Source organism: Guyparkeria halopsychrophila, assembly GCF_044582135.1.
In the GTDB taxonomy this organism is placed as follows: Bacteria; Pseudomonadota; Gammaproteobacteria; order Halothiobacillales; family Halothiobacillaceae; genus Guyparkeria.
Genome location: NZ_JBDODP010000012.1, coordinates 1 through 56,425, shown reverse-complemented (window position 1 = coordinate 56,425; position 56,425 = coordinate 1). Strand labels below are relative to the sequence as shown.

Genomic DNA, 56,425 nt, shown 5'->3' with positions numbered 1-56,425 from the left:
GGGCTCGGCCAGCGACTTGTCGCCCCCCAGCAAGTCGGTGGCCGTGTAGGCGCGCCCCTTGGCCTGGAAGATATTGCCCGACTGGATGTGACCGATCTGGCTGATCCCGCCATCGACCGGGCTGACCCACGTCGTCTCCGGCCCTTCGATCGGTCGCGCGCCCTCGGCCAGCGGCCGGGTGAAAAAGGCATTGAAGGTCGGGTAGTCGGCCGGATCGGTCTGGGCCGCCTCGCCGAGATTCACCCCGAAGGTCTTGACGAAGCGCCGGATCAGCCACTCCGTCCAGGGCGCCCGCCAACGCGTTACCCGGAACACCAGCCCGGAAATCAGGTGGTGCGGCAGGATGTACTGGGTGCGCGCCCACAGGCGCGATTGCCATGTCACGGCATTGCTTGGGCTTGTCATATCGCCTCGTGGTGGCCTAGATGTGATTGTCTGGGTGTGATTGTCTGGGTGATAGCCAGGGAGTCTCCCGGCATCGGTCCGTCAGAGGTTCTCTCGGTTACTATTGTGCCAGAGCAGTGATTGCCCATACGCACTTCCCACACGCCTTCCCGATGAGCCACCGCATGCGCCACACCCACGACCCGTCCCACACCACCCCCGAAACGCTCGGCAACCACGACCACCTCGAGAGCATCCTCGATTTCATCCGCTGGGCCGCCAGCCGCATGGACGAGCACGGTGTGTTCCTCGGCCACGGCACCCACAGCTATTTGGACGAAGCGGCGTGGCTGGTGCTCGAGGGTCTGCGGCTGCCGCCGAATCTAGGGCAAGACTGGTGGCGGGCTCGCGTCACCGCCGACGAGCGGCGATCCCTGGTCGAATTGATCCGGCGGCGCTGCCTGGACCACGTACCCACCGCGTACCTGCTCAACCGGGCATGGTTCCTGGGCCAGCCCTATTACGTCGACGAGCGCGTGCTGATCCCGCGTTCGCCCTTCGGCGACCTGATCCGCGATGATTTCAAGGCATTGCTCGACCGCGGTCCGGCACCGACACACATTCTGGACATCGGCACCGGCTCGGGCTGCATCGCCATCGCCCTGGCCGAGCATTTCCCCGAGGCGGAGGTCATCGGGAGTGACATCGACTTCGGCGCCCTGGCGGTGGCTTCGCACAACGTCGCCGACTATCAGCTCGCCGAGCGCGTGGAACTGATGCAATCCGACGGGTTCGATCAGCTCCTGGATGCCGACGACAAGCCGCTGGTCTTCGACCTGATTGTCAGCAACCCGCCCTACGTCGACCCCGACGAGGCCGAGGCCCTGCCCGACGAATACCACCATGAACCGGCCGCGGCGCTGTTCGCCCCCGACCAGGGCCTCGCGTTGGTCGAGCGGCTGCTCGATCAGGCCGCCGGGCACCTTGCCCCCGGCGGCTGGATCTTCATCGAGATGGGCAATGGCCGGCATTGGTTCGACCAGCGCTGGCCCGAGCACCGCGGTCTGTGGGTCGACCTCTCGCCGGCGCCGTCATCGATCGTCGGCTTCCCCCGTGAACAACTGGCCGATTGGCGCGGCTAGGGAAATCCGAAACAAGTCCTGCCGCCGGTTTATTGTTTTCTAATATACTGACATCGGCGGAAACTATCTATTATTCATAGGCTTAAAGTCCACCCGATCATCAAAACTGTGTTTCTTGTAGACCAACCCTTGTTTTTCCCGGCCCGCCGATGAACAATCGATGTACTCGGCATCGATGCGTTTGCGGATCGATCCGATCGTCATAAACAGGGAGAGCACGTCATGGCACATATCGTCATTCTGGGCGCCGGCATCGGTGGCCTGCCCGCCGCCTACGAGGCCCGCGAAGCACTCGGCGACGAGCATCGCATCACGGTCATCAACGCCGAGCCTTACTTCCAGTTCGTGCCGTCGAACCCTTGGGTGGCCGTCGGCTGGCGCAACCGTGACGACATCACCTTCCCGATCGCCCCCTACGTCGAACGAAAGCACATCGGCTTTATCGCCCAATCGGTCGAGCGCATCGATGCCGAGGCCAACCGCCTCGAACTGGCCGACGGCGAGTCGGTCGATTACGACTACCTGATCATCACGACCGGCGCCAAGCTGATGTTCGACGAGGTCGAGGGTGCCGGGCCTCACGGCGGCTACACCGAGTCGGTCTGCACGATCGATCACGCCGAGCAGGCCTACGATGACTTCAAGCGACTGGTCGAAAACCCGGGGCCGGTGATCGTCGGCGCCATGCCGGGCGCAAGTTGCTACGGGCCGGCCTACGAATACACCTTCATCCTCGACTCGGCGTTGCGCAAGAAGAAGCTGCGCCACAAGGTGCCGATCACCTACGTCACCGCCGAACCGTACATCGGCCATTTGGGCCTGGGTGGCGTCGGCGATTCCAAGGGCATGCTCGAATCGGAAATGCGCTCCCACGACATCAAGTGGATCACCAACGCCCGCACCACGCGGGTCGAGGACGGCACCATGCATATCGAGGAGCTCAACGACGATGGCGAGGTCAAGCAGACCCACGCCCTGCCGTTCAATCACTCGATGATGCTGCCCGCCTTCCGCGGCGTGGATTGCGTGGCGAATGTCGACGGCCTGTGCAACCCGCGCGGCTTCGTCCAGGTCGACGACTACCAGCGCAACCCCAAGTACAAGAACATCTTTGCCGCCGGCGTGGCCATCGCCATCCCGCCGATCGAGAAGACCCCCGTGCCCACCGGTGCACCCAAGACCGGCTACATGATCGAATCGATGGTCACCGCCATCGTGCACAACATCCAGGCGGAGATCACCGGTGAGGGCGAGCCGAACTCCAAGGGCTCGTGGCAGGCCATCTGCCTGGCCGACTTCGGCGACCGGGGCGCGGCCTTCATCGCCATGCCCCAGATCCCGCCGCGCAACGTCAACTGGTTCGCGGCCGGCCGCTGGGTGCACCTGGCCAAGATCGCCTTCGAGAAGTACTTCATTCGCAAGATGAAGAAAGGCACCTCGGAGCCGATCTACGAGAAATACATCATGCGAGCGATCGGTCTGAACCGCTTGGAGAAGTAACGCCCCGCCTTGATGCGAGGTCCGTGCGGAACCATCAACGGCGCGCCTCCGGGCGCGCCGTTTTTCTTGCGGCGATCGTGACCGGCTGCTGTCACCACGCAACGCTACCGGACGGCTCCAACGATGCCATCACATTTCCGGCGCCGACATCCTCCAAGCCCCCACCAGAATCGTCATTCCCGCGGAAGCGGGAATCCATAACCAAGCTGTCGGCACGACTCACCGGCCCAACGCCTTTGGCCCTTTTCGGCTGGCAGCCATCCACCATCCGCATGGCTCCGATCACTGGATTCCCGCTTGCGCGGGAATGACGACTCTTTGCCCATACCCAAGCCACGGGAATGACGAATGGGCGGTTCTATTCACCCGAGTGCCGACCGATTACGCGGCGTCACGGTCAATTAGCACACGGCGACGGTGGCAAGCCCACCATGCCGAGCACCCCAAGCAAAAGGGAGCTCCCACCCTGCAGTCTCCCCCATCCCACCATATCCGTTAGACTTGGTCATACCCACCCAAATGCAGGGATATGGCCATGACCGGTTCAACGAACGCCTCCATCGACCACGTGCTCGGGGAACTCTCCGTCGAGACCTTCCTGCGCGATTACTGGCAGAAAAAACCGGTGCTGATCCGCGGGGCATTCCCGGGCTTCGAGAGTCCGATCGCCCCGGAGGAACTGGCCGGGCTGGCCTGCGAGGCGGATGCGCCATCGCGCCTGATCCTGGAGCACGGCGACGAGCGTGACTGGCAACTCAAGATGGGGCCGTTCACCGAGGAGGACTTCCGCAACCTGCCGGACGACGGTTATTCCCTGCTGGTCACCGACTGCGAGAAACTGGTGCCCGAACTGATGGAAGTCGTCGAGCAGTTCCGCTTCGTGCCGGACTGGCGCATCGACGACCTGATGATCTCCTACGCCCCGCCGGGCGGCTCGGTGGGCGCGCATATCGACGACTACGACGTCTTCCTGCTGCAGGCCCATGGCCAACGCCGCTGGCAGATCGAGAACCCACCCGTGCACACCGCCTACCGCGAGGGGCTCGACGTGCGCATCCTGACCGACTTCGCCCCGACGGAGGAATGGGTGCTCGAGCCGGGCGACATGCTCTACCTGCCGCCCGGCATCCCGCATCACGGCGTCGCGGTCGACGACTGCATGACCTGGTCGATCGGTTTCCGCGCGCCCACGCAGGCCGACCTCGTCGGCGGCGTCTGCGACCGACTGGCCACACTGGCGCCCGAAGAGCGCTACCGCGACCCGGATCTGAAGGTTGGCGACAACCCGGGCGAACTCGATCCAGCCACGCGCCAGCGGCTGCGCGAGTGGGTCCTCGAGACCATGACGGCCGATGCCAACCAGCTCGACCGCCTGATCGCCGAAACGCTGACCGAGCGCCCCGTCGACCACGCCGACCTTTACCCGCGCTACCACGACGAAGAGATCGTCGGCATCCTCGACCACCTGCACGAGATCAGCGAACTGCAGCGCACCCCGGCCTCGCGCTGGCTGCTGCTCGAACCGAACGGTGATGACCCGGGCCACCTGTGCATTGACGGGCAGAGCCACGAGCTGGATGCCGAGTCCCTGCCGCTCGCGCGCTTCTTGACCCAACACGTCCATGTGCCCGGCGAGGCGCTTGCCGAACGCGCCAGCAACGCCAGCGCGCGCATCCTGCTGGAAAAGATACTCACGGCGGGTCAACTGCTGATCCCCGACGAAGATGAAGAATGAGGAGAGATTGATGTCGCAACCGTTTGCTACCGAATGGGGCCTGATCGGCGCCGGCGAGATCGGCGGCGTACTGGCCCACGGCCTGTTAAAGACCGGCCACCCGGTCTTCCCCATCGGCCGTGACACCAACATCCAGACCGCGCTGTCCGCCCGCCCCTTCCTCGACGGGCTCTTGGTGACCGTCGGTGAAAAAGACCTCGATTCGGTGCTCGAACAAATCCCGTCCGCGTGGTTCGACCGCGTCGTGCTGATCCAGAACGAACTGCTGCCCGACGATTGGCGCAAGCACGACATCGAGACGCCGACGGTCGCCTCGATCTGGTTCGAGAAAAAGCCCGGCAAGCCGGTCAAGCCGCTGATCTCCTCGCCCGTCCACGGCCCGAAGGCCGATGCCCTGGTCGCGGCCATGCAGTCGCTCGACATCCCCGCCCACCCGGTGGCTGATGCCGACGAGATGCTCGAGGAACTGGTGATCAAGAACGTCTACATCCTGACCACCAATATCGCCGGGCTCGAGACCGGTGGTGACGTCGAAGATCTGTGGAACAACCACCAGGAACTGGCTCGCGACATCGCGGCGGACGTCATCGCCCTGCAGGAAGCGAAAGTGGGGAAGGCATTCGACCCCCAGCGCCTGATGGACGGGATGATCAAGGGCTTCGACGGCGACCCCCAGCACCAGTGCATGGGCCGTTCCGCGCCGCAGCGGATGGAGCGGGCATTGGCGCAGGCCGACGAGCTGGGCGTGGACATGCCGGCGATCAAGACGGTGGCGGCGAAGCAGAGGTGAGTTTGAACCCGGTGCCGCAACCTGCTGAACGGGCTGGGTCCATTTTCAGCACCTCGTGGCTTACTGATGACTTCATGGATTCCCGCTTTCGCGGGAATGACAGGCTTCTGGTTTGAAGGTATCCAGGTAAACGAGGGGCTTCGATCAAGCTGAGAGGCCTCGGAGTGTTAATTTCCATTGGCCGCCGCCCACCACCCGTCATTCCCGCGAAAGCGGGAATCCAGGAAACGGAGCCACCAGAAACAACCAAAGAACGAGTCTTCCCAATGGAGCGCGGATCGCTTCATTTAGGAGACAACAAATCAAAACCCAGGAGTTTCAACGGAATGAAACAGCCCTGTGTCTACCTCCTCGCCAACCGGCGCAACGGCACGCTCTATCTCGGCGTGACCAGCGTCCTCGTTCAACGCGTCTGGCAGCACCGGAACGACCTAGTCGAAGGTTTTACCCGTCGCTACGGGGTGTACAACCTGGTCTGGTACGAAACGCATCCGACCATGGAAGGCGCCATTGCCAGGGAGAAGGCGATCAAGAAGTGGCGGCGGGCGTGGAAGATTGAACTGATCGAAGGGTTCAACCACAAGTGGCGGGATTTGTATGACTCGATCGTCTGACGAGGGGTTCGAAGGTCGACGTTCGTTGCCATCGGCAGGCGGACATGGATTCCCGCGTACGCGGGAATGACGGCTCTGAAGGCGCATAGATGAATTCAGACTTTAGGAAACCGTCCGCTGCAATGGACAGCGATATGGGTCGCACACGCCTCAGATTCAAAGAACCCGTCATTCCCGCGAAAGCGGGAATCCAGACATCGAGGCCACCACGGATAGACGAGCCAGACACAAGAAAGGGGCCTCTCGGCCCCAATCTCAGTCACCCTGAAGGACGAACATCACCGCTCCGGATCGTACGCCTTCACCGCCTTACTGCCGGTCTGGATCTCGCCCAGGTCCGAGCGAATCTCGGCCTTGCGTTCTTCGCCCAGCTTGACCACCTGATCGTTTATGGCCTGCAGTTCCTCCAGGAACTCGCGCATCCATTCAGCGGGCGGTGCATCGTTGGGCGCACCCTCGGCAATGAGCTGGTCAATCATGGGCCGGCGCATCGCATCGGCCTCGATCACGGCTTCCCAGTCATCGGCCTTCGCGGAGGCGAGCATGCCTTCGCTCAGGGCGAGCAGGTTCTGGGCCCTTACCGGTAATTTGTCAGGCAGATTGGCGAACATCAGCACCAGCCGAATCGGTAACCTTTTCCGGCGCAATGCCGTCCCAGGCTTCCTTGAGGTCGCGCAACAGACCCGAGACTTCCTCGAGCTTCTCGATGCTCGACTCGATGTTGGCCTCCAGCAAGCGACGCTGCATGTAGGCGTACAGGCTTTCCAGGTTCTCGGAGAGCTCACCGCCCTCCGGCCGGAGCGACTCGCGCAGACCACCGATAATGCCGATGGCCTTGCCGATCTGCTCGCCCTTGGCAGCACGATCCTCGCGCTGCATAGCGCCCTTGGCAGTGGCCAGGCGCTGCAGACCACCCTCGAAGAGCATCTGAATCAGGCGGTGCGGCGAGGCGTCCTCGATACCACTGCGGACCCCGACGTTTGCGTATTGCTGGGCACCAAATGCTGCGTTGGCGTACATGGTCGTTCCCCTCTTATGCGATTCAGGGCGGTTTACTTGTCGCCTGCCAGGTTATTGAAAGGCAGGTTGTTCAATTGCTGGGAAAGGTAATTCCCAGTGGATTGCAGTTGGCCCACCGCGGCGTCCATGGCATTGAACTGGTCCAGCAGTCGCGACTCCAGGCTTTGCAGACGCCGACTGAGGCTTTCGCGATCGTCGTTGATGCCGTCGATCCGGTTGTTCAGGCTGTCAGTGCGACTGGACAGGATGCCGTTGAAGCCCACGTAGCCGTCGAGCAGATCATCCAGCTTGTTGGCCACGCCGTTCTCCGAGGCAAACATCTCGCCGATGGAGGCAAAGTCCGCGTCGATGGCGTCATTGAGCTTGCCATCGTCCACGGCCAGCGTGCCGTCGCGCTGGGTCTCGACGCCGATGGCCCCCAGCGACTGGAACGCGCCCGCGACACCTTCCACCGAACCACCGACCTCGCGACGCAGCTGGTTCATCACCGTGCGCAGGGTGGAATCCCCCTGCAACGGGCCGGCCCGCCCCGTCTCCGAGTCATAGGCCTGCAGCTGGTTGGTGGTGTTGATCAACTCGTTGTACGACTTGACGAACGCATTGACCTTGGCCTTTACCGCTCCCGTGTTGAGCGCCACGTCCAGGGTGTTTGTCGACCCCACCTCGGCATTCTTTAGGTTCAATGTCACGCCATCGATGGCATCGTCGATGGTGTTGCTCGAGCGGGTCACGGCCTGGCCGTCGATACGGATCAGGGAATCCTCCGCCGCCTGCAACTGGGTGAGATTGCCGGAGGCCAACTGCGACAGGCCAGCGGCATCGGTGTTGTTGCCGTCATCGTCCACCGTCGACACCGTGATCTCGTTGGCCTTCCCCGGCTCGTCGGCGGTGAGGATCAAGCGGCTCACCGTGCCACCGACCCCGTCATCCACGTTCACCGTGGTGGCGGTCACGCCGGTGTTGTCCGGCGAGGCGTTGATGGCATCACGGATGCCGGCGAGCGTGTTGTTGCCGGCATCGACGGCGATATCGAAGCTGTTGCCACCCGTGCCGATGGTCAGCGTGCCGGTGCCCACGGCAGTATCGGCATCGGCGAAGTCGCCGCTGCGCAGCTTCTGCCCCTGGGCGAGGCGCTCGACCTCGATCTGGTAGCTGCCGGCGCTGGCGGTCTGGTCGGCCGTGGCCGTGAATACTGATAGGTCGCCGCTGGTGGCCTTGCGGGCCTGGAATGCATCCAGGTCCGTCAGGCCGGCCAGCGACGCCTTGAACTCGTTGAGCACGCTCTTGAGCGAACCCAATGCTGAAATAGTGGCCTGGGCCTCGGCTTCCCGCCGGTCCAGGCGATTTTGGGCGGGTCGACCCTCCGCGGCAACCAGCTGACTGACGATCCCGCCTACATCAATGCCGGAGCCGATGCCTGTGCTTGTAATCGCCATTGTCAAAAACTCCTGAAGAAGTTAACCGTTTGCTTTGGATGGGCTAAAACCCGATGGGGCGTTGCTCAAGCCTCCAGCTTGAGCATGCCGCCCTCCCCACTTTCAATCCGTCGGGCAATCTCGAGGACTTCCTCCATCGGGATCTGCCGAACCACTTCCTCGGTCTGCGAATTGATCACCTTGACGACGGTGCGCCCGGTGTCATCGTCGACCGTGAACGACAGGTCACGCTGTTGGCCCTGGACTATCTCGGAAAGCTCATCGAGCTTCTGCTCGAGCGCCTCCCGGTCCAGGCCCGACGACGCCGTCTCGGCCGCGCCCAACGAGGCATTCTTGCCCCCCTGGGAGTTTGCGGCCTCGACATTGACCTGTCGCCCGGATTCGACAGACCGCTCGCCACCCGGGGCTGGGCCCTGGGCCGTGCGAGCGGTCGCCGCATAAAGGCTTGGCATCTTGCCAAAGGCATTCGAGGCACTGATGTCGCTCATAATGCCACCCCCTTATATGCAAAGTGATGACGCCCGTCCGCTGGGCGTCATCTCGTTAGCCCGGATTAGCCGAGCAGGCTCAGTACGTTCTGCTGGGCCGCGTTGGCCTGCGAGAGCATCGCGGTGCCGGCCTGCTGCAGGATCTGCGAGCGGCTCAGGTTGGAGGTCTCCTGGGCGAAATCCGCATCCTGGATCTGGGAGCGAGCCGCAGTGGCGTTCTCCGAGATATTGTTCAGGTTGGAGATCGTGGAGTCCAGCCGGTTCTGGATCGCACCCAGATCAGCCCGCGAGGAGTTGATCGAGGCCAACGCCCCGTCGATGACGGAGATGGCGCTCTGGGCACCGTCGGCCGTGCCGATGTCGACGTTATCTACCGCGTTCAGGGTAGAGGCCGTGCCGGAGAAGACCTCCGCAGTGGGACCACCTGTGGCGGTAAAGGAATCCGTCGAATCCAGCTGCACCGTCCCCATGGTGGTAGTGGCAGCGCCTACGGTGGTCAGATTGGTCGTATCCGCTGTGCCGTTGACGACCGAGTCAACCGTGGTGGCTGTGGAGCCTGCGGTGGCATAAGAGAAAGACGAGGTACTGATGTCCAGGCCCTCGCTGGAGGCGACCCGCACATTGCCTGACTCCGCGTCGATCGAGGCACTCAGGCCGGTGTTCGAACTGTCGGCATTGATGGTGTCCACCAATTCCTGCGCACTGGAGACGCCGACCAAATCGGTCGTTCCCTGATCGGTGCTGATCGAACCAGCGTCGATTGCTTCTGCGTAATCAGAGGCGATTTCCACCTCGGTGTAGGCAGTTGCGTTCACCCCGGTGTCGCTGGAAACGGCATTGATCGCGGAGGCGATGTCGTTCGCCTCGTCAGCGGCAGCCAAATCGACGTTCGCAACCTGCAAGGAAGACGAGTTGGTGATAGTGACGGTGCCGGCAGTGATGTCGTTCGTGGCGCCAGCGACGGTCGTCCCGGCGGTAGTGCCCTCACCATCAATGCGTTGACCACCGATTGAGCTGGCCGACACATTGCGCAGCGAGATATCGATGGTCTGGTTGGCCTCGGCACCGACCTGCAGCGCCTGCGAACCGAAGGTGCCGTCGAGCAGCTTCTGGGTACCGAAGGCGGTGGTGTCGGCGATACGGGTCAGTTCGTCCTGAAGGGCCGACACTTCCTTTTGCAGGGCAGCGCGGTCGGAAGACGAGTTGGAACCGTTGGCGGACTGGATGGACAGCTCACGCATCCGCTGCAGGATGTTGGTGGATTCCTGCATGGCGCCTTCGGCGGTCTGCGCGATGGAGATGCCGTCGTTGGCATTACGCGTTGCCTGGTTCAGGCCGTTGATCTGCGAAGTCAGTCGCTCGGAGATGGCCAGACCGGCCGCGTCGTCCGCCGCGCTGTTGATGCGCAGGCCGGAGGAGAGACGCTCCATCGCGCCTTTCATCTCGCTCTGGCTCGAGCTCAGCTGGTTTTGCGCGTTCAGCGCCATGATGTTCGTGTTTACGCCCATTACCATGATGTCGTCTCCTCTTTACAGACGGGCCCCGATCTTGGGGCGTTTTCTCTTGGTTACGGTTCCCTTATCGGCGTGGCTGATCAGACCTTTAGGCCTTGGGCGAAATTTTTTTTGCTTGGCGGTTGGGAGGCGTGCTGGGGCGTTGTGGCCGAGTGTATGACGGGGTGGGTGGTGATGCCAGGGGGGGGGTGTTGGGCTCTGTCGGTGTTGGGGTTGCCGGTGGGCGCGGGTGGCTTCGATTTCTGGGTTCCCGCTTTCGCGGGAACGACGAGGCCGTGGGGTGGGCAGCACGCAATCAAGCAGTCCGGGAGAGGGTTGAGCTGACCGGTGGCAGCACCCGCCACTCGGAACTCCGACGTCATTCCCGCGGAAGCGGGAATCCATGACAGGTTCGACGGAGCCGATAGGGCCGACTCTCCTGGCATACGTCATGAGGCGTCTTCTACGCTGCTGCCAACCGAGGCCGGTTGTGGCTGCGGACGCTGGATTCCCGCGTTCGCGGGAATGACGATTGGGCGTGCGCGAGCCCAAACCGGTTGGTGACGCCTCCAGGGGCCCGGCACTGCCACTGCCACTGCCACTGCCACTGCCACTGCCACTGCCACCTTAGTCGACAACCTTCCTGTTACACCACCGACATGATTCACCCTTACACTCGTGAGCTCATTCCCTCGAGCCCCTGACATGCCCACCATGCACCATCTGGAACTCCGTCCTTCCCTGCCGCCAGCGCTCTCCCGATTAAACGAGCTGGCCGGCAATCTGTATTACAGCCGGTCGCGGGCGGTGCGGGATCTGTTTGACCGCATCGATGCGGACACCTGGGCGCAGGTGGAGGGCAATCCCGTGCGGTTTCTGCAACTGGTGCCGCAGGCGCGGCTGGACCAGGCGGCGGGCGATTCGGCGTTTCTGGCGGAACTGGCGGCGGTCTGGCGCGAGTTCGAGGTGCATTGCTCCGATGCGCGCATGGACGTGCTCGAGCCGGTGATCGATCCGCAGGAGACGGTGGCCTATTTCTGCGCGGAGTTCGGCTTCCACGAGTCGCTGCCCATCTATTCCGGCGGGCTGGGGATTCTGGCGGGGGATCATTGCAAGGCGGCATCGGACCTCGGTCTACCGCTGGTGGGCGTGGGCCTGCTTTACCGGCAGGGCTATTTTCAGCAATGCATCGATGCCGAGGGGCGCCAGCATGCGCGCTTCGAGGATCTGGATTTCTCGCATCTGCCCATCCACCCGGCCAAACGGGACGAGCAACCGGTCCACATAAGCCTGGAATTCCCGGGGCGCGTGGTGACGGCGCAAGTCTGGGAGGCGCGGGTCGGGCGGGTGCCCGTTTATCTACTCGATACCGATGTGGACGAAAACACCGCCGCGGATCGCGAGATCACGCACCAGCTCTACGGCGGTGACCGACGCCGGCGGCTAGAGCAGGAAGTGCTGCTGGGCGTGGGCGGCGTGCGGGCCCTGCGGGCCCTGGGCATCACACCATCGGCCTGGCATATCAACGAGGGCCACGCGGCGTTCTCGATTCTCGAACGGGCGCGAGAACTCACCGCGGACGGCCTGCCGTTCGACCCGGCCCTGAACGCCGTGGCCGCCGCGACCCTGTTCACCACCCACACGCCGGTGCCGGCCGGGCACGACACCTTTGCCCGCGAATGGGTCGAGGGGCATTGGCAGCCGCATCTGCCCATTCTGGGCATCGATGCCTCCCGGCTGCTGGCGCTGGGTGCCGACCCGGCGCATGACGGCAAGCACTTCAACATGACCGCCCTGGCCCTGCGCGGCTCGCGCCAGCACAACGGGGTCTCCCGTGTGCATGGCGGGGTCGCCGCGCAGATGAGCCAAGCCTTCTGGCCGGAGGTGCCGGCCGAGGAAAACCCGCTGACACACGTCACCAACGGCGTGCATGTGGAGACCTTTCTCAATCGGGACCTCACTCGTCTGTTCGACGCCAACCGCCGCGATTGGCGTGATCACCTGCACGAAGCAGGCATCGGTGAGTTGGTCGGAAACACCGAGCCCAGTCGCCTCTGGTCGATGCACCTGTCTGCCAAGACGCATCTGATCAAAGACCTCAAGGCACGACTAGAGCGGCAAACGGAGCGATTCGGCCAAGGCCACGTGCGCCTCAAGCAACGCTGCCGGGTACTGGATCAGCCGGTCGACGAGTTCCTGCTGGTGGGTTTCGCGCGGCGATTCGCCACTTACAAGCGCGCCGCCCTGCTCTTTCACGACCGTGAACGGCTCGCTCGATTGATCGAGACCAGCCCGCGGCCGCTGGTATTCGTCTTCGCCGGCAAGGCCCACCCGGCCGACGAGCCGGGGCAGGCGCTGTTGCAGACCATTCACGAGTTGAGCGGCGAGCCGCGATTCGCCGGGCATGTCCTTCTGATCGAGGGCTATGACATGAGCCTGGCGCGGCGGCTGGTGGCCGGCTGCGATGTCTGGCTGAATACGCCGGAATACCCCATGGAGGCCTCGGGCACTTCCGGGCAAAAGGCGGGCATCAATGGCGTGCTCAACCTTTCCGTGGCCGATGGCTGGTGGGCGGAGGGGCACGATCATCAGAAGGGCGTCGCCAACGGTTGGTCGCTTTTATCGACCGCAGAGACCGCCGAGCGCGACGATCGCGAGGCCGACGACCTGCTGACGCTGCTGGAAACCGAGGTGATCCCGCTGTTCGATCGCCGCGAGGCACCTGCCAGTAGCGATACCAGGGGCCTGCCGGTCGAGTGGATCGCCTGGCAGCGCTACGCCATCGCCACCATCCTGCCGCGGTTCAACGCCTCACGGATGGTGCGGGATTACGCCGAGCGTCATTACCGGCGGGCCATCGATGCCGGCCGACTGCTGGCACGGGACGATTACCGCGCCGCTCGCGAGCGGGCCGAATTCGAGCAGGCACTTGACGCCAACTGGGCGCAGGTCGAGGGAGAGGTGATCAGTACGCCTGAGTCGCTCATGCGCCAAGGGGAGTCCTTGAGTGTCGAAATCGAAATCACCAGCCCGGGCCTACCGCCCCACTCGCTTCGCTGTGAGGCGGTGTTGGGTGAGGGGGCGTCTCGGCGGGTGGCTGTGGGCGAGCTGGTGGAATCGGTGGACGAGCCGGCGCGTGGGCTACATCGAATTGCGTTGCCCGCGGATCTGGCGGGGGAAGTCGATTACCAGCTGCGGGTCGTGCCGACGCACGAGACGTTGCTGCATCCCTATGAATTGGGGCGGATGCTTTGGTTGTAGTGGGGTTGGTTTTACCGCGTTCTCACGATTGGCGTTGGGCCGGTCTTTGAGTGTTGGTGGCTTCGTTCACTCGATTCCCGCTTGCGCCGGAATGACGGGTGGGTGGCTTCGTTCGCTGAATTACCGCCTCCGCGGGGCAGGCTTCGCGGGAATGACAGGGTGGTGACTGCTGGTGAAGGTTCCGATTCCTCGGCAGGGCAGGAGCCGTTGAAGCTGGGTTTTAGCCGGAATAACGGGGCATCCTGATTGCAGGGGCGCCTGATCTCTGCCGCCTCTCACTTAACGAGGCCCCCACATCGTCATTCCCGCGGAGGCGGGAATCCAGGAGCCTCAAGGACAGCACCAAACACCGCGTGCACCACCTGCGTCCCACGACGGCACCAAGGCGGCTCGGTTGAGCCGAGCCGCAGGCAGTCATCCGCCCGGATCCATTCCTTTCCCATGAGCACACCGCTCACGCAACGGGCACCCACCACAGGCCGGTTTGGCCCGGCAATGCGCCTTGGCATGCTCGACGATCAGGCCGTGCCAGCCGGCAAGTCGTGCGGCGGAGGGCTCATGGGTATCGGTCAGCAGGTCATCGGCCAGCTGGTCGTATTTACGCGCGGCGGTTTCGGGGAAGCCGAGCCGGTGGAACAGGCGGCGGGTGTAGGTGTCGATCACCCAGACGGGGCGCTCGAGGGCGTAGAGCAGGATATCGTCGGCGGTTTCATGGCCCACGCCGTGGATGCCGAGCAGCCAGTCGCGCAATCCCGGCGTCGGGTGCTCCTGCAAGCCATGAAGTCCACCCGCCCCATGCCAGGCCGTGGTCATGGCCCGCAGTCGACGGGTCTTGATGCGGTAAAAGCCGGAGGGGCGGATCAGTTCGGCCAGCGTCTCATCGTCGAGATTCAGGATGCGAGTGGCGCCCAGCGCCTCGGCCGCGTGCAGATTCGCCAGCGCCTTCTCGACATTCTTCCAGTTGGTGTTCTGCGTGAGCACGGCACCGACGGCGATTTCGAAGGCACGACCCTCGGCGTCCCTGGCGTAGCCCGCTGGCCACCAGGGCATGGCCTCTTCTTCCTCGTGCCCCAAATGGCGCTGGTGGGCATCGAGCAGGCGCGGCTCGATCCAATTGAGGCAGTCCGCGAGCGAGGCGAAGGACAGGGGATGAGCAGTGCCGTTATCGGCGTTGGTCACGAGGCGTTCTCCACGGTTGGCTCGAATCGACGGCGGATGGGCTATTGTCACTGGATGGTAAACAAACCGGAGGCCCGATCGTGATTGAGGACACCGACGTCGCTACCTTTGCCGCGGGCTGCTTCTGGGGCGTTGAAGATCGCTTTCGCCAGTTACCCGGTGTGATCGACGTGATCTCGGGGTATTCCGGCGGGCAGGTCGATCACCCGGGCTACCGCGAGGTCTGCAGCGGCACCACCGGGCACGCCGAGGCGGTCGAGGTGCGCTTCGATCCCGACCGGATCGACTTCGAAACGCTCACCCGGGCGTTCTTCTCGATGCACGACCCCACCACGCCCAATCGACAGGGCCCGGATGTAGGCACCCAGTATCGCTCGGCGATCTTCACGCATGGCGAAAAACAACGCGAGATAGCCGAACGGGTGCGCGACGAGCACCAGGCCTCGTTGGCACGCCCGATCGTCACCGAGATCGCACCAGCCTCGGCATTCTGGCCCGCCGAGGACTACCATCAACGTTACTTGGAGAAGCGCCGCGCCGGCGCACTGTAAGCACCCGCACGTCACCAATCGCAAGGAGAAAACCATGTTGGAAACCACCTTCGGCGGCCTGCTAGGCCTGATCATCCTGTTCCTGGATATTTACGCGATCATCAAGGTCGTTCAAAGCTCGGCCTCGGTCGGCATGAAAGCACTGTGGATCGTGATCATCCTGTTCCTGCCGATCATCGGCCTGATCCTCTGGTGGCTGTTCGGCCCCAAGTGATGAAGCGATGGGCCGCCTGGACACGAAACGGGTCTACGACCCGGTCGAGCGCGGCGATGGCTACCGGGTGCTGGTCGACCGACTCTGGCCGCGCGGTGTAAAAAAGCAGGATCTCGTCCACGACGAGTGGCTCAAGACGGTCGCCCCGTCAGGCTCGCTGCGACGCTGGTTCGGGCATGATCCGGAACGGTTTGCCGCGTTCGCCGAACGCTATCGGCAAGAGTTGGAAGGCAACGAAGAAGTCGATCGCCTAGCCGAGCTTGCCGCCAAGCGACCCGTTACCCTGCTTTATGCCGCCAAGGACCGTGAGCATAACCATGCTCGGGTGCTTGCTGACACGATCGAGGGACGTTTGGGTAAGGATTGAGCCGGGCGCTCTGCCCCAGGCGCACTGCCCCGGTGCTCTGAAAACGGGCCGGCAAACGGTCTTTCCGCCTTGACGCGTACCCAGCAACCGTCATTCCCGCGGACGCGGGAATCCATAAAATATTTGTACGAAGCCCATACGCCCATCTCCTTCCAGCAGGCGCGCCGCCGACCTCTCCTTCGCAGTTGCCAACCGAACTTACCGTGGCTCCGCTCGGTGGATTCCCGCGTCCGCGGGAATGACGATGCAGGGGGAGCACTGAGGCCAGGTGAACTTAGCGGTTGGACGGAACAATGGGTCCGTAGCCGCGAGCCCTATCCGCCACCACGCCGTCATTCCCGCGAAAGCGGGAATCCATAAAAATGTCCGACGAAGCCAATACGGCCATCTCCTTGCCGTAGGCGCACCGTGGACCTCTCATGCGCTGCTGCCGACCGTACATAACGCGGCTCCGATCGATGGATTCCCGCTTCCGCGGGAATGACGATAGTGCCCGCCGTGCTGGAATTCGCCACTGCGCAGGAACGACATTGGCGCTGGATTACCCCGCCCCTCTCCGAGGCATGGGCTGTCGACGCAGCTGCGTCAACCCCGCAGACCAATACCCTTGTTGAACAACCGCAGCAGGTAAAAGTAGGCGATCAGGATGCCGACGGCGAGGATGGCGTAGGTGCTCCAAATGGGCACATCACTGATGCCGAGCATCGCGTAGCGAAAGCCATTGATGATGTAGAGGATCGGGTTGTAGAGCGAGGCCTGCTGCCAGAACTCCGAGAGCATGTTGATCGAGTAGAACACCCCGCCGAGATAGGTCAGGGGCGTGAGCACGAAGGTCGGCACGATCGAGATGTGGTCGAAGTGCGTGGCGTAGACCGCGTTGATCAGCCCACCCAGGGCGAACAGAATCGAGGTCATCAACGCCACGCCAAACAGGTTCAGCACGCTGTGGACCGAGAGCTCGGCGAACAGCAGCGCCACGATAGTGACCGCCGCGCCCACCGTAAGACCGCGTGCCACCCCGCCGGCAACGTAGCCGACGATGATCAGCCAATTGGGCATGGGCGAGACCAGCAGCTCCTCGACGTGCCGGGCGAATTTCGCGCCGAAGAACGAGGACACCGAGTTGGCGTAGCTCTGCGTGATCACCGACATCAGGATCAGGCCCGGCACCAGGTACTGGATGTAGGGCACCCCGTCGATCTCACCGATGCGCGGGCCGATCAGGTGGCCGAACACCACGAAGTACAGCGCGGTCATGATCATCGGCGGCAGCACGGTCTGCACCCAGATCCGGCCGAAGCGCAGGATCTCTCGGGTCAACAGCATCAGGAAGGCATTCCACGCGCCCCGCGGCGTCAGGCCGACCGCCTTCTCGCCCGGTCCCTGGTGATCGAATGCATCGCTCTGCGAACGGATACTCATGAACGTTCCTCGGCATTGATGGCGGCATCGTCATCCTGCACTAGGCGCAGGAACAGCTCCTCGAGACGGCTGGTCTTGTTCTTCATGCGCTCGATCACGATGCCGTGGCCGCGCAGCACGTCGAACACCCCGGTCAGCTCCTGGTCGCGGTTCAGATCGACCTCGATGGTCTCGTCGTCGATCAGGCGCGAACCGACCACCGGCATCTCCGGCAGGGATTCCACCGGTTCGCGGGCATAGAGGACGAAGGTCTCCTGCGAGAGCTTGGCCAGCAGGTTGCGCATCGAGTTGTGTTCGACGATGCGCCCCTCGTTGATGATCGCGATGTTGCGGCACAGGGCCTCGGCTTCCTCGAGGTAGTGCGTGGTCAGGATGATGGTGGTGCCCTGCTTGTTGATCTGGGTGAGAAAGTCCCACATGCCGCGGCGCAGCTCGATGTCGACCCCGGCGGTGGGCTCGTCGAGGATCAGCATCCGCGGGTCGTGCACCAGGGCGCGGGCGATCATCAGCCGCCGTTTCATGCCGCCCGACAGCGCCCGGGCCATGCCCTCCCGCTTGTCATACAGCCCCAACTGCTTCAACAGCTCGTGGGCGCGCTTCTTCGCCGCCTTGCGGGTCATGCCGTAGAAGCCGCCCTGGTTGATGACGACTTCCTCGACCGGCTCGAACTGGTTGAAGTTGAATTCCTGCGGCACCACGCCGATCTGGGCCTTCACCCAGGCGCGATCGCGATCGAGATCGTGGCCGAAGACCCGCACGCTGCCGGCAGTCTTGTTGACCAGCGAACAGAGGATGCCGATGGTGGTCGACTTCCCCGCCCCGTTGGGGCCCAGCAGGGCGAAAAAGTCGCCCTCGGCGATGGCAAGCTCGATGCCCTTGAGGGCACGGGTGCCCCCTTCGTAGGTCTTCTCGAGCTCGTAGATTTCGACGGCGTTGCTTTCGACGGCGTTGCTCATGAAGCACTCGTGATTCGTGAAGCGTGTTGTGAATCCGGCCCGGCCCTCAGCGGTTTGCCGACGGCAGGTGCCAGTGATAGCGAATACCCAGACCGCGCACCATCAGGGTAACGGCGAAGCCGAGGATCACCGCGGCAATCGACCAGTCCAGCCAATGGGCGAACAGAACATAGACGATCCCCCCGGCCAACGCGGCCGAGGCGTAGATCTCACGGTGCAACAGCAACGGCGGCTCGCCGGCGAGCACGTCGCGTATCAATCCGCCGAAGGCGGCGGTCATGATGCCCATCATCACCGCGATCATCGGATTGGCATCCATCGACAGCGCGATCTGGGTACCGATCACGCAAAAGGCCGCCAGCCCGACGGCATCGGCCCAGGGCAGCCAATTGGCCCGCTGGTGAAACGGCTTGCTGACGTAGAAGGTCACGATCGCCGTCGCCGCGGCAATCACCAGGTACTCCCACTGGGTCAGCCAGAAGACCGGCCGATCGAGCAAAAGATCCCGCAACGTGCCGCCACCGATGCCAGTGACCGTCGCCAGGATGAGAAACCCCATCAGGTCCATGCGCTTGCGATCGGCCACCAGGGCGCCGCTGACGGCGAAAACCGCCGTCCCGAAGTAATCCAGCCACTGCAGCAACTCGCCGATCATGCCCGTCTCCCGTGTCCATCCTGCCCCGCACCCAAACACCCATCTGGCAACCTTGGCGGCCGGGGCGGAAGATTGCGGAGGATAGCCAGTCGGCGGCCGTGAAGAAAGTCCGGCCGGCATTCTCGGTGGTTACCGCGTTTCCTCAATTCCCCAGCATTCTACTCGGAGGACGACGCGATGCGGGTGGCGCTAAACTTGCCGTTTCGATGACATCCGTCCAATCAACCGCCGACTGCCGCCCATGAGCCAGATTGCCATCCCCTTCGACGCCGACTTGATCCGCCGCTACGACACCAGCGGGCCGCGGTACACCTCCTACCCCACCGCCGTGCAGTTCCACGACGGGTTCGGGCAAGACGACTACCGCGAGGCCGCGGCGCGCTCCAACGCCACTGGCGGGCCGCTGTCGCTATACGTGCACATCCCGTTCTGCGACACGGTCTGCTATTACTGCGCCTGCAACAAGGTGGTCACCAAGGACCGCGCCAAGGCGCGCCCCTACCTCGACGACGTCTATCGCGAGATGGCGCTGCAGGCAGCACTATTCGACGACGGCCGGCCGGTCGATCAGCTCCATTGGGGCGGCGGCACGCCCACCTTTCTCTCGCACGACGAGATGCGCGAGCTGATGGGCAAGACCGGCGAGCACTTCGCGCTGAAGACCGACGACAGCGGCGAATACTCGATCGAGATCGACCCGCGCGAGGCCGATGCGGCCACCATCCGCCTGCTGCGCGAGATCGGCTTCAACCGCATCAGCCTCGGGGTGCAGGATTTCGACGCGAAGGTACAGAAGGCGGTCAACCGCATCCAGAGCTTCGACGAGACCAAAGAGGTAGTCGACACCGCCCGCGAGGAAGGCTTCCATGGCGTGAGCATCGACCTGATCTACGGCCTGCCCTTTCAGACACGCGATCGCTTCATGCAGACCCTCGACCGGGTGATCGAACTCGACCCCGACCGGCTGTCGATCTTCAACTACGCCCACCTGCCGCAGCGCTTCAAGCCGCAGCGACGGATCGTGGGCGACGACCTGCCCAGCCCGGCGGAAAAGCTCGACATCCTCGGCTCGACCATCGGCTACCTGCAGCAGGCCGGCTACGTGCTGATCGGCATGGACCATTTCGCCAAGCCGGACGACCCGTTGGCCATCGCCCAGGCCGAGGGCACGTTGCAACGTAACTTCCAGGGTTATTCCACCCACGCCGAATGCGACATGGTGGCGATGGGCGCCTCCTCGATCAGCCAGGTGGGCGGGGCGTTCAGCCAGAACGTCAAGGAACTCGACCGCTACCACGAGGCGGTGGCGGCCGGCCGACTACCGATCGAGAAGGGCGTGGTGATCACCGAGGAGGACGTCCTGCGTCGGCACGTGATCACCGAGCTGATCTGCCACTTCCGGCTTTCGATCCATGACGTGGAGCAGCGCTTCGAGATCGACTTCGCCAGTCACTTTGCCGATGCACTGGACGAGCTGGCCGACATGGCCCGCGACGAACTGGTCACCATCACGCCCGACTCGATCGAGGTCCAACCGCGCGGCCGCCTGCTGATCCGCAACGTCTGCATGGCCTTCGACGAGTACCACGGCAGCCTCGATGGTCAGCGCTTCTCGAAAGTCATTTAGGCAATCTGCCTCACGGCTGTCGGGGCTTCACCGGCGGGCGGGCATCAACACGCGCGGTCGTTAGCCATGGGCCGATCACCAGCAGCATGGCCAGATAGACCAGGGCCAGCCCGCCGGCCGTGATCGCAAGCCAGAGCGGCTCGAGGCCCGGCCAGATCGGCAACAGCAATCGACTGGCCACCACGACCAACATCAACACCACTACCGGCCGCAGCCACCTGGGCAGCTGGATCGGCCGCCCCGTGTGTCCCGCACTGACCCGCGTCATCATGCCCATCGCCATCACTGCCAGCATGCCGAGACCCAGGGCATGCACCGGCCCATCCAGCCCGCCGACCGGCAGACCAATCAAGACCGCCGCCATCCATGCCAGTCCGAAAAGCACCACCGACACGCCCAAAAACAGCAGCCACAGCATCGGCTCGCCGAATACCTTTCGGTGCCACCAGCGAGTCAAGGCATAGCCGCCGGTGACGGCAACCACGGCGCCAATCGCCGCCGTGACCAGTCGCAGCACGTCGGGCCACATCGGCGCGGCAAGCAAGGCGACGAACATCAGCAGTGGCCCGCCTCCCATAATGCCCGCCACGTAACGCCCGGTGCGCCTGGGAGGTATGCCCAGCCGGTTGGCCGAAAACGGCGGCACCACCCGTTGGGCGATGAACAACAGCATCGCGACGATCGGCAACAGCCCCAACCAACCGTGAATGCCAGACAACCCGCCGTCATGCCGTTGCAGGGCGAACAGCGCATCCGCCAGCACGATCTCGCTCAGCGCGAGCACGAACAGCAGGTTGTGCCACTGCCGGGAGAGCAGGATCAGCCGGGCGACGACAAACAGGATGCCCAGCTCGGCGGCAATCGAAAGGAGATACGGCCAGAACGGATTGGCGCCGACACCGAGAAACGCCAGTCGTGCGGCGAGCCATATCCCCAGCACCACCAACAGCCCGCCCGGGTGCCAGGCGCGACGGCCGGTCCAGTTCTGCGCCGCGGTGGTCAGAAAGCCGGCAACCAGGGCCACGCCGACGCCAAAGGTCATCTCATGGGCATGCCAACGCCAGTCCAGCTGCCCCCCGTCGAATGCCCCCTGCATGGCCGCGCCCCAGCCGCCAACGATCCAGACGCCGGCCCAGAGGGCCGTCGCCAGGGTGGCGAAACCCAGCATCAACAGAAACCAGGGCCGAAACCCGATTGAGAGCAGGGGCCAGTGACGCCAATCGCTCATGCCGGCTCTCCCGCCTGGCCCGCCAGACAGCCTTCCTGCAACCGGTTGAACAACTCGCGTTCTTCGAACCGTACGTGGGCCACCAGCAACTCACCCAGGCGACGGCCGGTGGCCGAACCGCCGGCCTCGTCGAGCATCTCGACGAGTAGCTTTTCGATCTGGCGGTGTTCGCGTTGCATGCGATCTAGCAGTTCGGCCAGAATCGTGTCGTCCGGGCATTGCATCAGCGCCTGACGTCCGATGGACTCCTCGGCGGCGAAATGCGCCTTGAGGTCCGCACGGTGAGCGGACAGATCCTGGCGCAAGTCGGCATCCGGCTCGCCCGACTGCAATCGCCGCGCGATCTGGAGGGTCTGATGGTGCTCGCGTGACAGAGGTTGCAGGCTTTCGTGACGTTGCATCGGGTCCCTCCCGCGGGGCTGGTGTTGGTCGACCAGAATATGCATACTGAGCGCATATTACAAACCCTTGACCCACCCTGGGAACGGACGCCATGCAGCTCAACCAGCAGACCGATTTCGCCTTTCGCCTCCTGATGTATCTGGCCGACCATGCCGCCAGGAACACCGCGATGGAGGCCACCACGGAAGGAGTCACGGCAACGACAGCCCTGCCGAAGATCCGTGAGATCGCCGATTACTTCGACATCTCCTACAACCACCTGATGAAGGTGGCCAACACGCTGGCCGCGCGCGGCTACGTCAAGGCGCGGCGCGGCAAGGGCGGCGGACTGGCGCTGGCCTGCCCCGAGTCGTCCATCTCGCTGGGAGCGGTCGCCCGCGACATGGAAGGCCATTGGGAGCTGGTCGAGTGCTTCGGAGAGGCCAGCGATTGCCGGATCACGACGAGTTGTCGGCTGGCACCGATCCTCGGCGAGGCATTGGAGGCCTTCTGGGCGGTGCTCGACCGCTACACCCTGGCCGATATCGCCCACCTGCCCTCCGGCGACGCGCCACTGACCTTCCACCGCCACCCGCCGCAGCGGACGCAATAGCCCCCCCTCCGCGTTCGGGAAAATGACGCGCATGTCACGAACGCTCGGCCCCCAGATGGCCCCGGCATGCCGTCCATGAGACTCGCCGGGCTCAATATCGTCACCACCGACAGCCTTGGCCTCCGCGAGCCATCTCCGGGCGAGGAATAGGCACCGAAAACCGCATGACAGCGCCATTACAGCGTGATAAACAGGCCGAATCGACCGGGGTGCACGGTTGAGCTTTGCGCCTCATGCCCTATAATGGGCGCTCATTTATACGGACCTGAACGCGGCTGGAAACTGAACGCGGGCAGGCAAAAAAGCATGACGATTCATTTTCGTGAACCGCGCCTCGAGGATGGGGGTCGGATTCACCAACTGATCCAGCGAGCGGGAACGCTCGACCTCAACTCGGCCTACCTCTACTTCCTGCTTGCGGACCACTTCCGCTCGACCTGCGCCATTGCGGAAAACGGTGACGACCTCGTCGGTTTCGTCACGGCCTACCGCTTGCCGGACAACCCCGACTCGCTGTTTGTCTGGCAGATTGGCGTCGATGCCTCGGCACGCGGCCAGGGCGTCGCCTCCCGCCTGCTGAGCGCACTCCAGGAGCGCGACTGGTTCAGCGACATCAAGCGCATCGAACTGACCATCGCCCCGGACAACCCGGCCTCCCAGGCCCTGTTCACCCGCTGGGCGGAGAAGATGGGTTGCTCGATCCGCAACGAGCCCTACCTCTCCAGCGAGCTGCTCGGCGAGGGCCACCAGCCGGAAGATCTCTACGTCATCGATCTCTGATCCACGCCGCCGCCGGCCATATTCCAAGTGGCCGGCGACCCATCGTGCGCCTATTATCTATTTCACTTTTCACGCTCAAGACGAGGACCTGTGATGGACATTGACCTGTTCGAGAAATACGAGTCCAACGTGCGCGGTTATATCCGCTCGTTCCCGACCATTTTCGTCAAATCCAAGAATGCCACCATGTGGGATCAGGATGGCACGGCCTTCATCGACTTCTTCGGTGGCGCTGGCTCCCTGAACTACGGTCACAATGACCCGGCCGTCAATCGGGCGCTGATCGACTTCATCGAACGCGATGGCGTGACCAACGCGCTGGACAAGGCGACCGACGCCAAGTACCTGTTCATCAAGAAGCTGCAGGAAACCATCCTTCAGCCGCGTGACATGGACTACAAGGTTCAGTTCGTCGGCCCGACCGGCACCAACGCCGTCGAGACGGCCCTGAAGCTGGCACGCAAGGTCAAGGAACGCTCCAAGATCGTCTCCTTCACCAACGCCTATCACGGTCACACCCTGGGCGCGTTGGCCGTCACCGGTAACGAGTTCTACCACGACGATTTCTACGGCGTGCCGCTGAACGTCACCAAGATGCCCTACGACAACTACTTCGACCCGACCGGCGAAGGCCAGATGGACAGCATCGACATGATGCGCCAGTACTACGAGGACGGCAGCTCGGGCTACGAGTTGCCGGCCGGCATCATCGTCGAGACTATCCAGGGCGAAGGCGGCATCAACGTCGCCTCGATCGAGTGGCTGCAAAAGCTCGACAAGATGTGCAAGGATCTCGACATCCTGCTGATCGTCGACGACATCCAGGTCGGCAACGGCCGTACCGGCACCTTCTTCAGCTTCGAGCGTGCCGGCATCAAGCCGGACATCGTCACCATCTCCAAGTCGATCGGCACCGGCCTGCCGATGGCGATCGTCCTGATGCGTCCGGAGATCGACCAGTGGTCGCCGGGCGAGCACACCGGCACCTTCCGCGGCAACTCGCTGGCCTTCATCGCCGGCGCCGCCGCACTGGAGCGCTGGGATACCGAGGAGTTCCCCAAGGAAGTCGTCGAGAAGGGCAAGAAGGTCGAAGCGCGCTTCCGCGCGATCGCCGAGCGCCACCCGGACCTGATCTCCGACGTGCGCGGCCTGGGCATGATTTGGGGTCTACAATCCGAGGCAGAGGACTTCTGCAACGAGGTCTCAGCGGAGGCGTTCAAGCGCGGTCTGCTGGCAGAGACCGCCGGTGCGGACGACCAGGTAATCAAGTTCCTTGCCCCGCTGACCATCAGCGAGGCCGAGCTGAATCGGGGCCTCGAACTGCTCGACGAGTCCGTCGACGCCGCCGCAGCTGCTCGCAAGGGCTGATATCCGACCGACGACGCCCCGCCCTGCCGGCGGGGCCATCAACCAGTTACGGAGTCAAATATGCTCGTACGTTATCTTGACCGAGACATCATCGGCACCGATCGCGAAGTCGAAGCGGATAGCGGCAACTGGGTCAGCCGCCGCCTGATTCTGGCCAACGACAAGGTCGGTTTTTCCTACAGCGACACCATCATCCGCGCCGGCACCGAGACCTTCATCCACTACCAGAACCACATCGAAGCGGTGTACTGCGTAGGCGGCAACGGGGAGATCCATGACATCAACAACGATGTCACCTACCCGATCCGCGACGGCATGATGTATCTTCTCAACGACCCGGCCGCCGACAAGCACTACCTGCGCGGCGGCAGCGAGGACATGCGCCTGATCTGCGTGTTCAACCCGCCGCTGACCGGCCGTGAAGTTCACGACGAGAACGGCGTCTACCCGGCACTCAGCCTGGACGACTGATCACGCCCGGCTTTTGGCCGCCGTGAAACGACGAAACCCCGACCTGTCCGCAGGCCGGGGTTTCTTGTTTGTGGGGTAGTAACGAACGTTATCGTTCAGGGGTAGGCAGCCTCCCGGCCAAAGTGCCGCGTGAGCAGGTAGTAGACGACCGCCCGGTACTTGTGCCGGTTGGAACGGCCGTACTGATCGAACACATGGTTGAGTGCCGCGTCGAGCTCCGGCCCGTCGGTCAGGCCCAGCTTCTTGACCAGGAAATGCGTCTTGATGCTTTCGACCTCGCTTGGATCGCTTGCCGCCACCACCGAGGCATCCGCGTTGTAGACCGCCGGCCCCAAACCGGCAACCACGCGGCCCAGCAGATCGCGATCCGGCCTCTCGCCGCATTTTTCCTGAAGCTCGTCCGCGTACTTGTCGATCAGCTCATCCCGACTGCTCATGGCGATTCCTCCGCACTGTTATTCCTCTCGCCCACGGCATTCACACTCCGTGAACGCTCGAGCAACGATACCCCGAACTCACGGATAGGTCAGGGGAATCGAATTAACAAGTCGGCAATCGACGCGACCATGCCAGCACCGTGAGAAAGCGGCCATGGATCAACCCGGATTTTCACCCGGCTCGAACCGGCGCTGTCGATTGATGTGCATGATCAGGACCAGCGCCTGGTTGGGATCGTCGTCGCGTCGCGCCTCGGTGGTCTTGACGACCAACCCTTCGAGAATCTGGCGGATACCGAGTTGCTCGTCGGCATAGCGGCGCATGATCACTAGGCGCATGCCTTCCTTGGCCCAGGACAGCGGTAGTTGCTGGGCGAAACCCGGCACGATCAGGGCCAGGCGATCCTTGGCGAAGAAGTCGAGATAGACACCCTCGAGAATACGAATGCCCCGCTCGTCCGGGTTCAGTGCACGCACCGACTCCGGCTGGCCGTTGCGGCCATTGCGACTGTCGAGGCTCATGTCATCCGCACCCGCCTCCTTGAGATACTTCTCTGCGGCGCGTATCTGCTCCTCGGAATAGAGGTTGATCGATTTCATCAGGAGCCGTTTTTACCTCTCGGGGCCATGCTTCCCTGTCCGTTGAGCCGCCTCCCTAGCTTTAGCCACACACTGTACGTGGATTTTGCACGTCAATGGCGGTCATGCCTCAACAACGCCCGTGCCATCGAACAATTGCCAGGCCATTGTGCCTTTGATAGGGAGGGTAGCAGAGTGCATGCCATCCCCCCCATTCCCCTGCCGCTCTAGGCACACGTGGCGAGTCGGATCGATCACGGCGTCAAGGCCGAGTGCAGCCAGGCTGAGCGACGCCAGGGAAACGGCCACTGCCCGGAACGCTCCGCACGCACTTGGCCATGCTCGAGGAGCAACGCCCCGTACCGATCGGTGCGCCAGACGCGGGCACCCACCGCCCGCCAACGGGCCACGACCTCCGCTCGCGGATGCCCCCAGCGATTGAGGAAGCCGGCACTGACCAGCACCTGCCGGGCACCGGTCGCCGCCACGAAGGCCGCCGTCGACGAGCTGGTCGACCCGTGATGTGGCACCAGCACGGTCTCGGCGTCCAACCGGGCATGGCGAAGCAACCATTGCTCCGCAGCGGCCTCGATATCGCCGGTGAGAAGAAGCGCCCCCGACTGCCCCGCCACGCGCAGCACACACGAGCGATCATTGGCCGATCCACGCGGTGCACGGAACAGGGAAAACCGCACACCATCGATCATCCATTCATCACCGTGCCGGCACGGTCGGGTCTGCCCCACCGCACCGAACCGCGAGTCCAGCGGTCCGATCACCTCGGTTTGCGGAAACGCCGCGCGGATGGAAGCGAGTCCGCCGGCGTGATCCATGGCGGCATGACTGATCACGATCCGGTCGAGTTGCGAGACATCCAGCGCTCGCAGGGCCGGTAACACGATCGCTTCACCGGTATCGAATCGCCCGAATCGAGGCCCAGCGTCATACAACAAGTCATGACGCGCCGTACGCAGCAGCACCGCCGCCCCCTGCCCGACATCCAGCACCACGGCCTCGAACTGCCCGGGAGACGGTCGGGATGACCCCACCAACAACGCCGGGAGCAACAACAGGAGCGCCAACCCCCGTCCCGGAAACCGTCGTGGCAATCCCAGCCAGAGCACACCAAGGGCAAACAGGGCCAGCGCGAGCGGACCGGGCGGGGCGTGATTGGAATCCGGGAACACTGCCACCAGCCACGCAAGCACCGCAAACAGCCCCTGGCCGAGCCCGTCGATCACCCAGGCGGGCCACGCGGCTGCCGCGGGGCTGAGGGTCGCGACAAACAGGGTGAGCAGTGCCAGCGGCGTGATCAGCATGGAGACCAGAGGGACGGCCAGCAGGTTCGCCGGCAACGAGGCGAAGGCGACCCGGTCGAACAGCCCCCAGGTCAGGGGCAACAAGCCGAGCGTCAGCAGCCATTGCAGTCGCAGCATTTCCCAGGGCCGCCAGAGCCCTGCGCGACCGCGGATCATCACGATGATCAGGAGCACCGCGGCAAACGAGAGCCAGAATCCCATGTCCAATGGGGCGAAGGGATCGATCGCCATCACCAGCACGAAGGCAATCAGCCACAGATCGAGCAGCCGCCACCGGCGCTGCATCAGCACCCCGAGCAACAGGACCGTCAGCATCAGCGCGGCACGCAGGGTGGGGATCGACAGCCCGGCGATCAACGCGTAGCTCCAGGCCGCGAGCACCGCCGCCAGGGCGGCCACTCGTTGAGCTGGCCAGCCCCGGCTGATCGGCAGCCGCCCCCACCCGACACGTACCAGCCAGGCCGCCAGTGCCGCCACCATGCCGACGTGCAACCCCGAGATCGCGAGCAGATGATTGGTGCCGGTGGCCAGCAGCCATTCCCATTGCCGGTCGCTCAACTCGCCGCGATCACCCAACGCCAGCCCATGCAGCAACGCCGCCCCGGCCGACAACGGTCCGTCTGCGGTGCGCCTCTCCGCAACGGCCAGGCTTTCCTGCAACAGTGAGCGTGCGCCATCCCGCCAGCGGTCGATCTGCGCCCGCCAGCCAGACGCCCGGCCCAGGACAATCGGCTGGCGATCGCGGAGGTAGCCCGTGGCGAGTATCTGGTGACGAAACAGGTAGCGGCGGTAATCGAATCCGCCGGGATTGGCGTGACTGCGCAGGGGCTTGAGGCGCGCGATGAGGTCATAGCCGACGCCGGCGACCAGCTCGATTCGCTCGGGAGGCCGGGTGTAATCGCTGAGCTTGAGTCGCCCGCTCGGGAGCAGTTGCTGGCAGACCCGGGTCGCGACCCTGTCATCCGGATGTGCCGCGCGGGCGGCATGTACCGAGAAGGTAAAACGACGACGATCGGCCCGATCATCGACCAGACCGACCACGGCCCCCTCGAGGCGGCAATCGACCCGGTCGCCGAACACGGGCGTTTGCTCGACGAGAGTCGACACCGGCACCAGGGTATGCAGCGCGCCAGCCAGGCTGATCGCCAGCAAGCCCCACCCGGCGCGACCCTGCCGCCACACGAGCAGCGCCAGCAGCGCAAGACCCAACACAAGGCCGTTTTGGACGGCCGCTGACCCGTCGCTCCCCCCGGCTGCGAGGCCCGCGCCGACCAGCACCGGCCAGGGCACAAACCACGCAAGCAACGCCGCGCCGGCCCAGGCCAGCAACAGCCAGCGCGCAGCCAGACGCCGCCGCGATGACGTTGCCCACGCTCTCCCGGACGCCGGCGCTTTGCCCGGCGAAGTGACATCCCTCATCGTTGTCGCATCCCTGCCGACTTGCCCTATTAGGCGGCGACCTCTCGGTGAATCCGCAATCGGCACACAGGCATTCCTTGCCCCAGCCTGACTACGTTAAGATGCCGCCATGAGCACTGTAACCGCCCCGACCATCCATTGCATTCCCGTCCTCTCGGACAACTACGTCTGGCTGATCGAGGGCGATGACCGCGCCACGGTGGTCGTCGATGCCGGTGAGGCCGGTCCGGTGATCGAGGCCATCGAGGCGCGCGGCCTCAAGCCGGTGGCCACGTTGATCACGCACCACCATGGCGATCACGTCCAGGGCCTGGCCGAACTGACCCAGCGCTTTCCCATGACCGTCTACGGACCCGACAGTTGCCGACGGGTGGGTGTCGACACGGTCGTCGGCGAAGGCGATCGATTCACGATCCCCGACGTGGGTGATTTTGCCGTGATGGCCACCCCCGGCCACACCCAGGACCACCTGACGTACCTCAGCGGGCAGACCATCTTCTGCGGCGACACGCTGTTCACCGCCGGTTGCGGACGACTGTTCGAGGGCACGGCGGCACAGATGCTGCATTCGCTCGATCGACTGGCCGGCCTGGCTGGAGACTTGACCGTCTACTGCGGCCACGAGTACACCACCGACAGCCTGCGCTTCGCCGCGCACGCCGAACCCGACAACCCCGACATTGCCGCTCGAGTCCGCGAGGTCGCGGCAAAGCGATCGAATGGCGAACCAACGGCCAGTGCCTCGATGGACCTCGAAAAGCTCACCAACCCGTTCCTGCGCGTGCGCGTGCCGGCCCTGCGCGAGGCCATCGAGGCCTACGTTGGCGACCGTATCGACGACGATATCGACGCCTTCGCCCAGCTGCGCCACTGGAAGGACGACTTCGACGGCCTGGCGCGTCTGTGATCTCCCCCCTACTGGCCACCAACGACGGATAGCCGGACGACACCATGCCTACACTGCCGACCCACCTGATTCCCTCTGGGCGCCTCGCATTGTCGTCAAGACTGTTGCGCGGCCTGCTCCTGCCCGCGGCCGTCCTGCTGCTGCACGGTTGTGCCGGCCTGGTACCGCCGTCCGATCGCCAAGGCAGCGATGCGAGGGAAAGCAGTCGGCCGGGTTTCTCCACCCTCCCGGCGATCAGCCGCCAGGACGGTGGCGAACCACAGGCCACGGACCACCAACACGATCTCTGGGGCGCGGTCGCCAATCGTTTCACCCTGCCGGTGCCAGACAATGCCCGGGTCGATGCGGAGGTCCGTCGTTACGCCCGCCACCCGGAATACCTGCGCGAGGTCAGTAAACGGGCCGAACCGTATCTCTACATGATCGTGGAGAAGCTCGAGGCGGCCAACCTGCCACTGGAGCTGACCCTGCTGCCGATCGTGGAGAGCGCCTACCTGCCGCAGGCCCTGTCGTCGAGCTCGGCGGCGGGCATCTGGCAGTTCATTCCCTCCACCGGCACCTATTTCGGTCTGGATCGTGATGCCTTCTACGACGGCCGACGGGACATCGAGGCGTCCACCGATGCGGCCGTCACCTACTTCAGCCAGTTGCGCGGCATGTTCGACGATGACTGGCCGACGGTGATCGCCGCCTACAATGGCGGCCAGGGCACCCTGCTCAACGCCATCCGGCAGAACGAGCAGCGCGGCCAGGCCACCGACTTCTGGAGTCTCAAGCAGATTCGCAAGGAAACCCAGGACTACCCCGCCCGCCTGTTCGCCCTGGTCAAGATCTTCTCCCAGCCCGAGAAGTACGGCTTTACCCCGCACACGATCGAAAACAGCCCGGCCCTGGCGCAGGTGGAGCTGGAACGATCCGTGAGCCTGGTCAAGCTGGCCGACATGACCGGGATGGAGCACGACGAGCTCTATCGCCTCAATCCCGGCTTCGGCCGGTCGATCACCGGCGATACGCCGCGGCATCTGCTGGTGCCACGCGAGGCGCGCGGTCGCTTCGACGTCGACACGCTCAACTCCGCGGCCAGCGCCGCCGAGGACTGGCAGCGCTACACCTTCGTGCGCGGTGACAGCTTCTACCAGGTCGCGCAGCGCTATGGCAGCTCGGTCGACGAACTGCTGGCGATCAATCGCCGCCAGTCGGCCGTCGCCCGCCCCGGACAGGAAATCCTCGTCCCCACGGGGCGCGTCGACCGCGCAATCGCCTCGGGCAATGTCCGCAGCCACACGGTCCAACCGGGCGAATCGCTCTGGGCCATCTCGCGCCAGCACGGCATCAAGCTGGCCGAGCTACGCCGGATGAACGCCTACGGCGACAACCCGGTCCTGCGCCCCGGCGACAAGGTGATCGTCGGCGCCAAGGCCGCGGATGACAGCGGTGACACCGCCTCGAAGTACGTGGTTCAACCGGGCGACACGCTCTGGCAATTGGCGCAGCGATTCTCCACCACCGTCGCCGAGCTCACCGCGCTCAATCGCATCGGGCCGGACACGGCCATCAAGCCTGGGCAGGAACTCCGGGTCGCCAGCAACTGAGCGGCAGATCAGCAGATTTACCCGGACGCGAAAAGGGGCCCGACAAGGGCCCCTTTTGCATTGGCTGATCAATCGAACGGACGAGTGTTCGTCAGCTACCCGCCAATCCCAACCAGCGCCTGGTGTTCTCGTCAGCCCGGGCGGCCAATTCCGGCAGGCTCTCGCCCCGCAGATCGGCCAGCACTTCGGCCACGTGGCGAACGCGGATGGGGTTGTTGGGCTTGCCGCGGAACGGGACCGGCGAGAGATACGGCGAATCGGTCTCGACCAGTATCCGGTCACCGGGCACCTTCTTGGCCACCTCGCGCAACGAGGCGGCCGACTTGAAGGTGACGATACCGGAGAAGGAGATATAGAACCCCAAATCCAGTGCGCGGCGCGCGGTATCCCAATCCTCGGCGAAGCAGTGCATTACCCCGCCGCACTCCTCGGCGTGCTCGCGCTCGAGCACGTCCATCGTGTCCCCGGGCGCCCCACGCGTGTGGATGATCACCGGTTTGTCCACGGCCTTGGCCGCCTCGATGTGATTGACGAAGCGGTCGTGCTGCCAGCGCTCGCCTTTCTCGCAGTGGAAGTAGTCCAACCCGGTCTCACCCACCGCCACGATGGAATCCGCGTGCTGGTCTTCGCGGATCGCGCGCACCAGTTCCTCGGTGGGAATCACGGCGCCAGCATCGTCCGTGGGGTGCAGGCCGTAGGAGAGGAATACCTCGGGTCGCTCAGCCAGCCGGTCGGCGTTGCCCGAGAGGTACGGCGCGACCAGCTCGGTCATCGCCGGCCAGGTCGACGGCTTGATCGACACGCAGAGCATCCGCGTGACCGATTCCAGCCAGGCGGTATGCATGAAGCGATCGAAGTCGTTGTCGAAGGCGTCGAGCTCCACCCGGTCGAGGTGGCAGTGCGAATCGAACAGTTGCATGGTGCTCCGAGGGAAAGGGACAAGGGAGGACGGCAGATCACCGCCCTTGCCATTCACATGGTGTACGTGGGTGTTTCCTTTTCCAGCGCCCCGGCGAGGTAGGCCTCGATCTGCTTGCGCGTGCGGCCCTGGTCCATGCGGCCGAACTGCACGCCGATCCCGGCCACCTTGCCGCCCTGCGCGCCCTGCGGCGTGAGCCAGACCACCTTGGAGGCCACGGCGAGCCGCTCGGGGCTGCCCATCAGGGTCAGCGTGAGAAATATCTCCTTGCCCATCGGGATCTGCGTGTGCCCCGGAATGAACAGCCCACCGTTCTTCACGAACGGCATGTAGGACTTGTACAGCGTGTCCTTGTCCGGGATGTTGTGGTGGATCATGCCTCCACCCAGACCGCCTCCTGCTGCCATTGCACGCTACCTCGTCATGGTTGATCGATCGGCCTGGCACTCGCCTGTGCCGAATCGAAACACTGGAATCTGGCTCATCAGTCTACCGGCAATCGCGGGGAGGTCGAAGTTAGGAAACTCTGCACGAAACGGATATCGCTCTGCGCGCCTTGAGCCGGGCTAGATGCAAGGCGCTCGTCCGCCGTGGAAGGGGATTCCCTTTCCAAGGACGACAACGCGGCAGATACCCGGCTCAAGGCGCGCCCTGCGGGGCCTGCCGAGCCGCCCGTGTTCCGCGTTGCGTCGTCTTGATCACGAACGGCCCGACAGGCCAGAGCGACATCCGTTTCGTGCAGAGTTTCCTTAACCGACCGGCTCGAGGCGACGGGCGAGTCGTGGGTCGACCAGGTCCAGCGCCAGATGCTCCACCGACAGCTCAGGATGCAGCGGATGCCCGGACTCGCGGGCGAACTGGATCAGGCGGCTCTGCACCGCCAGCCACCGCTCGCCGTCGTGGGCGCGGGCCAGCCGCTCGATCATCGGCACGATCGCCGCCGGGAGCGTATCGGACAGACCGGCCTGGCGACGGGCCACCGCCGGCCAGAGCCGCAACAGCCAGCGGGCGAGCACCGGTCGGGGGGTGGCCAGCCACGGCGCGATCGGCGCCAGTGGCGATTGGGGTTCTTCGGCCAGTCGCACCCAGGCACTCGTGACGGCCTGCCAATCGAACGTGGGATCGGTGCCGTCGACCAGGGTGGGATCGTCGATGAACGCCAGCAATTCGGCCCGCTCGGGCGAACACCCGCTGGCCTGGCGCCACCAGGCGGCCAGTTCCTCGGGGCGCGGCTCGCGCAGGCGAATGCGTTGCAACCGCGAGCGGATGGTGGGCAGCAACCGGTCGACCTGCTCGACCGTGCAGAGAAACTGCATCGACTCCGGCGGCTCCTCCAGGAGCTTGAGCAGGGCATTGCCCGACGACCGGTTGAGTCGTTCGATGCGCTCGATCAGCACCAGCCGCATGCGGCCATAGCGGGTGATGAACGCCCCGTCGATCAGGGTCCGAATGACATCCACCGGGATATCGCGGTGGTCGGGATCATCCGCCAGTCGATGCAGATCGGGGAAACTACCCTGCTCCGCCTGGCGGCAGGCGGGACACTCGCCGCACGGCCAGCCGTCTCGCGGTGCGTCACAGATCAGGCGGCGCGCCAGTGTCTGGAGCAAGGCCGTCATCGGCGCGCCCAAGCGCCCGTGCAGCAACAGGCCGTGCGGCAAGCGCCCGGCGGCGATCATCCGCTCGAGCTGCGACCAGGCATCGTTCAGCCAGCCGGCACTTTGGATGGTGGCCGGGTCGCTGATCAATCGCTGCTCGGCCAGCCCCGACAGGTGGGCGTCCATCGTGTCAGCCACCATGAACAGCCTCCAGTGCACTTTCGATCTGACCACGCACCTCGTCCAGGGGGCGCGTGGCATCCACCCGTCGCACCCGTGCCGGTTCCCGCTCACAGAGCGACTCGAAGCCGCCCCGCACCCGCTCGAAGAAGGCAAGCGTCTCCTGCTCGAATCGATCCGCCGCCTCGCGGTTCGCCGCGCGCTCAAGGCCAAGCACCACCGGCACATCCAGCCAGAGCGTCAGCTCGGGATCACAGTCCGCATGCGCCACCTCGGCCAACTGGTCGATGGTCGCCATCGACAGCCCGCGGCCGGCGCCCTGGTAGGCGCGGGTCGAATCGGTGAATCGGTCGCAGATCACCACCTTGCCGGCGGCCAGGGCCGGACGGATCACCCGCTCGACGTGCTGGGCGCGGGCGGCGAACATCAGCAGCAACTCGGTCGATGCGGCCACCGGTTCTTCGCGCACGGCCTTGAGAACGGTGCGTAGCTCCTCGGCCAGCGGGGTGCCACCGGGTTCGCGGGTGCAAAGCACCGCCTCGCCGCGCGCCTCGAACCACTCGCGCACGAAATCCATGGCGGTCGACTTGCCCGCGCCCTCCAGCCCCTCGAGGGTGACAAAACGCGGCATGGATCGCAGGTCGGTCATGGACGGTCTCCCTGTTCGCGCTGATGGGTCCGCCAACGGGCGACGGCACGATTGTGTTCCTTGAGCGTGCGCGAGAAGGCGTGCCCGCCCGTGCCGTCGGCGACGAAATACAGGGCATCGGTTTGTGCCGGGCGGATCGCGGCCCGCAGCGAGGCGGCCGATGGCAGGGCAATCGGCGTCGGCGGCAGCCCATCGCGCGTGTAGGTATTGTACGGCGTGTCCTCACGCAGGTGCCGGCTGAATAGGCGCCCGTCGTAGTCCTCGCCCATGCCGTAGATCACGGTGGGGTCGGTCTGCAGGCGCATGCCCCGCTTGAGGCGATTGACGAACACCCCGGCCACCTCGCCGCGTTCGCCGGAGATCCCGGTCTCCTTCTCGATCACCGAGGCGAGGATCAGTGCCTCGTACGGGCTTTCCAGTGGCAGGTCGTCGGCACGCGCCGCCCAGGCGGCATCGAGTGCTTCTTGCATATGGGCGAAGGCGCGCTGGATGATGGCGCGGTCACTGGTGCCCGCGGGGTACTGGTAGGTGTCCGGGTAGAGCCAGCCCTCGAGGTGATCCACGGGCAGATCGAGCGCCTCGATCACCGCCTGCGGGGTCAGCTCCTCGATCGTGCGGCGGATGCGCGGCGCCTCGGCCAGTCGGTCGAGAAAGGCCTGCGCGGTGACGCCTTCCGGCACGGTAAAGCGGTATTCGATCACGTCGCCGGCTACCATGCGATCAAGCAGGGACGCCAGTCGCTCGTCGGGGCGGACCTCGTACTCACCCGCCTGGATTTGACGGGCCTGGCCACGAAAACGTGCCGTCCAGTCGATCGCCCGGGCCGGAATGCCCGGCTGCACCTCGTGGATGGATTCGGCGATCGTCGGCATGGATTGTCCCGGCTCCACGGTGAGAGTGGTCGTCTCGGCGGTGAGTGGCTTTTGCCAGTAGTGCATGGCTAGCCCCGCCCCGAGGAGCAGGGCGGCGAGCCCGCCCATGCCGGCAACCCAGATCAAGAACACACCAATGGCTCGCCGCATCCGCAACTCCTAACTCTCGATCGATTCACGTGATGAGGCGCTCGGGAATACCACCCCGCACGGCGCGCCGAATTCCCGAAGGGCGACTCGCCCCCAAGAACTGCTGGCCATGGCCTCGGACAATGTCGCGGGCCAAGGGTTCGTCGTATCGTCGGCCGGTGGTTGCCAACAGCCCTCGATCCGCTCCAGGCCGTCACGGGGCGGACCACCGACATCCGCCAGCGCCCGGCCGAGCAGCGTGCCGACCGGGCGCCAGGCCGAGACGGCATTGCAGAGAAACGCTGCCTCGGCCTGGGCCAGACGACCCGGGGCGCAGGGGGTGATTCGGGCGCCCAGGGCCTCGACCCACCAGGCCCGACGCGTGCCGGCAATCGCCCCGCCGACCAGCGGCGGCGTGTGCCAGCCATCGCGTTCCCGCCAGAAGACGTTGCCCATCGTACCGGAAACCACCCGCCCGGCCGGGTCGAGCATCAGGCCCTCGACCCGATCGACCGGGAGTGACTGTTGGGCCAGTACCTGCACCAACCGATTGAGGTGCTTGAGGCCGCGCAGCGCGGATGCCCCTTCCAGTGCCACCGGGACCGGGTCGAGGGCCAGTGGCTCGGCCGGAAGCGCCGGCAGCGCGCCAAAGGAGGCCGTTACGGTCAATTCGGGGTGTTCGGGACGACGATAGCCCCGGGGACCCGATCCGGCGGTGACAGTGAGCTTGCACACGCCGGTTGCCCCCGCCTCGATCGCCTGGTCGAGCACCGCGAGCACTCGCTCGCCGGAGGGCTCGGGTAGACCGAGCGTGGCCAGCCCGCAACGCAGCCGGGCGAGGTGATCGGCAAGCCGGGTCGCCTGTCCTTGTCGAACGAACAGCGTCTCGAACAGGCCGTCGCCAAAGGCACAGCCCCGATCGGTCACGGGCCACTCGATCGGATTCATCCGACCGGCACCCCGGCGGCCAGGGCCGCTTCGCCACCCAGGGCATCGAGCACACCACGGGCCTTCTGGTAGGTCTCATCGAGCTCGCGGGCCGGGTCGGAGTCCGCCACGATCCCGCCGCCGGTACGGAATTCACCGCGCCCGTCGGGGCTCAGGAAGATGCTGCGAATCAGGATATTGCTGTCGAGTCGCCCGTGGTTGCTCAGGTAACCGAGACTGCCCGTATAGGGCCCACGGCCGGTCTGCTCGAGCTCGGCGAGTATCTCCATGCAACGGACCTTGGGGCAGCCGGTGATCGTCCCGCCGGGGAAACAGGCGGCCAGCGCCGCCAGCGGCGAGGTGGTCGCCGGAAGTCGCCCGACGATGTTCGAGACCAGGTGATGCACCTGGGCATAGGACTCGACCACCATCAACTCGTCGACCCGCACCGAGCCGGGCTCGCAGACCCGGCCAAGATCGTTGCGCTCGAGGTCGATGAGCATGACGTGCTCGGCGCGCTCCTTGGGGTGGGCACGCAGTTGCTCGATCAGTTCCTGGTCACGCTGCGGGTCCGGGTCGCGCCGGCGGGTGCCGGCAATCGGGCGGGTCTCGGCGCGCCCCTCGGCCACGCGCAGAAGCCGCTCCGGCGAGGAGCTGATGATCTCGCCTTCCGGCTGCCGGTACCAAGCGGCAAACGGGGCCGGATTGCGGCGACACAGGGACTCGTAGACCGCCTCGGACGACACGCCCGGTGCCAGCCTGAAACGCCAAGCATGCGAGAGGTTGGCCTGAAAGACATCCCCGGCGAACAGGTAGTCACGAACACGGGCCACCCGGTCGCGGTGCGGTTTGCCCGCTGGCGGGGCCAGTTCAGCCAGCTCGACCGCGCCACCACGCTCATCGCTGCCAATCGCTTCACACGCCTGTGCCCGCGCGGTGATCAGGGCCGCGGCCAGTCCCGCGCCTCGAGCACTGCCGTCGTGGACCACGATGTCTTCGCCCGCGTCGTGATCGCGCACCAGGGCCGCCGGGTGATATTCGGCGATCGCGCGCGGAAAGCCACTCTCGGCTCCCAGGGCGAAGGGCGGCAGGTCAAGCGTTGGCTCGATCTCCGCGGCCATCTCGTAGGCAAGGAAGAAGCTCCAGCCGCCGAGGAAGGGGAACGACCCTGGCAGGCCTTGGGCGGCCAACCACGCGCCGGCATCAAAGGCCTCGCCCAAGAGCTGCCGACGAGAGACGGCCTGCTGGAAGGAATCGAGAAAGGCCGTGGCATCGGCTGACGGCGTGGCGGGGGCAGCCAAGCGCTCCTCGGCGGCGGAAAACAGAATCGACCAGCGGCTCAGCGGGCCGCCAGCGGTCACACTCTCGAACAGGTGGCTGGCATCCGTGCCGGCGGCGGTAAGCACGTCGGCGAGCGACGGCACGACCCATTCCGAGTCCCGTTCGAGGCGATGGATGACAGGCTCGCTCATGGGCACGTCACGCGCGAGTGATTGACGGACGCAATCCATGCATGGGCGGCCCGCCCCGGCGGGACCGACGGACGCCCGGTTCGTTCGAGCGTCGCCCCACGCCCATCAGTCGATCGTGCGACCGAAGATCAGCGTGCCGTTGGTGCCGCCAAAGCCGAAGGAGTTGGACATTGCCACCTCGAAGCCTTCGACACGACGAGCCTCGTGGGGCACGAAATCGAGATCGCAATCCTCGGAGGGATTGTCGAGGTTGATCGTCGGCGGCAGCACCTGATCGCGCAGGGCGAGTACCGAGAACACCGCTTCGATGGCACCGGCCGCGCCGAGCAAATGCCCGGTCATCGATTTCGTCGAGCTGACCGGGCACTCGACCGGCTGTTCGCCGAACAACTTCTTGATGGCATGCACCTCGGTGCCGTCACCGGCAGGCGTGGAGGTCCCATGGGCGTTGATGTAGCCGATTTCGCTCGGTTGGAGATCGGCGTCCTTGAGGGCCGCCCTCATGCAGCGATGCGCCCCGTCGCCGTCAGCGGCCGGCAGGGTCATGTGATAGGCATCCGCGCTCATGCCGAAGCCCTTGACCTCGCCGTAGATGTGAGCCCCGCGAGCCTGGGCATGCTCCAGCGACTCGAGCACCACGACACCGGCACCTTCGCCGAGGACGAAACCATCACGATCACGATCCCAGGGCCGTGAGGCCCGCTGGGGATCGTCGTTACGAGTCGACAAGGCGCGTGCCGCGGCGAAGCCGGCCACGCCCAGCGGCGAGACGGCGCCCTCGGTGCCGCCGGCAATCATCACGTCGGCATCGCCGTAGGAGATCATGCGGGCGGCCTGACCGATGCTGTGGGTGCCCGAGGTACAGGCGGTCACCGTGGCGAGGTTCGGACCACGAAAACCATAGCGAATCGAGAGCTGACCGGAGGCCATGTTGATGATCGCGCCGGGAATGAAGAACGGCGAGACGCGACGCGGCCCCTGGTTTTCCAGGACCAGCGTGTTGCGCTCGATGCCGCCCAGCCCGCCAATGCCCGAACCGATAAACGTGCCCACCCGGTCGAGATCGAGCGAATCGCTGATCAGGTCCGCATCCTCGATCGCCTCGATGGACGCGCTCATCGCGTAGTGGATGAACGGCTCCATCTTTTTCACGTCCTTCACCGGGATGATCGTGGTCGGATCGAAATCCTTGACCGTGGCCGCGAACTTGACCGCCATCTTGTCGGTATCGAAGCGATCAATGGGGGCCGCACCCGACCGACCGGCGAGAATACCGTCCCATGAATCCTTGACGTTGTTCCCCAGCGGGGTCACCAGCCCAAGGCCGGTGATCACGACGCGACGTTTGCTCATGATGCTCTGTTCCAGTTCGTTGGGTAACCGCCGGGCGGGCTGCCGCTCGGCTTGGCGATTCCCAACAGAATTTCAGCGGGATCGCATCGTGCCGATGCCCCCTAGTAAAAAACCGCGATCGATCCCCCGAAAGGAAGACCGAAACACGGCTTTCAGCTCACAGGCCAGCGGCCTGCGAAACGTACAAGGACCCGATCAGGCGTCCTTGTGGTTGTTGACGTAGTCGATGGCCTGCTGAACGGTGGTGATCTTCTCGGCGTCTTCGTCCGGAATTTCACACTCGAACTCTTCTTCCAGGGCCATGACCAACTCGACGGTGTCGAGGGAATCCGCGCCGAGATCGTCAACGAATGAAGCTTCGTTGGTGACTTCTTCTTCCTTGACGCCCAACTGCTCTACAACAATCTTCTTGACGCGTTCTTCAACGGTGCTCATTCGTATCGAACCTCTTCTGGTACAAACACTAATCGATTAAACATTTTGGCCCGGCTACTCCAGGCCAACACTGCCCGGCATTCTAGTGAAAACCGCCCGGCAGGCCAAATAAAAATGCCTGGGCGTTCTCAGACCCGCTAAAGCGGGCCTTATCCCATATACATCCCGCCGTTGACGTGGATCGTCTGACCGTTGATGTAACCGGCTTCCGGGGCGGCCAGGAAACGTACCGCCGCGGCGATCTCCTCGGGCTGACCCAACCGGCCGTTGGGGATGTTGCCCAGCAGCGCGTCCTTCTGTTTTTCCGGCAGGTCACGGGTCATGTCGGTCTCGATGAAACCCGGGGCCACCACGTTGACGGTCACGCCACGCGCGCCGATCTCGCGCGCCAAAGACTTGGAAAAGCCCATGATGCCCGCCTTCGCCGCGGCGTAGTTCGTCTGCCCGGCGTTGCCCATCGAACCGACCACCGAGGCGATCGAGATGATCCGCCCCCAGCGGGCCTTGGCCATCGACCGCATGACCTTCTGTGAGAGGCGAAAGACCGAGGTGAGGTTGGTCTGGATGATCGCGTCCCAGTCGTCTTCCTTCATGCGCATCAGCAGCGTGTCGCGGGTGATGCCGGCGTTGTTGACCAGCACCGCGACCGGGCCGAAGCGCGACTCGATCTCCTTGATTACCGCATCGACCTGCGCGCCGTCGGTCACGTCCAGCGCCATGCCGGCACCGTTCTCGCCCAGGCGCTCACTGATCGCTGCCGCGCCCTTCTCCGAGGTGGCCGTACCAACGACCGTCGCACCGGCGGCAAGCAGTGCATCGGCGATGGCCGCACCGATGCCGCGCGAGGCGCCGGTCACCAGCGCCACGCGCCCGTCGAGGTTGGCGAATTGGCTTGCTTGTTCAGACATGGGTATTCCTCGTGATGGTTCTTGTTCGGTCGGCCTGCTTGATCGTGGCCTGGTTTACTCGGCGCCCAATGCCTTTTCCAGCGTGGCCTGGTCGAAGACCGCCTTGGCGCCCATGCCACGATCGATACGACGCGCCAGCCCGGTAAGCACCTTGCCGGGACCAAACTCGACCTGGTCGCCGGCACCCATCGCCTGCATGGCCTGCACGCAGGCCACCCACTGCACCGGGCGGAACAGCTGCTCGACCAGCGCGGTGGCGATGGCCTCGGGCTTGTCGTGGGTCAGGGCATCCACGTTGTGGATCACGGGGATCTGCGGGGCACGAATGTCGACCTGCGCGATCTCGGCACGCATCTGTTCGCCGGCCTCGCGCATCAGGGAGGAATGCGACGGCACACTCACCGGCAGCAGCAAGAAGCGCTTGGCACCCTCATCCGCGGCAATCGCCTCAGCCCGCTCGACCGCGGCCCGATCGCCAGCAATCACCACCTGCCCCGGGGCATTGAAGTTCACCGCCTCGCAGACCTCACCGTCGCGGGCCTTCTCGCAGACCGCACGCACGGCATCGTCTTCCAGGCCGAGCACGGCGGCCATGGCGCCCTGCCCCTCGGCGACGGCCGACTGCATCAGCTGACCGCGTCGGGCCACCAGGGCGACCGCCGCCTCGAAATCGATGGATTGCGCGGCCACCAGCGCGGCGTATTCGCCCAGGCTGTGGCCGGCCAGGGCCGCGGGCATGGCGCCGTCATTGTGACGCCAGATCTGCCAGGCGGCGACGTCGGCGGCCAGCATGGCCGGCTGGGTGCGCTCGGTCTGGTTCAGCGCCGCCGCATCCCCCTCGGCGACCAGCGCCCAGAGGTCGTAGCCGAGCACATCCCCCGCGCGATCAAACACCGCCTGCGCAATATCCTCGTGTTCGCCCCAGCCGCTGGCCATGCCGATCGACTGGGAACCCTGCCCCGGAAACACCCCTGCAATCATGATCCTGTCTCGCCGATTGAAAACGGCGGGATCGTACCATAGCCGGCCTGAGGGATCGGCAGCGCCGCCGACACCATATGGTCACAACCATCCGCAAAAATGGCCGATCTCATACCGCCACGACAAACTCGGGACGCACCACCTTGCACATACTGATGATCTCCGATGTGTTTTTCCCGCGGATCAACGGGGTGTCCACCTCGATCGAGAGCTTCCGACGGCAATTGATCGCTCTGGACCACCGAGTGACCCTCCTTTGCCCGGCCTACCCCGCCGACCAGCCCGGCGCCGGCACGACCGACCTGATCGAACACGGCTTGATACGTATCCCTTCGCGACGGGCTCCCCTCGATCCCGAGGATCGCTTGATGCGTTGGGGCGCGCTGATGCGCGAGGCTCAAGGACTGGCCGAAGAAAACGTCGATGTCGTCCACGTGCAAACGCCTTTCCTCGCTCACTACGCCGGACGTCGAATCGCCAGGAAACTGGGTGTTCCCGTCGTGGAGACCTATCACACGTTCTTCGAGGAATATGTGGACAAGTATGTGCCCATCCTGCCGCCCTCGTGGCTGCGAGCGCTCGCACGGCGATGGTCGCGGGGGCAATGCAACGAGGTCGACCGGCTGGTGGTGCCATCGGCACCCATGAAGGCCTCCCTGGCCACTTACGGCGTCAAAACGCCGATGACGGTCATACCAACCGGCATCTCGATTGCGTCACCGGCCTCGACGACAGACACCACGGCCTTCCGCGAGCGGCACGCGATTCCGATGGAGGCCCCGCTGCTGCTCTACGTCGGCCGCGTGGCGTGGGAAAAGAACATCGATGTCCTGCTCGACATGTTTCCCGCCGTTCTCGCCCATCACCCGCAAGCCATCCTGACGATCGCCGGCGAGGGGCCGGCTCGGGACACGCTGATGAGAAAGGTGGAGGCAGCGGGGCTGACCGCCTCCGTTCGCTTGCTCGGCTACCTGTGCCGGGAGACCGAATTGCCGGCTGCCTACGGGGCGGCCGACCTGTTCGTGTTTGCCTCGATCAGCGAGACGCAGGGACTGGTCATTCTGGAAGCACTCGCCCAGGCAACACCGGTCGTCGCGGTAGCGGAGATGGGAACGAGGGATGTGCTGGACGAAGACGGCGGCTGTCGAATCGTGGAAAACGATCCGGCAGCCTTTGCCGAGGCGATCAACGCCCTGCTGGACGACGACGCCGAACGGGAAAGGTTGTCGGTGGCGGCGCGACCGTACGCGATGGAATGGTCATCCAAGACCATGACGGACAACCTGCTACGGGTCTACCAGGAGCTCGTGACAGGCAAGCCGTGACGGGACGGCCCGTCAGATGCTGTTGAACAGGGACAGGCCCTGGATCTTGACCATGCTTTTCTGCGTGGCCTGCAGGCTGTAAAGGTTTTCGTTCAGGCGAGAAATGGCCTCCGGCATGTTCGTGTCACGCAAACCGGACATCAGCTGCTCGTTGGCCAGCTTCCAGGCCTGCTGATCGTTTTTCAGACGATCGAGCACGTTGAGGTCGTTGCCCATTTCACCGCGAGCCGATATGGCCTTGCCCAGAAGCGCATCGACATCCTTCTGGCTACCCGAATAGAAATCCACTTTTGGCGGCGGCTCATTCAATGCCCGCTTGAGGTCATCAATGACCTGTAGAGCCGACCTCGGCCCATCTTCGCTGGGAACATGTGCTGGATGACTGCGATCGTGGTAAGGCGACTCGCTATCACCGGCATCCAGGGTGAAAATATCGCTGGCCACGCGGTTTATTGTCACCTGCTGCGTTTCACCGACATCCACTTTCACCGCATTGACCGCCGGGTTGGCCTGGTTGATCAACTGGTCATCGCCCGAGGCGAGATCGAACGGCTGCTGGTTGGCCTGAGTCCCCGAGAAGACGTACTCCCCCCGCTCATTCTTGGCGTTAATCTGCTGGGCGAGCGCATCGCGCAACTGACTCAACTCGTTGCTGAGCACTTGCCGGGAGGTGTCATCCTGCAAGATGCTGCCGGCCTCCAACGAGATTTCCCGCACCCGCTGGAGAATGTTGGTGCTCGTGGCCAAGCGGGTTTCCTGCGAGCGGATCTTGCCCTCGGCCATTTCATTGTTGCGCAGGAATTGCTCCACACGACCCACTTGGTCGGCAATCTGGCTGACCTGGCTGAATGCCACGGGATCAACGTCCGCCGTTCGCAACCTCACCCCCGTGGCGATATCGGTCTGCGCTTGCAGCATTCCGGCCTGCTGACGCTGCAGGTTCTGGAGGCCGCTTTGCATAATCATGGAAGTGGAAACACGCATCAGATTACCCTCAACGAACCGCGTTCAGAACGGACTGGAACAACTGCCCCGAAATGGAAATACTCCGGGCCAAGGCCTGATATTGCTGCTGGTATTGCAGGAGCTTGGCCGCCTCCTCATCCAGATTCACCCCGGAGATCGACTCCTTTCTGGCCTGCAAATTATCCAGCGCGGCCTGGGAAGAAGCTCCCTGCAACTCGGCCGAACGCGCCACCGACCCGGCCTGACCGACAGCAGACGCGAGTGAACCACCGATGGTCTGGCCATCCAGCGCATCCGGGTCGAGCGAGCCGTTGTAGTCAGACGTCGATTGTCCGACCACGGATTGATTGGCCAAGTCCGTGATGCGTTGGATATTGGTGTTGTCACGAGAACCCAAGGTAACCGTACCGCCTGCGCCATCGTCGGCACTGCCCGCTGCCGCCACGTCACTCGGGTCGCTCAATCGCGTGCTTATCCGACTGGCCGCGCCCACACCTGAATCGATGTACAACGCGTCACCGTGGACTGGGGTGCTGTCAAAGGTGATATCGAGGCCGGGAATCGCCGTAGTCGAGCCGTTCACAGCCACCTGAGCCAATATCGAGCCCGGATCCTTTTCGCTACGAATCACCCACTCCGATTGAGTGCTGTCATATCGGGCGATGTACCGCTCATCTTTCAGCAAGGTCGCATCCGTGACGTCAGCGGTGGCACCGCCATTCCCCTCGTTACGTGGGCTGCCGATGACACTGCCTTCCATGGCGAGAGAAAACAGCGGCTCACCGGCGTTGCCATCCAGGTCGAAACCCTGTGTCTGGATCGCATTGACCTCCTGTGCCACGACCATGGCCGTACGCCCCAGTTGATTGCGCAGCGGGGTAATCAGAGTGGATTGGGCCTCGACGATGCCGCCCAGATCCCCACCGGTCACCAGTCGCGTGATCGACTTGCCGTCGATTTCAATTTCCACACCGCTAGGAACCGCGGTGGCGGATAAATCCGTGTGCACGCTGCCAGTGACCAAGGACTGCCCCGAACCAACCGCGAGGTTGAGTGACCCCTTGCCGTCGTCATCCACCCGAATATTGATCCGGTTGGCAATGTCACGCACCAGTTGATCCCGGCGATCGAGAAGATCATTCGGCAATGCACTGGGATCCTGAGCGTAGGCCGTTGTGATCTTGTCATTGAGATCGGCCACCTCGCCCGCAAAGACATTGATCTCTTGGGTAATCGAGCCGGCTTGCCGGCCGACATTCGCATTCAATTGCGCCAACTGGATATCAACACGATTGAGTCGATCGGTCAGCGCACCCGCCTCGTTCAGGAAGGCCTGCCGGGAGGTGATGTCGGTGGGGTTGGAAGCCACATCGCCGGCGGCGTTAAAAAACGCCTGACTGGCTTGCGAAACACCGGTTTCGGTATCACCCAGCACACCGGTCACCTGACTGGCGAAGTCCTGCAGGAAGCCCAGGCGACTGTTTTCACTGGTGGCATCACGCAGCTGACTCTCGACGAACTGATCGAAGTTGCGCGTAATGCTGTCGACTTTCGTCCCCGTGCCGACATACCCATTGCCCATGAACTGGGGCATTTGCGCACTCATCTCCACGCGCTGGCGGGAGTAGCCTTCGACATTGGCATTCGAGACGTTGTGCCCGGTCGTCGCCAGTGCGCGTTGCACCGAGAGCAGGCCGCTGACCGAGTTGCTGAGAATGTCCGCCATGATGAGGCCTCAAAGGGTTTACTGCCGACCTTATCGGCCGATTAAGGGAAAACTTGAACGAAGGCTTGGCCCGATCACACCGCGTCCTTCATCGCCGGCGAGTTCATGATCGAGATCAGCTTGTCGGCGTATCGGGGGTCGGTGGCGTAACCGGCCTGCTGCAGTTCGCGGGCGAATTGCTCGGGATCGTCACGGGCCTCCAGCGCCTTGCCGTAACGCGGGTTTTCCTGAATGAAACGGGCAAAGTCGTTGAAGGAGGCAGCCATCGAGTCGTACTGACGGAAGGCCGCCTGTCGGCGCACCAGGCTGCCGGATTCGAACTCCAGCGTGCCGTGCACCTGGCGCTCGCCGTCCCAGCCGCGATCGGCCTTGATGCCGAAGAAGTTGTTGCTCGCCTCGCCACCTCCGTCATGCGGCACATGCTTGCCCCAGCCGGTTTCCAGCGCCGACTGCGCCACCAACACCTTCGCCGAGACACCCAACTTGTCGGCCGCCTCGCGGGCATGCGGCAGGATGGCCTCGACGAACCGCTCCGGTGATTCCCAGTAGGCCGGCTGTTTCGTGCCACCAGTCGCCTCTGACGATCCCAGTGCGGCTAGCCGTTCCTTGGTCGGCCCCGGCTGCGCCAACTGCTTGTCGTCCGTGGGGGTGCCTTCGGCGTCCTTGTCTTTCTGCATCCAGGCATGCGGGCGCAGGGTCCACTCGGAGGCGTCGGGCAACGGGTAGGCACGCGGTGCCTGTTCGACCACGCCCCCGTTCTCGGCGATCTTCAGCGGGAACCCCTCCGATGGCCGCTCACCGTCCATGCCGGCCGCCTGCTTGGACAGCTGACGCTCGATCATCTCGGCCAGCCCGATGCCACCGGCGCGGCTGGAGAGCTTCTGCGCGATCTCCTGATCGAACATGCCCTCGAAGGTCTTGGTCTGCTCGCTGTTGAACAGGCCGTCGCGCGGCGTGGCCTCGCGCATCGATTGCAGCATCATCTTGACGAACTGCGTCTCGAACTGGGAGGCGACCTGCTTGAGCGCCTGCCCCGGATCCTTGCCGGCCTGGGCCTTGAGCTGGTTGAGCCCCTGGAAGTCGGTGTACGAGTGAATTTGTGCGGGATTGACCATCACGTCACCTCAGATCACGATCAATTGGGCCTTGAGCGCCCCGGCGCTTTTGAGCGCCTGCAGGATGGCGACCAGGTCCGATGGTGAGGCGCCGACGGCATTGATCGCCTTGACAATGTCGTTGAGCTTCACGCCCGGATCGAACACGAACGCGGGATTGTTCGCCTCCTGCACGGCGACATCCGACTCCGGAGTGACGACTGTCTCGCCCTCGCCGAACGGGGCAGGCTGGGAGACGTTGAGGCTCTCGTCCACCGTCACCGTCAGGTTGCCGTGCGAGACGGCGGCGGCCTCGATGCGCACGTTCTGACCGATCACGACCGTGCCACTACGCGAGTTGACCACCACGCGGGCCGGCCCCTCGCCGGGCTGGAACTCGACGTTTTCCAGTACCGACATGAACCCGACGCGCTGATCGGGCGAGTCCGGCGCACGGATCTTGACCGTGCCCCCGTCGATCGCCTCGGCCACGCCCCCGCCGAGCATCGCGTTGATTGCCTCTTCCATGCGGCGAGCCGTGGTGAAATCGGGCTGATGCAGGTTGAGGAACACCGCCCCGGCACCGCCCATCTTGCTCGGCACGCTGCGCTCGACGGTCGCCCCGTTGGGGACACGTCCAACCGTGGGAATGTTGATGGTCACGCGTGAGCCATCACGCCCTGAGGCATCCAGCCCACCGACGATCAGGCTGCCCTGGGCAACGGCATAGATATTGTCGTCCGCGCCCTTCAACGGCGTCAGCAAAAGCTCACCACCCCGCAGGCTATCGGCGTTACCGATCGACGAAACCGTGACGTCTATCGCCTGCCCGGGCTTGGCGAACGGCGGCAGATCGGCAGTGACCATGACCGCCGCGACATTATTCAACTGCACGTTGCCACCATCGGGGGACAACCCCTGACGCTCGAGCATGTTCTGGATGCTCTGACGGGTGAACGGCACCTGGGTGGTCTGATCGCCGGTACCGGCCAGGCCGACCACGATGCCGTAGCCAAGCAGCTGGTTGTCGCGCACGCCGGCGAAGCTCGCCACGTCCTTGATGCGTTCGGCGCCTGCCAATGGGGAGAAGGTCACCGCGCCGGCTGCGAGCAACAGGGGGAGCAGGCCGACGAGAAACGCTCGAATGTGTGTGTTGATGTTCATGCGTCCCACCATCAGAAGGGGAAGATCGGGCTATTGAAGAAGCGCGCCATCCAGCCCATGTTGTTCGATTCGTTGATCACGCCCTCACCGCCGTAGGCGATCTGGGCATTCGCGACCCGCGAGGACATGACGGTGTTGTCCGCCGCGATGTCCTGCGGTCGAACCATCCCGGCCAGCTTGATGAACTCGCTGCCCTGGTTGATCCCGATCCACTTCTGGCCACGAATCACCAGATTGCCGTTGGAAAGCACGCGGGCCACCGTGACGGTAATCTGACCGTTGAGGGTGTTTTGCTGGCTGCTGGCCCCGTCGCCGGCAAAGTCGCGCTCGCCGGTGATCTGCGCGTTGAGCCGTTCGATTGCCGGCCCGGTCAGCCCCAGAATGTTCGGCGGGGTAATCGCCGTCTCCTGGCTCTTGCCGGTCGAGGTCTGCGCGCTCTTGGAGGCCTGCATGCGCTCTTCGAGAAGCACCGTCAGGATGTCGCCCACCCGGTATGGCCGCGAGTCGGCGAACATGTTGTCCACCTGCCCCGTCTGGAAGATCGCGCCGTTGCTCTGCACCGGGTTGTGCTCGGATGCTTCCGGCGGCATGGCGGGATTGAACTGCGGATCGGGTTTGATCGGCGGCTGACTGGCGCAGCCGGCCAGCAGCGCGAACGCGACCAGCAACGGTGCCCCCAAAAGCGACTGGATTGACGGTTTCATGACGTGCCTCCGTGGATCGGCGTCATCAGACGTTCTGGTTGAGGTACTGGAGCATGCCGTCGGTCGTCGAGATGGCCTTGGAATTCATCTCGTAGGAGCGCTGCGTCTCGATCATGCTGACCAGTTCCTCGACCACGTTGACGTTGGAGCTCTCCAGGGCGCCCTGCTGGACCGAGCCGATGCCGTTGAGCCCCGGGGTACCCAACTGCGGCGCGCCACTGGCACCCGACTCGACGAACAGGTTGTTGCCGATCGGCTGCAGGCCCGCCGGGTTGACGAAGTCCGCCAGCTGGATGTTGCCCAGCTGAACCGGCTCGGCCTGCCCGGCCAGCTGCGCACTGACCGTGCCGTCGGTACCAATCGTGATCGACTGGGCCCCCTGCGGAACGTTGATCGCCGGCTGGACCGGCTGGCCGTTGGCGGACACCAGTTGGCCGTCACTGTTGAGCTGGAAATCGCCGTCACGGGTGTAGGCGATGTTGCCGTCCGGCTGCAGCACCTGGAAAAAACCGCGTCCGTTGACCGCCATGTCCAGGGCATTGTCCGTCTGCTGGAGATTGCCCTGGGTGTGCTGCTTCGCCGTGGCCACGACGCGAACACCGGTGCCGACGTTCAGACCCGTGGGCACTTCGTCCTGCTGGTTGTTCGCCGCGCCGACCTGGCGGTAGTTCTGGTAGATCAGGTCCTCGAAAACGGCCCGATCACGCTTGAAGCCGGTGGTGTTGACGTTGGCGAGGTTGTTGGAAATCACCGACATGCGCGTCTGTTGCGCGTCCAGGCCGGTCTTTGCTGTCCAGAGTGCAGGTGTGGTCATGGTGTCTCTCCCCTAACTGAATTAACCGAGACGCATCAGGCGGTCGGCGGCTTCGCCGTTCTCGTCTGCCGTGCGAATCATTCGGCTCTGTGTTTCGAACATGCGGCCGTACTCGATCATGTTGACCATCGCCTCGACGGCATTGACGTTGCTGCCCTCGAGCACGCCACTGGCCACCTGCACCGCCGCATCGGCCTGCGGCTCCTCGGCGCCTTGGCGAAGGGAGAAGCGGCCATCCCCGCCTTTGGTCAGATCGGCCTGGGCCGGGTTGACCAGTCGGATGCGATCGACCATCGCGGGGGCATTGGCCTGCCCGCCCACCGGGATGATGCTGATGCTGCCGTCGGCATGAATGTCGATCTTCTCGGCCGGGGGAATGGCGATCGGCCCCTCGTTGCCCATCACCGGATCGCCCTGCCCGGTCTGCAACTGGCCGTTGGCCGTCAGGTGAAGATCACCGCGGCGGGTATAGGCCACCCGACCATCCGGCGCTTCCACGGCCATGAACCCCTCGCCCTTGACGGCGACGTCGAGATCCCGACCGGTGGTCATCAAAGGGCCCGCGGAGAAGTCCGCCCCCTTGCCCTGCGCCTCGGTATAGGCCCGCGATGCCTGCCCCGGGCCGTAGACCGGCAAGGTGGCAAAGGCGTCGATATCGGCCTTGAAACCCTGGGTGTTCACGTTCGCCAAATTATTGGCGTTGGTGGCCTGGGCCCGTAATGTCTGCGAGGCACCGCTCATGGCGATATAGGCCAGACGATCCATCACAACACCTCCATCATTCACTGATCAGACAGGGGAAAATGCCCCGATGTCGTGGTTAATGCAGGAGGCGTGCCAGAAAGGGCATCAAAGGCATCAGGAGGAAAGGCGCCGTGATTGAACCACTTGCCGACACAAAAAAGGCGGCCCGCGGGCCGCCTGGTCTGATCGAATGATCGCGGACTAGATCAGCGAATGCCGATAATGGTGTCGCTCAGGGTCTTGTTGGCCTCGATCGCCCGCGAGTTGGCCTGGAAGTTCCGCTGCGCGGTGATCAGGTTGACCAACTCCTGGGTCAGGTCCGTATTCGACGTCTCCAGGGCACCGCCCTGGATCGCACCGAAGGTCCCGGTGCCGGCCTCCCCCGCCAGCGGCTCACCCGAATCAATCGACTCGATCCACTGGTTGTCGCCCACCTGCTTGAGGCCCTGCGGGTTACGGAAGTCGACCAGGGCCACCTTGCCCAGCGCAATATTTTCACCGTTGGTGTAGCTCGCCCGGATCAAACCGTCTGTGCCCACGGAGATGCCGGTCAGCTGCCCGGTGGTATTGCCGTCGGCTGACTGATCGGCAATGTTGAACGGACCATTGTATTGGGTCGAATCCGTTCGGAAGGTCATGGCGATATTCAGATCGGCCGCTCCGGTACCCAAATCCGCTCCGTCTTCAGTCAACGCGACCGGATTGGGCGGATTGGGCGCGTTGGCACCAGTCGTGATCAGATTGCCGCCGGTATCAAAGGTAACGGTCTGTGAGGTGATGACGTTGTCACCGGCATAACCCGGAGAAACGGGTTGATCAGCGATTTGGTAATGGACAGTCCACTGGTTATCGATCCCTCCATTAGTGGCTGGATCATTTTTCACGAAATAGCTGGTCAACGTGGTCGGGTTGCCCAACGAGTCATAAATCCGCTGCGAATTCGCTTGGTTATACGAATCCGGCGTGTCCGGATCGAACGTGGTGACCGGCGGCGTCTGGGCCCCCGCTGGCAGGTTCAGTGACAGGCTCGCCTTGGTGGTCGCCTGCGGCGCACCCGCGGCGACCGGCAACTGGACCGCCGTGGAGGTGGCGAGCGAGGTCGATTGCAATGTCCCGTTCACGTTTACCGGCAGCGCCTTGAGGTATTCGCCCGCTTGATTGACCAGATAACCGTCCTTGTTCACGCCCAGCGCCCCGGCCCGGCTGAAAACCGACTCATTGGAGTCCAGCGACGGCTGGAAAGCGAAGAAGCCCTGGCCGGAAATCGCCAGGTCGAGCGAATTGTCGGTGAACTCGAGGTTGCCCTGCGAGAACTGCTGGGTCACCGCCTGGTTGATGACACCCTGCCCCACGGCGGTCTTGCTGTTACCGAACGCGCTGACCGCGTAGATATCGCCGAATTCAGCTCGTGACTTCTTGAAGCCGGTCGACTTGGCGTTGGCGATGTTGTTCCCCGTCACCGAGAGGTCTTTCTGTGCGGCGTTCAGGCCGCTGATGGAGGTGTTGAACGACATGACTCGTCCTCCGATTAGTTAATGATTTCAACGATATCCGAGAGCTTGACCGAAGACAAACCGTCGAGATTCAATTCCGGACCGTTCTTGGTCACGCCCACGCTGCTGATCACCGCCCCGACGTAGGTCTGGGGCGCCTGCCCTTTTCCATCCACCGTGGCGTTCGCATTCACCTTGTAGTTGCCCTCGGGCGCCATCCGCCCATCCTGCAGCCGCCCATCCCAGGAGAAGGACGGACGATCGGAACCGTTCACCGGCACATCGATGCTCTTGACCACCTGCCCGGTGGCGTTGGTGATCTCGACTGTCATCTTCGATGCCCCACTGGGCACATCGACCGAGCCGAGAATCCCGGAGGGCGCCGTGCTGCCGTCCGCCCGCTGCATGTGGTAAAGCTGAGCGGTGTCCCCCTTGACGAGGGCAGCCTTCCCGACCAGCGACGCGGCCTGCATCACCTGGTTGGACTGCACCGAATTCTCGAATCCGGAAACCGTTTCGTTCAGTTGATTTATCCCTTCGAGCGAGCTGAACTGCGCCATCTGGGCGATGAACTGGGTGTTATCCATCGGCTCGAACGGATCCTGCTGTTCCATCTGCTTGGTCAAGAGCTTGAGGAAATCCGTCTGATCGAGGTTTTTCTTGTCTTCGCCCTTGCCGCTCTTGTTCGCCGCAAGCCCCAGATCGGAATAGATATCATTGGTCACTGAACTGGCCATATCGTGTCTCCTGCCGTTTTACGGCTTACTGCCCCTGCCCCAGTTGCAGCGTGCGCATGGCGAGCTGCTTGGTGGTATCCATCACCTGGACGTTGGTCTGGTACGTGCGCGAGGCCGACAGCATGTTGACCATCTCCTCGACCGGGTTGACGTTCGAGCTGTAGACATAGCCATTCTCGTCCGCCAGCGGATTGCCGGGGTCATGCTTGGGCGCCGGTTGCGCCTGTGACTCGGTGATACCGGCGACTTTCACACCACGACCGCCGTTGGCCTCGAGCACGGTCTGAAAAACGGGATGTCTTGCCTTGTAGGCCTCTTCCGGTGACGAGGCATCGACATTGGCATTCGCCAGGTTCGAGGCCGTGGTATTCAAGCGGGTCGATTGCGCCGCCATCGCCGAAGACGAAATATTGAATACGTCGTACAAGCTCATGATTCACCTGCCTTGACTGAGAAGTTTGGTTCGCGGTCTGCCCGAGCAGGGCCCGCTGGATTGGCCGGACGAAGCGCTATTAACCACTGATCCATCACTGACCACTCAGGGCCTTCTTGATCCCGGCAACGCGACTGTTGAGAAACGAGAGCGTCGTCTGGTAGCCCACCGCATCCTGTGTGAAGCCCACCCGCTCCTTGTCCAGGTCAACGGTATTGCCGTCCAGTGCCGGCGCGTCCGGCACGGAAAAGCCTTCGCGGATCGATGAGGAAGCCCCGCCGCCCATCTGGCGCGGATCCTCGGTCATCAGACGCCCGGCACTCCCGGCCGGTGACGAAGACTTTGTCTGCAAGGCGGTTTCCATCGCCTGGTCGAACGACATCACCCGCGCCTTGTAACCCGGGGTATCGGCATTGGCGATGTTCTCGGCGCGCAACTTGAGATTCCGCTCCTGGAGAATCAGGGCATCGTCGTGGATGCCAAGCAGGCGGTCATTGATGATCGACATGAAAAAACCCTCGACACAATGTCAGTGCCGAGGGTTTATGCGATAAGCGTGCCAGTTTTTGGATGAACGACGGCAAGAGTCGTTCGGTTGGCGTCAACTCTTGAGTCGGTAGGCCGTGCCACCGGTGGGCAATCGCTCGGGGGTGAAACGATCGGAAAGCTGGGTGAGGGATTCAGAGGCGCCAAGGAGGAGGTAGCCGCCCGGCACCAGGGTGTCGGCGATGCGGTCAATGATCTTCGCCTTGGTCTCGCGGGAGAAGTAGATCAGGACATTCCGACAGAAGACCAGGTCGTAACGACGGGACTCGGGGCGCAACTCAAGCAGGTTGCCGACGCGAAACTGCGCCCGGCGGCTGATCTGCGGCGAGACCTTCCAGCCATGCTCGGTCTTGACGAAAAATTGACGCTTTCGCTCCGGGGACAACCCGCGGCCCAGGGAAAGGTCATCGAAGACACCCTGGCGGGCCTTCTCGATCACCACCTCGGAGATGTCGGTACCGACGATCTCCAGATTGAACGGTACCCGTTGCTCCTCGGCAATGATGCTGATCGAAAACGCCTCCTGACCGGTCGAGCAGGCCGCCGACCAGATACGGTAGGTGGATTTCTTCGCGGCGGCCGCCTCGGGGAAGAATTTCTTTTCCAGCGCCGCGAAGGGGTAACCATCACGGAACCAGAGCGTCTCGTTGGTGGTCATGGCGTCGACCACGTCGCGTGCCAGCACGCGATCACGCCGCGAGAGCAGCGTCTCGATCAGCGCCTCCACCGACGCGTGCCCCTGTGATCGGGCCACGCGCGACAGACGGGTTTCCACCAGGTACTGCTTGTCGCGGCTCAGCAAAATGCCGCTGTGCTGCTCCAGGAACGAGCAGAACCGGTCGAAGGTTTCGGCCTTCATGCCGCGGTCAAGCCTCACCCACGACGTGGTGTCCCTCGTGGCGTGACAGGGCCTCGCCCACGACCCGGGCCAGGTCATCCGGATGGAATTTCGGGATAAAGCGATCGGCGCCGACCTGCTTGACCATGCTCTCGTTGAATACACCGGACAACGACGAATGCAGGATGACGTAGATGCCCTTGAGGGCGGAGTCCTGACGAATCAACGAGGTCAGCGTGTAGCCGTCCATCGTGGGCATCTCGATATCCGAAACCACCATGGCCAACCGCTCGAGTTGCTCGGGCTGCTTCTCCTTCCAACGCCGAAGTGTGTCGATCGCCTCCTGACCGTTCTTGGTGACCACCGACTTGAGATGCATCTGCTCGAGCGTGCTTTCCACCTGCTTGCGAGCGACCACCGAGTCGTCGACCACCAGCACCAAATCCGAGCCCTTGGCGACGTCGCCGTACTCGCCGATCACGTCGTCGGAGACGGTATCGGCCACGCCGACGACCCGCGCGAAAATCTGCTCGACATCGATGATCTCGACCAGTTGCTTGTCGATACGGGCCACGGCCGTCAGGAAATTGGAGTTGTTGGTCCCGCTCGGCGGGGTCAGCACTTCCTTCCAGGACAGGTTGACGATCCGGTCGACCGAATGCACCAGGAAACCCTGCACGGCGCGGTTGTACTCGGTAATGATGACGAAGGCGTTATGCACCTGCTCGTCCGTCATGCGCCCCTTGCCGATCGCTTCCGACAGATCGATGACGGTGATCGTGTGGCCGCGTACGTCGGCGATACCGCGGATCGAGCTGTCCGAGTGCGGCACGTCGGTCAGCTTGGGACAACGAATCACCTCGCGGACCTTGAAGACGTTGATCCCAAAGCGCTGGTCGGTGCCCAGACCGAACACCAGAAGCTCCAGACGGTTTCGTCCGGCCAGCTGGGTGCGGGAATCGACTGATGACATCACGTTGCTTTTCACGGCTAGTCCTGTCCTGGTGACACAGAAAGTGGCGGGGAATCTTGGTTATTTCAGACGTCGTATCGGCCCCATTGGCGCAATCTTTAGCATCACACTCAATCCCGACCCACCGGTCAAGCCGATCCGTCCGGTCATGTTCAATGGCTCGGCAACGACGTCGTGTCGCCATGGTAGCGCAGTCGCCCGTGGGTTGCGCCCACACCGCCACCCCGTCCACCCGAAGGTCGGCCGCCGCAGGGAATGGCATAGTAAATGCTTAACCATTTGCCGCAAGCAACCCGAGGCCACGCATTGCATCCCGATGAGTAATTACCGCCCTTTCGCTCGACCAACCGGCAGATCACCCAGAAAGGTCTTGCTGCGTTCGATTATGCTGCTCGCCGCTTGGCTACTGACACCTGTCCTGGCGCAGGCGCAGCCGAGCGACGCGCCCGCCGACTCGCCCGCGTCCGTGCAGGTTCAGGTGAGCCAGGCCATGGAGGCATTCCTGGACGCGCAGGAG

Annotated in this window: 56 protein-coding genes (1 of these 56 cut by a window edge); 17 read left to right on the top strand and 39 right to left on the bottom strand. The window is 63.9% G+C overall.

The genetic code is table 11. The features are described from left to right. On the bottom strand, positions 1-405 hold the start of the coding sequence (asd, locus tag ABGV18_RS06840; RefSeq protein ID WP_396585384.1) for an archaetidylserine decarboxylase. Its footprint begins 510 nt before the window's first position; only the first 405 of its 915 coding nucleotides appear in the window; the start codon lies at positions 403-405; the stop codon falls past the left edge of the window. Positions 406-569: 164 nt separating this feature from the next. Here asd and prmB point away from each other — a divergent pair, with 164 nt between their 5' ends. From prmB to ABGV18_RS06815, 5 genes are all read left to right on the top strand, one after another. Further along, positions 570-1,526 (top strand): 50S ribosomal protein L3 N(5)-glutamine methyltransferase, encoded by a 957-nt coding sequence (prmB, locus tag ABGV18_RS06835; RefSeq protein WP_396585383.1) that lies wholly within the window; start codon positions 570-572, stop codon positions 1,524-1,526. Positions 1,527-1,748: 222 nt separating this feature from the next. Continuing rightward, on the top strand, positions 1,749-3,026 hold the full coding sequence (locus ABGV18_RS06830) for an FAD-dependent oxidoreductase (RefSeq protein ID WP_396585382.1): 1,278 nt from the start codon (positions 1,749-1,751) through the stop codon (positions 3,024-3,026). A gap of 535 nt (positions 3,027-3,561) precedes the next feature. Then, positions 3,562-4,761 carry a JmjC domain-containing protein gene (locus ABGV18_RS06825; protein WP_396585381.1) on the top strand — a complete coding sequence of 400 codons (1,200 nt, stop codon included), beginning with the start codon at positions 3,562-3,564 and terminating at the stop codon, positions 4,759-4,761. 10 nt (positions 4,762-4,771) lie between these two features. Next, the gene (locus ABGV18_RS06820; RefSeq protein WP_396585380.1) at positions 4,772-5,551 is read left to right on the top strand and encodes a hypothetical protein; all 780 of its coding nucleotides are present in this window, start codon (positions 4,772-4,774) and stop codon (positions 5,549-5,551) included. Between the two features lie 326 nt (positions 5,552-5,877). Further along, on the top strand, positions 5,878-6,165 hold the full coding sequence (locus ABGV18_RS06815; RefSeq protein WP_396585379.1) for a GIY-YIG nuclease family protein: 288 nt from the start codon (positions 5,878-5,880) through the stop codon (positions 6,163-6,165). Between the two features lie 278 nt (positions 6,166-6,443). On the opposite strand, the gene ABGV18_RS06810 is transcribed toward ABGV18_RS06815, so the two are convergent. From ABGV18_RS06810 to ABGV18_RS06790, 5 genes are all read right to left on the bottom strand, one after another. Further along, positions 6,444-6,776 carry a flagellar protein FliT gene (locus ABGV18_RS06810; RefSeq protein ID WP_396585378.1) on the bottom strand — a complete coding sequence of 111 codons (333 nt, stop codon included), beginning with the start codon at positions 6,774-6,776 and terminating at the stop codon, positions 6,444-6,446. Further along, entirely contained in the window at positions 6,757-7,185 is a 429-nt protein-coding gene (fliS, locus tag ABGV18_RS06805) for a flagellar export chaperone FliS (RefSeq protein ID WP_396580998.1), read from the bottom strand. Before fliS ends, ABGV18_RS06810 begins: the two co-directional genes overlap by 20 nt. A 32-nt stretch (positions 7,186-7,217) precedes the next feature. Beyond that, positions 7,218-8,621, bottom strand: coding sequence for a flagellar filament capping protein FliD (gene fliD / locus ABGV18_RS06800; RefSeq protein WP_396585377.1), 1,404 nt, complete (start codon positions 8,619-8,621; stop codon positions 7,218-7,220). A gap of 65 nt (positions 8,622-8,686) precedes the next feature. Further along, a complete protein-coding gene (locus ABGV18_RS06795; protein WP_396585376.1) occupies positions 8,687-9,109 on the bottom strand; it encodes a flagellar protein FlaG in 423 nt (140 codons plus the stop codon). A 65-nt stretch (positions 9,110-9,174) separates the two neighbouring features. Next, entirely contained in the window at positions 9,175-10,617 is a 1,443-nt protein-coding gene (locus ABGV18_RS06790) for a flagellin N-terminal helical domain-containing protein (protein ID WP_396585375.1), read from the bottom strand. A gap of 690 nt (positions 10,618-11,307) precedes the next feature. Here ABGV18_RS06790 and glgP point away from each other — a divergent pair. Beyond that, positions 11,308-13,863: an alpha-glucan family phosphorylase gene (gene glgP / locus ABGV18_RS06785; protein ID WP_396585374.1), complete on the top strand. Its 2,556-nt coding sequence runs from the start codon at positions 11,308-11,310 to the stop codon at positions 13,861-13,863. Between the two features lie 414 nt (positions 13,864-14,277). On the opposite strand, the gene ABGV18_RS06780 is transcribed toward glgP, so the two are convergent. Then, positions 14,278-14,913, bottom strand: a complete 636-nt coding sequence (locus tag ABGV18_RS06780) for an endonuclease III domain-containing protein (protein WP_396585414.1) — start codon at positions 14,911-14,913, stop codon at positions 14,278-14,280. A 209-nt stretch (positions 14,914-15,122) separates the two neighbouring features. On the opposite strand from ABGV18_RS06780, the gene msrA reads away from it, so the two are divergent. The 3 genes from msrA to ABGV18_RS06765 are packed head-to-tail and all read left to right on the top strand — an operon-like array spanning position 15,123 to position 16,174. After that, positions 15,123-15,593 carry a peptide-methionine (S)-S-oxide reductase MsrA gene (gene msrA, locus ABGV18_RS06775; RefSeq protein ID WP_396581003.1) on the top strand — a complete coding sequence of 157 codons (471 nt, stop codon included), beginning with the start codon at positions 15,123-15,125 and terminating at the stop codon, positions 15,591-15,593. Positions 15,594-15,627: 34 nt separating this feature from the next. Next, positions 15,628-15,807 carry a PLD nuclease N-terminal domain-containing protein gene (locus ABGV18_RS06770; protein WP_396581004.1) on the top strand — a complete coding sequence of 60 codons (180 nt, stop codon included), beginning with the start codon at positions 15,628-15,630 and terminating at the stop codon, positions 15,805-15,807. A 7-nt stretch (positions 15,808-15,814) separates the two neighbouring features. After that, positions 15,815-16,174, top strand: a complete 360-nt coding sequence (locus tag ABGV18_RS06765; RefSeq protein ID WP_396581005.1) for a DUF488 domain-containing protein — start codon at positions 15,815-15,817, stop codon at positions 16,172-16,174. A 585-nt stretch (positions 16,175-16,759) separates the two neighbouring features. Here the strand turns inward: ABGV18_RS06765 and ABGV18_RS06760 are convergent. The 3 genes from ABGV18_RS06760 to ABGV18_RS06750 all read right to left on the bottom strand — a co-directional run bounded on the left by ABGV18_RS06760 (position 16,760) and on the right by ABGV18_RS06750 (position 19,207). Next, positions 16,760-17,500: an ABC transporter permease gene (locus ABGV18_RS06760; RefSeq protein WP_396581161.1), complete on the bottom strand. Its 741-nt coding sequence runs from the start codon at positions 17,498-17,500 to the stop codon at positions 16,760-16,762. 92 nt (positions 17,501-17,592) lie between these two features. After that, complete coding sequence (locus ABGV18_RS06755) at positions 17,593-18,552, bottom strand: ATP-binding cassette domain-containing protein (RefSeq protein WP_396585373.1); 960 nt, start codon at positions 18,550-18,552, stop codon at positions 17,593-17,595. A gap of 46 nt (positions 18,553-18,598) precedes the next feature. Further along, positions 18,599-19,207, bottom strand: a complete 609-nt coding sequence (locus tag ABGV18_RS06750) for a TRIC cation channel family protein (protein WP_396585372.1) — start codon at positions 19,205-19,207, stop codon at positions 18,599-18,601. A gap of 241 nt (positions 19,208-19,448) precedes the next feature. On the opposite strand from ABGV18_RS06750, the gene hemN reads away from it, so the two are divergent. Further along, on the top strand, positions 19,449-20,834 hold the full coding sequence (gene hemN / locus ABGV18_RS06745; RefSeq protein WP_396585371.1) for an oxygen-independent coproporphyrinogen III oxidase: 1,386 nt from the start codon (positions 19,449-19,451) through the stop codon (positions 20,832-20,834). Between the two features lie 10 nt (positions 20,835-20,844). Here the strand turns inward: hemN and ABGV18_RS06740 are convergent, their stop codons facing one another. Together ABGV18_RS06740 and ABGV18_RS06735 are read right to left on the bottom strand one after the other, a co-directional pair. Then, positions 20,845-22,062 (bottom strand): NnrS family protein, encoded by a 1,218-nt coding sequence (locus tag ABGV18_RS06740; protein ID WP_396585370.1) that lies wholly within the window; start codon positions 22,060-22,062, stop codon positions 20,845-20,847. After that, entirely contained in the window at positions 22,059-22,463 is a 405-nt protein-coding gene (locus ABGV18_RS06735; protein WP_396585369.1) for a hemerythrin domain-containing protein, read from the bottom strand. The genes ABGV18_RS06740 and ABGV18_RS06735 overlap by 4 nt, the downstream gene beginning before the upstream one ends. A gap of 92 nt (positions 22,464-22,555) precedes the next feature. Here ABGV18_RS06735 and ABGV18_RS06730 point away from each other — a divergent pair, with 92 nt between their 5' ends. The 4 genes from ABGV18_RS06730 (at position 22,556) to ABGV18_RS06715 (ending at position 25,675) form a co-directional block, all read left to right on the top strand. Continuing rightward, positions 22,556-23,056: an RrF2 family transcriptional regulator gene (locus ABGV18_RS06730; RefSeq protein WP_396581011.1), complete on the top strand. Its 501-nt coding sequence runs from the start codon at positions 22,556-22,558 to the stop codon at positions 23,054-23,056. Positions 23,057-23,362: 306 nt separating this feature from the next. Next, positions 23,363-23,836: a diaminobutyrate acetyltransferase gene (gene ectA / locus ABGV18_RS06725; protein ID WP_396585368.1), complete on the top strand. Its 474-nt coding sequence runs from the start codon at positions 23,363-23,365 to the stop codon at positions 23,834-23,836. Positions 23,837-23,929: 93 nt separating this feature from the next. Beyond that, complete coding sequence (gene ectB / locus ABGV18_RS06720; RefSeq protein WP_396585367.1) at positions 23,930-25,204, top strand: diaminobutyrate--2-oxoglutarate transaminase; 1,275 nt, start codon at positions 23,930-23,932, stop codon at positions 25,202-25,204. A 60-nt stretch (positions 25,205-25,264) separates the two neighbouring features. Beyond that, the gene (locus ABGV18_RS06715; protein ID WP_396585366.1) at positions 25,265-25,675 is read left to right on the top strand and encodes an ectoine synthase; all 411 of its coding nucleotides are present in this window, start codon (positions 25,265-25,267) and stop codon (positions 25,673-25,675) included. 95 nt (positions 25,676-25,770) lie between these two features. Here the strand turns inward: ABGV18_RS06715 and ABGV18_RS06710 are convergent, their stop codons facing one another. The 3 genes from ABGV18_RS06710 to ABGV18_RS06700 form a co-directional block, all read right to left on the bottom strand. After that, on the bottom strand, positions 25,771-26,112 hold the full coding sequence (locus ABGV18_RS06710; protein ID WP_396585365.1) for a DUF2853 family protein: 342 nt from the start codon (positions 26,110-26,112) through the stop codon (positions 25,771-25,773). Between the two features lie 159 nt (positions 26,113-26,271). Beyond that, positions 26,272-26,712 (bottom strand): hypothetical protein, encoded by a 441-nt coding sequence (locus ABGV18_RS06705; protein WP_396585364.1) that lies wholly within the window; start codon positions 26,710-26,712, stop codon positions 26,272-26,274. A gap of 233 nt (positions 26,713-26,945) precedes the next feature. After that, the gene (locus ABGV18_RS06700; RefSeq protein ID WP_396585363.1) at positions 26,946-29,222 is read right to left on the bottom strand and encodes a DNA internalization-related competence protein ComEC/Rec2; all 2,277 of its coding nucleotides are present in this window, start codon (positions 29,220-29,222) and stop codon (positions 26,946-26,948) included. A 316-nt stretch (positions 29,223-29,538) separates the two neighbouring features. On the opposite strand from ABGV18_RS06700, the gene gloB reads away from it, so the two are divergent. Together gloB and ABGV18_RS06690 are read left to right on the top strand one after the other, a co-directional pair. After that, entirely contained in the window at positions 29,539-30,336 is a 798-nt protein-coding gene (gloB, locus tag ABGV18_RS06695; RefSeq protein ID WP_396585362.1) for a hydroxyacylglutathione hydrolase, read from the top strand. Between the two features lie 44 nt (positions 30,337-30,380). Next, positions 30,381-31,928, top strand: a complete 1,548-nt coding sequence (locus ABGV18_RS06690) for a lytic transglycosylase (protein ID WP_396585361.1) — start codon at positions 30,381-30,383, stop codon at positions 31,926-31,928. Positions 31,929-32,019: 91 nt separating this feature from the next. On the opposite strand, the gene ABGV18_RS06685 is transcribed toward ABGV18_RS06690, so the two are convergent. From ABGV18_RS06685 to fabD, 11 genes are all read right to left on the bottom strand, one after another. Then, the gene (locus ABGV18_RS06685; protein ID WP_396585360.1) at positions 32,020-32,847 is read right to left on the bottom strand and encodes a YchF/TatD family DNA exonuclease; all 828 of its coding nucleotides are present in this window, start codon (positions 32,845-32,847) and stop codon (positions 32,020-32,022) included. A 53-nt stretch (positions 32,848-32,900) separates the two neighbouring features. Continuing rightward, positions 32,901-33,254, bottom strand: a complete 354-nt coding sequence (locus tag ABGV18_RS06680; protein ID WP_396585359.1) for a PilZ domain-containing protein — start codon at positions 33,252-33,254, stop codon at positions 32,901-32,903. 342 nt (positions 33,255-33,596) lie between these two features. Continuing rightward, positions 33,597-34,646, bottom strand: coding sequence for a hypothetical protein (locus tag ABGV18_RS06675; protein WP_396585358.1), 1,050 nt, complete (start codon positions 34,644-34,646; stop codon positions 33,597-33,599). Further along, entirely contained in the window at positions 34,636-35,274 is a 639-nt protein-coding gene (gene tmk, locus ABGV18_RS06670) for a dTMP kinase (RefSeq protein ID WP_396585357.1), read from the bottom strand. Before tmk ends, ABGV18_RS06675 begins: the two co-directional genes overlap by 11 nt. After that, the gene (mltG, locus tag ABGV18_RS06665) at positions 35,271-36,296 is read right to left on the bottom strand and encodes an endolytic transglycosylase MltG (protein ID WP_396585356.1); all 1,026 of its coding nucleotides are present in this window, start codon (positions 36,294-36,296) and stop codon (positions 35,271-35,273) included. Before mltG ends, tmk begins: the two co-directional genes overlap by 4 nt. Positions 36,297-36,305: 9 nt before the next feature. After that, on the bottom strand, positions 36,306-37,223 hold the full coding sequence (locus tag ABGV18_RS06660) for an aminotransferase class IV (RefSeq protein ID WP_396585355.1): 918 nt from the start codon (positions 37,221-37,223) through the stop codon (positions 36,306-36,308). Next, the gene (locus ABGV18_RS06655; protein ID WP_396585354.1) at positions 37,220-38,674 is read right to left on the bottom strand and encodes a chorismate-binding protein; all 1,455 of its coding nucleotides are present in this window, start codon (positions 38,672-38,674) and stop codon (positions 37,220-37,222) included. The genes ABGV18_RS06660 and ABGV18_RS06655 overlap by 4 nt, the downstream gene beginning before the upstream one ends. Positions 38,675-38,779: 105 nt before the next feature. After that, positions 38,780-40,027, bottom strand: a complete 1,248-nt coding sequence (gene fabF, locus ABGV18_RS06650) for a beta-ketoacyl-ACP synthase II (RefSeq protein ID WP_396585353.1) — start codon at positions 40,025-40,027, stop codon at positions 38,780-38,782. 195 nt (positions 40,028-40,222) lie between these two features. Continuing rightward, positions 40,223-40,462, bottom strand: a complete 240-nt coding sequence (acpP, locus tag ABGV18_RS06645; RefSeq protein ID WP_396581028.1) for an acyl carrier protein — start codon at positions 40,460-40,462, stop codon at positions 40,223-40,225. A gap of 149 nt (positions 40,463-40,611) precedes the next feature. Beyond that, entirely contained in the window at positions 40,612-41,370 is a 759-nt protein-coding gene (fabG, locus tag ABGV18_RS06640) for a 3-oxoacyl-ACP reductase FabG (protein ID WP_396585352.1), read from the bottom strand. 54 nt (positions 41,371-41,424) lie between these two features. Then, a complete protein-coding gene (fabD, locus tag ABGV18_RS06635) occupies positions 41,425-42,351 on the bottom strand; it encodes an ACP S-malonyltransferase (RefSeq protein ID WP_396585351.1) in 927 nt (308 codons plus the stop codon). 143 nt (positions 42,352-42,494) lie between these two features. Between fabD and ABGV18_RS06630 the strand changes: the two genes are divergently transcribed. Beyond that, entirely contained in the window at positions 42,495-43,676 is a 1,182-nt protein-coding gene (locus ABGV18_RS06630; RefSeq protein WP_396581031.1) for a glycosyltransferase, read from the top strand. A 12-nt stretch (positions 43,677-43,688) separates the two neighbouring features. On the opposite strand, the gene ABGV18_RS06625 is transcribed toward ABGV18_RS06630, so the two are convergent. The 13 genes from ABGV18_RS06625 to ABGV18_RS06565 form a co-directional block, all read right to left on the bottom strand. Continuing rightward, positions 43,689-44,642 carry a flagellin N-terminal helical domain-containing protein gene (locus ABGV18_RS06625; RefSeq protein ID WP_396581032.1) on the bottom strand — a complete coding sequence of 318 codons (954 nt, stop codon included), beginning with the start codon at positions 44,640-44,642 and terminating at the stop codon, positions 43,689-43,691. Positions 44,643-44,670: 28 nt separating this feature from the next. After that, positions 44,671-46,368 (bottom strand): flagellar hook-associated protein FlgK, encoded by a 1,698-nt coding sequence (gene flgK / locus ABGV18_RS06620; RefSeq protein WP_396581033.1) that lies wholly within the window; start codon positions 46,366-46,368, stop codon positions 44,671-44,673. Positions 46,369-46,442: 74 nt separating this feature from the next. Further along, positions 46,443-47,483: a flagellar assembly peptidoglycan hydrolase FlgJ gene (flgJ, locus tag ABGV18_RS06615; RefSeq protein ID WP_396585350.1), complete on the bottom strand. Its 1,041-nt coding sequence runs from the start codon at positions 47,481-47,483 to the stop codon at positions 46,443-46,445. A gap of 9 nt (positions 47,484-47,492) precedes the next feature. Continuing rightward, on the bottom strand, positions 47,493-48,626 hold the full coding sequence (locus ABGV18_RS06610; protein WP_396585349.1) for a flagellar basal body P-ring protein FlgI: 1,134 nt from the start codon (positions 48,624-48,626) through the stop codon (positions 47,493-47,495). A gap of 11 nt (positions 48,627-48,637) precedes the next feature. Continuing rightward, positions 48,638-49,330 (bottom strand): flagellar basal body L-ring protein FlgH, encoded by a 693-nt coding sequence (gene flgH, locus ABGV18_RS06605; RefSeq protein WP_396585348.1) that lies wholly within the window; start codon positions 49,328-49,330, stop codon positions 48,638-48,640. Positions 49,331-49,355: 25 nt separating this feature from the next. After that, positions 49,356-50,144, bottom strand: a complete 789-nt coding sequence (gene flgG, locus ABGV18_RS06600) for a flagellar basal-body rod protein FlgG (RefSeq protein WP_396585347.1) — start codon at positions 50,142-50,144, stop codon at positions 49,356-49,358. Positions 50,145-50,165: 21 nt separating this feature from the next. Further along, a complete protein-coding gene (gene flgF, locus ABGV18_RS06595; RefSeq protein WP_396585346.1) occupies positions 50,166-50,909 on the bottom strand; it encodes a flagellar basal-body rod protein FlgF in 744 nt (247 codons plus the stop codon). Between the two features lie 185 nt (positions 50,910-51,094). Further along, entirely contained in the window at positions 51,095-52,402 is a 1,308-nt protein-coding gene (flgE, locus tag ABGV18_RS06590; protein ID WP_396585345.1) for a flagellar hook protein FlgE, read from the bottom strand. 14 nt (positions 52,403-52,416) lie between these two features. Beyond that, positions 52,417-53,118 (bottom strand): flagellar hook capping FlgD N-terminal domain-containing protein, encoded by a 702-nt coding sequence (locus ABGV18_RS06585; protein WP_396585344.1) that lies wholly within the window; start codon positions 53,116-53,118, stop codon positions 52,417-52,419. Positions 53,119-53,143: 25 nt separating this feature from the next. Beyond that, a complete protein-coding gene (flgC, locus tag ABGV18_RS06580; protein ID WP_396585343.1) occupies positions 53,144-53,551 on the bottom strand; it encodes a flagellar basal body rod protein FlgC in 408 nt (135 codons plus the stop codon). Between the two features lie 94 nt (positions 53,552-53,645). Further along, a complete protein-coding gene (gene flgB / locus ABGV18_RS06575; protein ID WP_396585342.1) occupies positions 53,646-54,059 on the bottom strand; it encodes a flagellar basal body rod protein FlgB in 414 nt (137 codons plus the stop codon). Between the two features lie 93 nt (positions 54,060-54,152). Beyond that, on the bottom strand, positions 54,153-54,956 hold the full coding sequence (locus tag ABGV18_RS06570; RefSeq protein ID WP_396585341.1) for a CheR family methyltransferase: 804 nt from the start codon (positions 54,954-54,956) through the stop codon (positions 54,153-54,155). A gap of 7 nt (positions 54,957-54,963) precedes the next feature. Beyond that, positions 54,964-55,923, bottom strand: coding sequence for a chemotaxis protein (locus tag ABGV18_RS06565; RefSeq protein ID WP_396581044.1), 960 nt, complete (start codon positions 55,921-55,923; stop codon positions 54,964-54,966). Positions 55,924-56,425: the final 502 nt, after the last annotated feature.

Bases quoted from the DNA above. Each gene is read 5' to 3' on its own strand.
- fabD (WP_396585351.1), bottom strand. From the start codon at position 42,351: ATGATTGCAGGGGTGTTTCCGGGGCAGGGTTCCCAGTCGATCGGCATG.
- ABGV18_RS06710 (WP_396585365.1), bottom strand. From the start codon at position 26,112: ATGAGCAGTCGGGATGAGCTGATCGACAAGTACGCGGACGAGCTTCAG.
- ABGV18_RS06815 (WP_396585379.1), top strand. From the start codon at position 5,878: ATGAAACAGCCCTGTGTCTACCTCCTCGCCAACCGGCGCAACGGCACG.
- ABGV18_RS06730 (WP_396581011.1), top strand. From the start codon at position 22,556: ATGCAGCTCAACCAGCAGACCGATTTCGCCTTTCGCCTCCTGATGTAT.
- ABGV18_RS06795 (WP_396585376.1), bottom strand. From the start codon at position 9,109: ATGAGCGACATCAGTGCCTCGAATGCCTTTGGCAAGATGCCAAGCCTT.
- ABGV18_RS06690 (WP_396585361.1), top strand. From the start codon at position 30,381: ATGCCTACACTGCCGACCCACCTGATTCCCTCTGGGCGCCTCGCATTG.
- ABGV18_RS06570 (WP_396585341.1), bottom strand. From the start codon at position 54,956: ATGAAGGCCGAAACCTTCGACCGGTTCTGCTCGTTCCTGGAGCAGCAC.
- ABGV18_RS06810 (WP_396585378.1), bottom strand. From the start codon at position 6,776: ATGTTCGCCAATCTGCCTGACAAATTACCGGTAAGGGCCCAGAACCTG.
- ABGV18_RS06830 (WP_396585382.1), top strand. From the start codon at position 1,749: ATGGCACATATCGTCATTCTGGGCGCCGGCATCGGTGGCCTGCCCGCC.
- hemN (WP_396585371.1), top strand. From the start codon at position 19,449: ATGAGCCAGATTGCCATCCCCTTCGACGCCGACTTGATCCGCCGCTAC.
- fliS (WP_396580998.1), bottom strand. From the start codon at position 7,185: ATGTACGCCAACGCAGCATTTGGTGCCCAGCAATACGCAAACGTCGGG.
- ABGV18_RS06755 (WP_396585373.1), bottom strand. From the start codon at position 18,552: ATGAGCAACGCCGTCGAAAGCAACGCCGTCGAAATCTACGAGCTCGAG.
- fabG (WP_396585352.1), bottom strand. From the start codon at position 41,370: ATGTCTGAACAAGCAAGCCAATTCGCCAACCTCGACGGGCGCGTGGCG.
- ABGV18_RS06585 (WP_396585344.1), bottom strand. From the start codon at position 53,118: ATGGCCAGTTCAGTGACCAATGATATCTATTCCGATCTGGGGCTTGCG.
- ABGV18_RS06680 (WP_396585359.1), bottom strand. From the start codon at position 33,254: ATGGCAGCAGGAGGCGGTCTGGGTGGAGGCATGATCCACCACAACATC.
- acpP (WP_396581028.1), bottom strand. From the start codon at position 40,462: ATGAGCACCGTTGAAGAACGCGTCAAGAAGATTGTTGTAGAGCAGTTG.
- flgB (WP_396585342.1), bottom strand. From the start codon at position 54,059: ATGTCGATCATCAATGACCGCCTGCTTGGCATCCACGACGATGCCCTG.
- flgH (WP_396585348.1), bottom strand. From the start codon at position 49,330: ATGAAACCGTCAATCCAGTCGCTTTTGGGGGCACCGTTGCTGGTCGCG.
- ABGV18_RS06705 (WP_396585364.1), bottom strand. From the start codon at position 26,712: ATGAAATCGATCAACCTCTATTCCGAGGAGCAGATACGCGCCGCAGAG.
- ABGV18_RS06675 (WP_396585358.1), bottom strand. From the start codon at position 34,646: ATGGTGGCTGACACGATGGACGCCCACCTGTCGGGGCTGGCCGAGCAG.
- ABGV18_RS06820 (WP_396585380.1), top strand. From the start codon at position 4,772: ATGTCGCAACCGTTTGCTACCGAATGGGGCCTGATCGGCGCCGGCGAG.
- mltG (WP_396585356.1), bottom strand. From the start codon at position 36,296: ATGCGGCGAGCCATTGGTGTGTTCTTGATCTGGGTTGCCGGCATGGGC.
- ABGV18_RS06765 (WP_396581005.1), top strand. From the start codon at position 15,815: ATGGGCCGCCTGGACACGAAACGGGTCTACGACCCGGTCGAGCGCGGC.
- flgE (WP_396585345.1), bottom strand. From the start codon at position 52,402: ATGTCGTTCAACACCTCCATCAGCGGCCTGAACGCCGCACAGAAAGAC.
- flgJ (WP_396585350.1), bottom strand. From the start codon at position 47,483: ATGGTCAATCCCGCACAAATTCACTCGTACACCGACTTCCAGGGGCTC.
- ABGV18_RS06625 (WP_396581032.1), bottom strand. From the start codon at position 44,642: ATGATTATGCAAAGCGGCCTCCAGAACCTGCAGCGTCAGCAGGCCGGA.
- ABGV18_RS06610 (WP_396585349.1), bottom strand. From the start codon at position 48,626: ATGAACATCAACACACACATTCGAGCGTTTCTCGTCGGCCTGCTCCCC.
- flgK (WP_396581033.1), bottom strand. From the start codon at position 46,368: ATGGCGGACATTCTCAGCAACTCGGTCAGCGGCCTGCTCTCGGTGCAA.
- ABGV18_RS06825 (WP_396585381.1), top strand. From the start codon at position 3,562: ATGACCGGTTCAACGAACGCCTCCATCGACCACGTGCTCGGGGAACTC.
- ABGV18_RS06735 (WP_396585369.1), bottom strand. From the start codon at position 22,463: ATGCAACGTCACGAAAGCCTGCAACCTCTGTCACGCGAGCACCATCAG.
- ABGV18_RS06715 (WP_396585366.1), top strand. From the start codon at position 25,265: ATGCTCGTACGTTATCTTGACCGAGACATCATCGGCACCGATCGCGAA.
- ABGV18_RS06655 (WP_396585354.1), bottom strand. From the start codon at position 38,674: ATGAGCGAGCCTGTCATCCATCGCCTCGAACGGGACTCGGAATGGGTC.
- ABGV18_RS06685 (WP_396585360.1), bottom strand. From the start codon at position 32,847: ATGCAACTGTTCGATTCGCACTGCCACCTCGACCGGGTGGAGCTCGAC.
- ABGV18_RS06740 (WP_396585370.1), bottom strand. From the start codon at position 22,062: ATGAGCGATTGGCGTCACTGGCCCCTGCTCTCAATCGGGTTTCGGCCC.
- fliD (WP_396585377.1), bottom strand. From the start codon at position 8,621: ATGGCGATTACAAGCACAGGCATCGGCTCCGGCATTGATGTAGGCGGG.
- glgP (WP_396585374.1), top strand. From the start codon at position 11,308: ATGCCCACCATGCACCATCTGGAACTCCGTCCTTCCCTGCCGCCAGCG.
- ABGV18_RS06660 (WP_396585355.1), bottom strand. From the start codon at position 37,223: ATGAATCCGATCGAGTGGCCCGTGACCGATCGGGGCTGTGCCTTTGGC.
- tmk (WP_396585357.1), bottom strand. From the start codon at position 35,274: ATGACCGACCTGCGATCCATGCCGCGTTTTGTCACCCTCGAGGGGCTG.
- flgC (WP_396585343.1), bottom strand. From the start codon at position 53,551: ATGAGCTTGTACGACGTATTCAATATTTCGTCTTCGGCGATGGCGGCG.
- ABGV18_RS06790 (WP_396585375.1), bottom strand. From the start codon at position 10,617: ATGGGCGTAAACACGAACATCATGGCGCTGAACGCGCAAAACCAGCTG.
- prmB (WP_396585383.1), top strand. From the start codon at position 570: ATGCGCCACACCCACGACCCGTCCCACACCACCCCCGAAACGCTCGGC.
- ABGV18_RS06750 (WP_396585372.1), bottom strand. From the start codon at position 19,207: ATGATCGGCGAGTTGCTGCAGTGGCTGGATTACTTCGGGACGGCGGTT.
- flgF (WP_396585346.1), bottom strand. From the start codon at position 50,909: ATGGATCGTCTGGCCTATATCGCCATGAGCGGTGCCTCGCAGACATTA.
- ABGV18_RS06780 (WP_396585414.1), bottom strand. From the start codon at position 14,913: ATGCCCTGGTGGCCAGCGGGCTACGCCAGGGACGCCGAGGGTCGTGCC.
- flgG (WP_396585347.1), bottom strand. From the start codon at position 50,144: ATGACCACACCTGCACTCTGGACAGCAAAGACCGGCCTGGACGCGCAA.
- ectB (WP_396585367.1), top strand. From the start codon at position 23,930: ATGGACATTGACCTGTTCGAGAAATACGAGTCCAACGTGCGCGGTTAT.
- ABGV18_RS06760 (WP_396581161.1), bottom strand. From the start codon at position 17,500: ATGCTGTTGACCCGAGAGATCCTGCGCTTCGGCCGGATCTGGGTGCAG.
- gloB (WP_396585362.1), top strand. From the start codon at position 29,539: ATGAGCACTGTAACCGCCCCGACCATCCATTGCATTCCCGTCCTCTCG.
- ectA (WP_396585368.1), top strand. From the start codon at position 23,363: ATGACGATTCATTTTCGTGAACCGCGCCTCGAGGATGGGGGTCGGATT.
- fabF (WP_396585353.1), bottom strand. From the start codon at position 40,027: ATGAGCAAACGTCGCGTCGTGATCACCGGCCTTGGGCTGGTGACCCCG.
- ABGV18_RS06770 (WP_396581004.1), top strand. From the start codon at position 15,628: ATGTTGGAAACCACCTTCGGCGGCCTGCTAGGCCTGATCATCCTGTTC.